The sequence below is a fragment of the Mesorhizobium shonense genome, from assembly GCF_040545255.1.
Classification (GTDB): Bacteria; Pseudomonadota; Alphaproteobacteria; order Rhizobiales; family Rhizobiaceae; genus Mesorhizobium; species Mesorhizobium shonense.
The window spans coordinates 222,641-277,610 of sequence record NZ_JBEPLM010000003.1 but is presented as its reverse complement, the minus strand read 5'-3'; the positions used below and the strand labels follow the sequence as shown (position 1 = coordinate 277,610).

Here is a 54,970-nt window from a genome sequence, read left to right as displayed (position 1 = left end):
TCAGGTCATCGCCCAGATCGGCAACGAGCCGGTCGTGAAGCGCCTATTCGAGACGATTGCGCCGCGTTACGCGCAGCGCAACGGCGGCTATCTGCGCATCATGAAGGCGGGCTTCCGCAAGGGCGACAACGCCGCGATGGCGGTGATCGAATTCGTCGACCGCGACACCTCGGCCAAGGGCGCAGCCGACCGCGCCCGCCTCGAAGCCGAAGGCGGCAGCGAGGAAGCCGCGGCCGCCTGAGGCTTCGGTTTCAACGAAAGACTTCGAGGGGCCTTCGGGCCCCTTTTGCATTTCGAGGCGAAGCCTCGGAGCGAGCGGATTTTCGCACGCGAGCGCATGCTTTTGCGCGACAAGTGCCTGATTTCCGTGCATTAGCCTTTCATTCTGCACAATCGTCGGGACAATGGCGCCTGATCTGGAGGATTCGGAATGCACCTCAAACGGCTGTTTCTCATTGCAGTTTGCGCGCTCGCCGCTTTCGCCGCGGCACCTGGCGTCAGACAGGCATTGGCCGAGGATGCCGCCAAGCCGGCCGATCCCGGTCTCTCCGATGTGCTGACCGATCTTTTGCACGGCGTCGAAGGCGAGAACGCCACCTCGGGCCCTGACAAGCGCGTGCCGTTCGGCCGCGAGGAGGTGCAGCTTTCCTTCGCTCCGCTGGTCAAGCAGACGGCGCCCGCCGTGGTCAATGTCTATGCCTCGCAGACCGCCAAGGTGACCTCGCCCTTCGAAGGCGATCCCTTCTTCGAGGAGTTCTTCGGCCGCGCCAAGCCGCGCGCCCAGTCCTCGCTGGGCTCCGGCGTGCTGGTAGATCCGAGCGGCGTCATCGTCACCAACTATCACGTTATCAAGGACGCCGACGAAGTGAAGGTGGCGACGGCCGACGGGCGCGAATTCACCTCGAAGGTGATGCTCAAGGACGAGACGCTCGATCTCGCCGTGCTCAAGATCGCGGCCGACAAGCCGTTCCCCGTGATCGCCATCGGCGATTCCGACGCGCTCGAGGTCGGCGACCTGGTGCTGGCCATAGGCAATCCGTTCGGCGTCGGCCAGACCACCACCAGCGGTATCGTTTCCGCACTTGCCCGCAGCCATATCGGGGTCTCGGATTCGGGCTACTTCATCCAGACAGATGCCGCCATCAATCCGGGCAATTCCGGCGGCGCGCTGATCAACATGGGCGGCCAGCTGGTCGGGATCAACACGGCGATCTACAGCCGCAGCGGCGGCTCGATCGGCATCGGCTTCGCCATCCCGTCGAACATGGTGCGCGCCTTCGCCGATGCGGCGAAGGCCGGCCTCGACTTCTTCGAGCGGCCCTATATCGGCGCCGAATTTGAAGCCGTGACGCCGCAAATCGCGGAATCGCTGGGCATGGAAAAGCCGACTGGCGCGCTGGTCTCCTCGGTCGATGCAACCGGCCCGGCCGGCAAGGCCGGACTCAAGCCGGGCGACGTCGTGCTGTCGCTCAACAACACCCCGGTCGAAAGCATCGAGGCGCTGGACTACCGCATGGCGACGCTGTCGATCGGCACCAAGGCCACCTTCGCCGTGCTGAGCAAGGGCCAGCAGGCGACGCTGGAGATTGCCTTGGAGCGCGCGCCGGAGGGTGCCAAGGCCGCGGAAGTCACTTTGCACGGTCGCAGCCCGTTCTCGGGTGCCAAGGTGGCGGAACTGTCTCCGCGCCTTGCCCAGCGGCTTGGCCTGCGCACCGATTTGAAGGGCGTCACCGTGGTTGACATCAACCGCGATTCACCGGCCGCCGATTTCGGCTTCCAGCCGGGCGACATCGTGCGGGAGGTGAACGGCACGAGCATCGATACGGCGACAACGCTGGCACAGATCGCCCAGCAGGACACGCGCTGGTGGCGCTTTACCGTCGAGCGCGGCGGGCAGACACTGCGCCAAGTGTTGCGTTATTGAGGCGATCTTCCCATTTAGAGCATGATCCCGAAACGTGGGAACCGATTTTCGGATGAGATCATGCTCCAAAAGGAGCGGGGATCGCGCTCCAACCAGAAGACATGCATGGCCGATCTGTTCAGCTTAGACGAACCGGAGAAGGCGCCGACCGGCCGGCCGCTGGCTGATCGGCTGCGCCCGAAAAACCTTGGCGAGGTTGTCGGCCAGGAGCATCTGACCGGGCCGGACGGCGCGCTGACGCGATTGATCGATTCAGGCTCGCTCGGCTCGATGATCTTCTGGGGGCCGCCCGGCACCGGCAAGACGACAGTGGCGCGGCTGCTTGCCGGCGAGACCAATCTTGCCTTCGAGCAGATCTCGGCGGTGTTTTCCGGCGTTGCCGACCTCAAGAAAGTGTTCGAGGCGGCCAAGCTCAGGCGCTCCAACGGCCGCCAGACGTTGCTTTTCGTCGATGAGATCCATCGCTTCAACCGTGCCCAGCAGGACGGCTTTTTGCCGGTCATGGAAGACGGCACGGTGGTGCTGGTCGGCGCCACCACCGAAAACCCGTCCTTCGAACTGAACGCCGCGCTTCTGTCCCGTGCGCGCGTGCTCGTCTTCCGCTCGTTGGGCGAGGAGAGCATCGCAAAACTCCTGGCGCGCGCGGAAGAAACCGAGGGCAGGGCGCTGCCGCTGGACGACGAGGCGCGCGCCATGCTGATCCGCATGGCCGATGGCGACGGCCGCGCCTCGCTGACGCTGGCCGAGGAAGTCTGGCGCGCCGCCAAGCCCGGCGAGGTGTTTGGGCCGGAGGGTCTGCAGCGCGTCATCCAGCGCCGCGCGCCGATCTACGACAAGGGCCAGGACGGTCATTACAATCTGATCTCGGCGCTGCATAAATCGGTGCGTGGCTCGGACCCCGATGCCGCCCTCTATTACCTTGCCCGCATGTTCGATGCCGGTGAGGATCCGCTCTATCTCGGGCGCCGGCTGGTGCGTATGGCGGTGGAGGACATCGGCCTTGCCGACCCGCAGGCACTGGTCATCGCCAATGCCGCCAAGGACGCCTATGACTATCTGGGCTCGCCCGAGGGCGAGCTCGCCTTTGCCGAGGCCACCGTCTATCTCGCCACCGCGCCGAAATCGAACGCCGTCTACACCGCCTTCAAGGCGGCGACTTTGGCCGCCAAGGAATTCGGCTCGCTGCTGCCGCCGAAACACATCCTCAACGCGCCGACCAAGCTGATGAAGGAAGAGGATTACGGCGCCGGCTACCGCTACGACCACGACGAGCCGGATGCCTTTTCGGGCCAGGACTATTTCCCGGAAAAGATGGGCCGCCACACCTTCTACGATCCGCCGGAGCGCGGATTCGAGCGCGATATCCGAAAACGGCTGGAATATTGGGCAAAGCTGCGTAAAGAGCGGGAGTAACTGCTTGCGCGGCCCGGCGAGCCTGGCGCCCCGCAGCGAAGCTTCGCCATGGGGCATCTCGGCCTCAGTCGCGCTCCACGCCTTGCTCGCCGCGACTCTCGCCCTGATGCCACTGCCCAAATGGCCGAAGCAGCTGGAGGAAGAGCGCGTGTCGGTGGACATCCTGACGCCGCAGCAGTTCGAGGGTTCGACCCGGCCGGCACCGAAACCAGCCACCGCGGAGCTGCAAGCACCAAAACCGCAGCCCGTGCCAAGCCCGGCAAAGCCTCCGGCCCAACCCAGCATGATCCGTGCGACCGAAATGCTGTCGGCCAAGACGATTGCCGATCCGCGCAGCAGGCAGGTCCGGGCCGATCTTGCGACATTCGCCTCCGACGAGCGTATGACCCAGCTTTGCAATATCGAGGCGATGGACCAGATTCACAAATGGAGGGCGGATTTCCAGCCCGATCGCGTGGTGGCCTATGCAACGGCCGAGGAAAAGATCACCGGTACCACGGTCATGGCCGACGGCGCAGCCTTCCGCAGCCGGAGAAACTGGTACGCGCTGAAATTCAACTGCGCGCTGGCGCGGGACGGCGAAAGCGTCATCGGCTTCGAATTCCTCGTCGGCGATCCCGTGCCACGGGAGAAGTGGGACGAGCTTGGCCTGCCGGCTGTGCATTGACCAGAAATGGAGTGATACACTCCAGATATTTGTTAGTTACCCTCGGGCTATCGCGCCAGCATTGTGCAGGGAAACAAAAAATCCTATCAAGGCGCACGGCCGACGGGGGTCGCCGTGATTTGGCTCATGCGAACAGGATCGCGCTCCCGCGCAAAAGACTATGACAAAGCAAACCCGTAAGACCCTTCGTCAGGCTGCAATCGCAGTCCCACTTCTCGCGCTCGGCTTTTACTACATCCCGATCCTGACGACGATCTGGATCGTCTGCGGTCTGATCGACGTGCTGCGCAATGCAAACAAGGACCTGTCGTTATTCCGCGGCTATTTCCTCGGCAACGGCATCTTTACCTGGCTGCTGTCGCCCTTCAACCTGTTGGTTGACTTGCTTTGCTACCGGAACCCGGGCGTATGGAAGCTGGAGCAGTTTCCTGCCGACTATCAGCGTGAGGTCAACGAGGTTCTCGACGTCTTTAAGGCTCGCAAGGACGAGATTATCGCCGATATCGACGCCAATTTCGGCACCGGTCGGCGCGGCATGTACGTCTATCAGTGGTATGGCAAGCACAAGATCGATAACGTCGCGGAATTCAACAAGGACTACAAATACATCAAGACCATCGCGGTCTCGGTCTTCAGGGGCAAGGAATCGACTTCCTGGCATTTCGGGCCGCTGCGGCTCAGCCTGCGCATCCTCTACAACCTGTTGCCGGTGAAGGCCGAGATTTTCGTCGAGTGCAACAACGCCAGGAACTACTGGCACGACAATCCGCTCTACATTTTCGACGACACCCTGCTTCACCGTTCGGTCAACGAGTATGACGGGCGCCGCTACTGCGTGTTCATGGACATCATCCGCCCATCGCCATTCCCCGGCCTCATCGCCGGCCTTCTCGCCGTCGTCTCGGTGAGCGTCGAGCGCATCAATTCCATGTTCTACAAGAACTGGAAGATGATCGGTTCGTCCAAGGCCAAGAAGGCAGCCGCCAACTGATCACCGGCGGAACCCGAAGGTTGGAGCATCACTCGATCTGGCCCGTCTTAAACCAACGTCTTATGGCGGCGGCAGGCCGGGACCGTTAGGACTCCACAGCAATTCTGCGAAAATTCGGAGGGGTTTTCCGTCCGGAATTGCGCAAAATCAAAGACCTGTGCGGCCAGCCCTATTATCGAAAGCTGAACCGCTGGTGTCGGATATGTTCATGCGAGCATGACGACGGAGCGGAAGGAGGTTCCGCTCGCCGGGAGGATTAGGTTGATCGGACGGCAATCAGCCGTGCATGCGGATCTGGTCCAGGCCTCGATCGCGAAAAGCGAGGCGGCTCATTCGGCGCTGGTCGCATCATGGCGGCGCTCCCTGCAATTGCATCACCTTGATCCCGCGGAGCGCAAGGCGCCCAGGCGGTTGACCGAAGGCGAACTGAGAGGGGCCCGGCAGCGCATGGAGCAAATGATCCGCGCCGCCGAAGGGAGCCTCAACCGGCTTTACCTCGCCGTCGGCGGTGTCGGCTGCTGCGTGATGCTGGCCGACCGCGACGGCATTCCCCTCGAGCGCAGGGGCGCCGTTGCCGATGACGAGACCTTCGACGAATGGGGCCTGTGGACCGGCACGGTCTGGAGCGAGGAGAGCGAGGGCACCAACGGGATCGGTACCTGCATTGCCGACCAGCGGGCTCTCACCATTCATCGCGACCAACACTTCTTTTCCCGCAACACGCTGCTCAGTTGCACGACGGCGCCGGTCTATGATCACGAAGGCAATCTGGCGGCGGCACTCGACGTGTCGTCTTGCCGGGCGGATCTGACGGAGGGTTTCGTCCAACTCATCGCTGTCGCCGTGGGCGATGCCGCGCGTCGCATCGAGGCCGAGAATTTCCGCATGGTTTTTTCAGGCGCCCGCATTCTGTTGGCCCCGGCCGCCGAGCGCACCGCCGGCGCGCTCATTGCGGTCGACGCGGACGATCTGGTGATCGGCGCGACGCGCAGCGCGCGCCTGGCGTTCGGCATAACGCGCGAAGTCCTGGCCAAGGGGCTGCTGGCAGCCGATATCCACGGCGACACGCCAGGCGCCAGGGAAGACTTCGACGATGCCGAGCGCGGCGTGCTGCAGCGGGCGTTGGCGCGCGCCGGCGGCAACGTCTCGACGGCGGCGCAAAGCCTCGGCATTTCGCGCGCGACGCTGCATCGCAAGCTCGCCCGCTTCGCCATCCGCCGCCCGCATTGATTTCATGATGTGGCCTGTCGCAGTTCTGCGACACTCGGCGGCCGCGATCGTCTCGCTCCGGGCTGACAAGCCGAAGCTTATCCGCGACCCTTTCTCCTGACGCGCCGCATCTCGCGGCGTGCTTCTTTGGGAGGAAGTTATGAACAAGGTAGAATTTTCGCGCGCAGCCAAGGTTCCTTTCGCCAAGCGTTACGACAACTTCATCGGCGGCAAGTGGACGGCGCCGCACTCTGGCAAATATTTCGAGAATATCTCGCCGGTCACCGGGCGGCCCTTGTGTGAAATCGCCCGCTCGGATGCGACGGACATCGAGGCAGCGCTCGATGCCGCGCACAAGGCCAAGGACGCCTGGGGCAAGACCAGCCCAGCGGAGCGCGCGCTGATCCTCCATCGCATCGCCGATCGCATGGAAGAGAATCTCGATCTGCTGGCGCTCGCCGAGACTTGGGACAACGGCAAGCCGATCCGCGAGACGACCGCGGCCGACCTGCCGCTGGCTGTCGACCATTTCCGCTATTTCGCCGGCGTGCTCCGCGGCCAGGAAGGCTCGATCTCCGAGATCGACCACGACACCGTCGCCTATCATTTCCATGAGCCGCTCGGCGTCGTCGGCCAGATCATTCCATGGAACTTCCCGCTGCTGATGGCCTGCTGGAAGCTGGCGCCCGCTCTGGCCGCCGGCAATTGCGTCGTGCTGAAGCCGGCCGAGCAGACCCCGGCGACGATCATGCTGTGGGCCGACCTCATAGGCGATCTTCTGCCGGAAGGCGTGCTCAACATCGTCAACGGCTTCGGCCTCGAGGCGGGCAAGCCGCTAGCGTCGTCGAACCGTATCGCCAAGATCGCCTTCACCGGCGAGACGACGACCGGCCGTCTGATCTCGCAATATGCCAGCCAGAACCTCATCCCGGTGACGCTCGAGCTCGGTGGCAAGTCGCCCAACATCTTCTTCCAGGACGTGACGGTCGAGGACGACGACTTCTTCGACAAGGCGATCGAGGGCTTCGTCATGTTCGCGCTCAACCAGGGCGAGGTCTGCACGTGCCCCAGCCGCGCGCTGGTGCACGAGAAGATCTATGACAGGTTCATGGAGCGCGCCCTGAAGCGCGTCGAGGCAATCGTTCAGGGCGATCCGCTCGACCCGGCGACCATGATCGGCGCGCAGGCTTCGAGCGAGCAGCTGGAGAAGATCCTCTCCTACTTCGACATCGGCCGCCAGGAAGGGGCCGAAGTGCTGATCGGCGGCGAACAGAACCATCTGCCGGGCGACCTTGCCGGCGGCTACTACGTCAAGCCGACCGTGTTCAAGGGCAACAACAAGATGCGCATCTTCCAGGAAGAGATCTTCGGCCCGGTGGTGTCGGTGACGACCTTCAAGGATGACGACGAGGCGCTGTCGATCGCCAACGACACGCTCTACGGCCTCGGCGCCGGCATCTGGAGCCGCGACGCGAACCGCTGCTACCGCTTCGGCCGCGCCATCCAGGCCGGCCGCGTCTGGACGAACTGCTACCATGCCTATCCGGCGCACGCCGCCTTCGGCGGCTACAAGCAGTCCGGCATCGGCCGCGAGACGCACAAGATGATGCTCGACCATTATCAGCAGACGAAGAACATGCTGGTCAGCTACAGCCCGAAGAAGCTCGGCTTCTTCTGATCCTCCTGGGGCGCGTAGGGGAGGGTACGGCAAGCCGTACCCTCCTGTCATGACAGGAGGATCGCATGGACAAGGACTCGTTGGGCAAAGTGTCGGCCACGCCCGAGGCCGAAGTGTTGCTCGCCGAGATCATCGCCGATCACGGGCCGGTGCTGTTCCACCAGTCCGGCGGTTGCTGCGACGGGTCCTCGCCGATGTGCTACCCGCGCGGCGAGTTCATGATCGGCGACAATGATGTGAGGTTGGGCGAGATCGGCGACACACCGGGTCTATATCAGCGCCTCGCAATTCGAGGCGTGGAAGCACACCGACCTCATCATCGACGTCGTGCCGGGCAGGGGCGGCATGTTCTCGCTCGACAATGGCCGCGAGAAGCGGTTTCTGACGCGCTCGACGGTCTGTGCCGTGTCAGCGCCATCTTCGAAGAATTGACTGGACGGGAGAAACCTACCGATCCGCGACGATTGGGGTAATCGTCGCGCTTTGTTGGGTCTGTGGCTCGCAACCCGCCTGCCTTAAAGCACGTCGCGCTGAGCTATTCAGGCGACGTGCTTTAAGTCTTTGTTTTGAGCATGTCGTTCTCCCAAAACCGCTCCGCACTTTTGGGCGACCTGCTTTAGTGCTATGGCGCCGCTTTCAAACGGAAAAGCGTATCCATGGCAGGTGTTGAACAAATCACGGTGGAAGCCGGCGAGGCGGGCATGCGGCTCGACCGCTGGTTCAAGGTCCACTATCCGGGCCTTGGCTTTGGCCACCTGCAGAAGCTCTTGCGCTCCGGCCAGGTCCGCATCGATGGCGGCCGGGTGAAGGCAGACACGCGGGTCGAGCCCGGCCAGACCGTCCGCATCCCGCCGCTCGACGTCGACAAGAAGGGCGATGCCCCGCTCACCGGCCACTCGATCCGCAACCAGGGCGATGCCGATGTGCTGGCCAAGATGCTGCTGCACGAGGATCCAAAAGTCTTCGTCTTCAACAAGCCGGCCGGCTTGGCCGTGCAGGGCGGCTCCGGCGTCACGCGCAATGTCGACGACATGCTGGAGGCCTGGCGCAACCAGAAAGGCGAGAAGCCGCGCCTCGTCCACCGCCTCGATCGCGACACCTCCGGCGTGCTGGTCGTTGCCCGCACCCGCCTTGCGGCGATGAAGCTGTCGGAAGCGTTCAGGGCCCGCGAGACCAAGAAGACCTATTGGGCCTTGGTCAAGGGCGTGCCGCCGAAGCGCGAGGACAAGATCTCGACCTGGCTGGTCAAGGAGGCGACGCCGGACGGCGACCGCGTCCGCATCGCCAAGCATGGCGAGAAGGGCGCCGACCATGCCGTGTCCTACTACCGCATCGTCGAGCAGGCGGCGCAGTCGCTGTCCTGGCTGGAGATGGAGCCTTATACCGGCCGCACTCATCAGCTTCGCGTCCATGCCGCCCATATCGGCTGCCCGATCATCGGCGACCCCAAATATTTCGAGGCCGATACCAATTGGGAATTTCCGGGCGGTATCCAGAACCGTCTGCATCTTCATGCGCGCCGCATCGTCATCCCCCATCCCGACCAGGGCGTCATCGATGTCACAGCGCCGATGCCGCCGCATATGCGCCAGAGCTGGAACCTGCTCGGCTTCGACGAGCAGAGCGCGGAGGACTTCAATTGAGTGGCGCCACCGATATGCTGGACCGCCGCGATACGGTCGACATGACGGCAGCCGCCATGATGGTCGGGCTGACGCTGTCCTGGGGGCTGAACTATGTCGCCGCCAAGGTCTCCTATGCTGGCTACGACCCGGTGTTCGTGTCGATCGCGCGCTCGATCCTCGGCGGTCTCTGCGTTCTCGGCTGGTGCCGGCTGCGCGGCATCAAGCTGTTCGAAGCGGACGGGACACTGATCGTCGGCGCTGCCGTCGGGGTGCTCTTCGGTGTCGAGTTCCTGTTCCTCTATATCGGGCTGGAGTACACGACCGTTGCCCGCAACACGCTCTTGGTCAACACCATGCCTTTCTGGGTGCTGGTCGGCGGCCACTTCCTGCTCGGCGAGCGCATCAATGCGCGCAAGCTTGGCGGTCTCGTGCTGGCCTTTTGCGGCCTGCTGGCCGTGTTCTCCGACGGCATCGTCGCCGGCAAGGACGCGACGCTGACGGGTGATCTGCTCAGTCTCGTCTCTGGCATCCTCTGGGCGTTGACCAGCATCGTCATCAAGCGGTCGAAGCTGGTCGGGACCAGCGCCGAGAAGCTCTTGCTTTATCAATTGGCGGGCGCCGCCATCGTCGGTGCCCTGGTGATGCCGTTCGCCGGACCGCCGATCCGCGCGTTCGCTGCATTGCCGACACTGGCTTTGATGTTCCAGTCTTTCTATATCGTCGCCTTCACCTATGTGTTGTGGTTCTGGTTGCTGACGCGCTATCCGGCAGCAGGCTTGTCGAGCTTCGCTTTCCTGTCACCGGTGTTCGGCGTTCTGTGTGGCGCGGTGCTGTTGGGCGAGCCGCTGACGATCAGGATTTTCCTGGCGCTGGCGCTGATCGCCGCCGGGCTGATCATCGTCAATCGCCCGGCGCGCAGGCAGCCCACAGTGTAAGGAGTTCGACATGCGCGACATCCTCGAAGACCTCGAAGCGGGAAAACTGCTCTCCGATCCCGATCCGGTGCGCCGCGCCCAGATCCAGATGAAGACGCCGCTGCCGAAGCGTTTCTACAAGGCGGTTTCGGTCGTGCCGGTCGAAGGTGGGTTTGCCGTCCATCTCGACGGCAGGCCGGTCCGCACGCCGGGAAAGGCGCTGCTGGCGCTGCCGACGGAAAGAGCCGCAACGCTGGTGGCGGACGAATTCTCCGCGCAGAGCGAGGTCATCGATCCGGTCACCATGCCGGTCATGCGGCTTGCCAACACCGCCATCGACGGCGTCGCCAGCGACCCGCAAGCGGTGCTGGAGGATGTCCTGCGCTTCGCTTCGTCGGACCTGCTCTGCTACCGCGCCGATGGCCCGCAAGGACTGGTCGATCGGCAAAACAAGCTCTGGGACCCGGTCCTCGATTGGGCGAGGAGCCGCCTTGGCGCGCGCTTCAATCTTGCCGAAGGCGTCATCCATGTCGAGCAGCCGCGCGAGACGATCGCCGTGCTTGGCGCCCATCTTGCCCAGCGCAGCGAGCCGCTGCGTCTGGCGGCGATCCATGTCATGACCTCGCTCACTGGATCGGCGCTGCTGGCTTTAGCCGTCGATTTCGGTGAGATCGACGGCGAGGAAGCATGGGCGGCCGGCCATGTCGACGAGGACTGGCAGATCGAGCATTGGGGCCAGGATGCCGAGGCCGTCGCGCGCCGCTCTGCCCGCAAACGCGACATGGTGGCGGCGGTCGACCTGCTCGAGGCGCTGAAAGCCTAGAAGCAATTCCAGGAAAAGTGTGCAGCGGTTTTCCGTCTGGAATTGCGTAAAGCAAAACCTGGACTGGATCAGCGATCCACCGGAGCTGAGCCACTCCAAGCGCTCTGCTCCGCTTTCGCGCTGCACCTAATACGAAAGTCATAATCCCATCGTCGCGGTGCCTTTCGCCTGCGCTTTCTGCCATTTTTTCCTTCGTTGGTTGCGTTTTTCGAGTCCGCGTTCGCAGGAATTGCGGACGGTGGCGCGCAGCCATCGAGGACAGACGGGATCCACGGGAGGATATATCAATGGTAATGGCTTCGACCGCCGGCAGAACAAGCCGCGGCATGACGCGGGAGGAAAAGAAGGTCATCTTCGCCTCTTCGCTCGGCACCGTTTTCGAATGGTACGATTTCTATCTCTACGGTTCGCTGGCCGCTTTCATCGGCGCGACCTTCTTCAGCCCGACCATCCCCGAGGCGACGCGCAACATCTTCGCGCTGCTGGCCTTTGCCGCCGGCTTCCTCGTCCGCCCGTTCGGCGCGCTGGTGTTTGGCCGCATCGGCGACCTTGTCGGCCGCAAATACACCTTTCTCGTCACCATGACGATCATGGGTCTGTCGACCTTCCTGGTCGGCCTGCTGCCCGGCTACGCGAGCTTGGGCATCGCGGCACCCGTGATCCTGATCGGGCTGCGCATGCTGCAGGGCCTGGCGCTCGGCGGCGAATATGGCGGTGCGGCGACCTATGTCGCCGAGCACGCGCCCGACGATCGCCGCGGCTACTACACGTCCTGGATACAGACCACGGCGACGCTCGGCCTGTTCCTGTCGCTGATCGTCATCCTGCTCGTCCAGAGTTCGCTCAGCAAAGAAACCTACGCCGACTGGGGCTGGCGCATTCCCTTCATCGTCTCTTTCCTGCTGCTTGCCATCTCGATCTGGATCCGGCTGTCGCTCTCGGAGTCGCCGACCTTCCAGCGCATGAAGGACGAGGGCAAGGGCTCCAAGGCGCCGTTGTCCGAGGCTTTCGGGCAGTGGAAGAACGCCAAGATCGCGCTGCTCGCGCTGCTCGGCCTCACCGCCGGCCAGGCCGTCATCTGGTACAATGGCCAATTCTATGCGTTGTTCTTCCTGCAGAATGTGCTGAAGGTCGACGCGTGGTCGGTCAACGTCATGATCGCGATCGCGCTGGCTGTCGGCTCGATCTTCTTTGTCGTGTTCGGTTGGCTGTCCGACAAGATCGGCCGCAAGCCGATCATCATGGCCGGCCTCGCTTTGGGAATCGTCTGCACCTTCCCGCTGTTCAAGGCGCTGACCTGGGCTGCCAACCCGGCCTTGGCCACCGCCCAGCAGAACACGCGTGCGACGGTGACGGCAGCGCCCGGCGACTGCCGGTTCCAGTTCAACCCGGTCGGCACGGCGAAGTTCACGACATCCTGCGATATCGCGACCTCGTTTCTGACCAAGAACTCGGTGCCTTACGACGTCGTATCGACGGCAGCACCTGGCGCCGCAGCCACGGTCAAGATCGGCAACGAGACGGTGCCTTCCTACGACGCCGTCGCCGCAGGGGATCAGGCCAAGGCCAAGGAGGCCGCCTTCCAGAAGGCGGTGAACATGTCGCTGCAGGACGGCGGCTATCCGCTGAAGCGCGGCGCGATCAAGGTGCCGGATCAGAAGCTCGACGCCTTCGTCGCGGCCAATCCGGAGTTGAAGCTCGATGCGGCTGCGATCCGCGGCGGCGAGAAGGCAGCGGTTCCGACCGAGCAGGCGGTCAAGGACAAACTGCTCACCACCGAGGAAGCCGCGGGCGCACCCGAGATCGCCGTCTACAACATCCCCGGCGGCGGTCCCTTCGCCATGGTGGCCGATCCGGCGGCCATTAACTGGCCGGTGACCATCGGCATCCTGTTCATCCTGGTGGTGTTCGTGACCATGGTCTACGGACCGATCGCCGCGATCCTGGTCGAGATGTTCCCGACCCGCATCCGCTACACCGGCATGTCGCTGCCCTACCATATCGGCAATGGCTGGTTCGGCGGCCTGCTGCCGGCGACGGTGTTCGCGCTGAGCGCCTATAAGGGCGACATCTATTACGGTCTCTGGTATCCGGTGCTGATCTCCGCGATGTCGCTGATCATCGGCATGATCTTTGTCAGGGACACGCTCGGCACCGACCTGCACGCCAAGCAATAGGCGATCGATCCTCTGCAAAGGAAAAGCCCGGCGCGAGCTCGCGCCGGGCTTTTTCATGCGAAAAGCGTTGCAGGAGGAAGTCAGCTCTTGCGCTGGTTCTCTTCCTCGATCGCCGCCTCATGGTACCAGCCGTCGAAATCGGCGTGCGTATTGCGCAGCGAGGCAAGCTCTGCCGCGAATTTGGCCTTTGCGCCTAAATTTGAGGCAGTCGCCCGGCCTGCAAGCGGGAACATCAGAATCTTTGCCGACGGACGGGACGTGATGACTTCCATTGGCGGCCTCCCTTCTTTTCCAGGAGCTTGTCGATTCAACTTTCTTCCAAGATAGGTTCTGCGATTCATTTAGGCAATATGCTCACAAAAAGATCAGTATTTGCCCATTATTTATGCATATCTCATGCCTGGACGATTACTGCGCATTGCCGAGGCGGCTCAGCAAATTCAGCGCTTTGCGACGACCATTTTGCCGCACCCGGCGCGGGGAGAGTGGCACACGAATTGCATTTTAACGACCGGCAGGCCGGCCAGCACGGCCATGCATTGATGCCGCCTTGCGGCGTCCAAGCAACGAGAGGCACTGGAATGACCAAATACAAGCTCGAGTATATCTGGCTCGACGGATACGTCCCGACCCCCAGCCTGCGCGGCAAGACCCAGATCAAGGAGTTTGCCGAGTTCCCGACGCTCGAGCAGCTGCCGCTGTGGGGCTTCGACGGCTCCTCGACGAACCAGGCCGAGGGCCACAGCTCCGACTGTGTGCTCAAGCCCGTCGCCGTCTATCCGGATCCGGCCCGCACCAATGGCGTGCTGGTCATGTGCGAAGTCATGATGCCCGATGGGGTGACGCCGCATGTCTCCAACAAGCGCGCCACCATCCTCGATGACGAGGGCGCCTGGTTCGGCTTCGAGCAGGAATATTTCTTCTACAAGGACGGCCGTCCGCTCGGCTTCCCCGAGAGCGGCTATCCGGCACCGCAGGGTCCGTACTACACCGGCGTCGGCTACAAGAATGTCGGCGATGTCGCCCGCCAGATCGTCGAGGAGCATCTCGACCTCTGCCTGGCCGCCGGCATCAACCATGAAGGCATCAACGCCGAGGTGGCCAAGGGCCAGTGGGAATTCCAGATCTTCGGCAAGGGCTCGAAGAAGGCCGCCGACCAGATGTGGATGGCTCGCTACCTGCTGCTGCGCCTGACAGAGAAGTACGGCATCGACATCGAGTTCCACTGCAAGCCGCTCGGCGACACCGACTGGAACGGCTCGGGCATGCATTGCAACTTCTCCACCGCCTACATGCGTGAAGTTGGCGGCAAGGCCTATTTCGAGGCGCTTATGGTGCAGTTCGACAAGAACCTGATGGACCACATCGCCGTCTACGGCCCGGACAACGACAAGCGCCTGACCGGCAAGCACGAGACCGCGCCGTGGAACAAGTTCAGCTACGGCGTCGCCGACCGCGGCGCCTCGATCCGCGTGCCGCACTCCTTCGTCAAGAACGACTACAAGGGCTATCTGGAAGACCGCCGGCCGAACTCGCAGGGCGACCCCTACCAGATCGCCTCGCAGGTCCTGAAGACGATCTCGCAGGTCCCGACCGATGCGAAGGTCTCGGCGGCCGCCTGATCCTTCTTATCGGCGCGGGCTGCAGGCCCGCGGCGTGAGGTGAATGACAAAAAAAGCCCCGGTGGGAAAAACGCCGGGGCTTTTTGCATGGGGATCGGTGAGAGTTCCGCCGCGCGGCCGTCAGTCGGCGGTGACGCTACTAGAGCAATTCCAGGAAAAGTGTGTAACGGTTTTCCGTCTGGAATTGCGTAAAAACAAAAAGAGAAAGCGGTTCGGCGTTTCCGTGAAACGGTGAACCGCTCTACGATCTCGTGCGGCATGCCAGGAGTGCGGTTGCCGCCATGGGGCGGCGGAATAGAGCAAATGAAAGCCCTTGGAAGGTTTCCCTTCCAAGGGCTGAATTTTCTATTCGATCAAAATGTTAGACTGAATAGTACATGTCGTACTCGACCGGGTGCGGGGTCATTTCGAAGCGCATGACCTCGGCCATTTTCAGCTCGATGTAAGAGTCGATCTGGTCGTCGTCGAAGACGCCGCCGGCCTTCAGGAAGCCGCGGTCCTTGTCGAGGCTCTGCAGCGCTTCGCGCAGCGAGCCGCAGACGGTCGGGATCTTCTTCAGCTCCTTCGGCGGCAGGTCGTAGAGATCCTTGTCCATCGGCTGCCCGGGATGGATCTTGTTCTTGATGCCGTCGAGGCCCGCCATCAGCATGGCGGCGAAGCCGAGATAGGGGTTCGCGCCCGGATCGGGGAAGCGGACCTCGACGCGCTTCGACTTCGGCGACGAGCCGAACGGAATGCGGCAGGAGGCCGAGCGGTTGCGCGCCGAATAGGCGAGCAGCACCGGCGCTTCGTAACCCGGCACCAGACGCTTGTAGGAGTTGGTCAGCGGGTTGGTGAAGGCGTTGATCGCCTTGGCGTGCTTGATGATGCCGCCGATATAGAACAGGCAGGTCTCCGACAGGCCGGCATATTCGTTGCCGGCGAAGGTCGGCTTGCCGCCCTTCCAGATCGACTGGTGGACGTGCATGCCCGAGCCGTTGTCGCCGAACACCGGCTTCGGCATGAAGGTGGCCGTCTTGCCATAGGCATTGGCGACCTGGTGCACGACATACTTGTAGATCAGCATCTTGTCGGCGTTTCGCACCAGCGTGTCGAACTTGATGCCGAGCTCGTGCTGGGCGGCGGCGACCTCGTGGTGATGCTTCTCGACGCGCACGCCCATCTCGGCAAGCACGGTCAGCATCTCGGAGCGCATGTCCTGGCAGGAATCGACCGGCGGCACAGGGAAATAGCCGCCCTTGATGCGCGGACGGTGGCCGAGATTGCCCGTCTCGTAGTCGGTGTCGTCGTTGGACGGCAGCTCGGTCGAGTCGAGGCGGAAACCGGTGTTGTAGGGATCGACCTTGTACTTGACGTCGTCGAACACGAAGAACTCGGCTTCCGGGCCGACATAGACGGTGTCGCCGATGCCTTCCGACTTCATGTAGGCCTCGGCCTTCTTGGCGGTGCCGCGCGGGTCGCGGTTATAGGCCTCGCCGGATACCGGATCGAGGATGTCGCACAGGATGACCATGGTCGACTGGGCAAAGAACGGATCCATGTGGACGGTATCCGTGTCTGGCATCAGCACCATGTCGGACTCGTTGATCGCCTTCCAGCCGGCGATCGAGGAGCCGTCGAACATCACGCCGTCGGCGAACATGTCTTCCTCGACTTCGACGACATCCATCGTCACATGCTGCAGCTTGCCCCGCGGATCGGTGAAGCGCAGGTCGACGAACTTCACGTCGTTGTCCTTGATCTGCTTCATGATGTCTTTGGCTGTCGTCATGTCATGTATCCCTGTGTGATGACGTTTTTTGATGATGACGGTTCAGAAAGATGGATGGCGTCAGACGGCGTCCATGCCGGTCTCGCCGGTGCGGATGCGGACGACTTCCTCGATGTTGGAGACGAAGATCTTGCCGTCGCCGATGCGGCCGGTCTGCGCCGCCTTGCGGATGGCTTCGATGGCGCCTTCGACGGCGTCGTCGCCGAGCACCACCTCGATCTTCACCTTGGGCAGGAAGTCGACGACATATTCAGCACCGCGATAGAGTTCGGTGTGGCCTTTCTGCCGGCCAAAGCCTTTGGCCTCGGTAACGGTGATGCCCTGCAGTCCGGCCTCCTGAAGCGCTTCCTTCACTTCGTCCAGCTTGAATGGCTTGATGATCGCTTCGATTTTTTTCATGTAGAAAGTGGCCTCCACTGCCAAAGAGACGGGTTGTGCGCCCCGCTTGCGCCTCCATCAAGCACGAAGCGTGCCAATTCCAGGTTGTTGGAGACGGTATCGGGCGATTCAGATGCCATGCAGCACCCGGATGCAAATTCGCGTCATCGGCTGCATTGGATGCGTCATCGACGCCCAAAGCCTATACATCGCTCCTCCATCCGTCTGCGCAAAATTTGGGCATATAGCGCAATTTGCAGGCAGATTCCCCTCCAGGCGCCGCCGCTTTGGACTGGCATTCGGCCGCTGCTGTTTGCTTCGAACCGCAAATCGGACAATGCTTGATCGGATGGAGATCGGCAATCCCATGCACAATGAACTTCTTTCACCGGCCGAAATGGCCAAGGCTGACCGACTGGCGATCGCGGAAGGTCCGCTCGACGGCTACGGGTTGATGCGCCGAGCCGGCGCGGCGGTCGCGGCCGAGGTCCTGGCACGCTATCCGGCGGCGACACGGGTGCACGTGCTGTGTGGCCCCGGCAACAATGGCGGCGACGGTTATGTCGTGGCGCGGCTGCTCCAAGAGAGCGGCGTCGACGTCGCGATGTGGGTGTCAGGCGAGCCGCGGGCAGGCGGCGACGCCGCGCTTGCCGCGGCCGACTGCCCGCTCGAGCGTCGACCGCTGTCCGCCTTCGCCGCCGAGCCCGGCACGCTCGTGGTCGACGCGCTGTACGGCGCAGGGCTCTCAAAGCCGCTTTCGGGCGACGCCGCCAGGGCGGTGCAGGTCGTGACGAATCTCGGCTTGCCGGTCGTCGCTGTAGACCTGCCTTCCGGCGTTTCCGGCGAAAGCGGCGATATCCTCGGCAGCGCGTTCCGCGCGGCCATGACAGTGACCTTCGCGCGAAAAAAGCCCGGACATCTGCTTTTGCCTGGCCGCGAGCAATGCGGCGAGATCGTGCTTGCCGACATCGGCATCGGTGACGAAGTCATCGCCCGGATCGCGCCGCGAACCTTCGAGAACGGACCGGCACTCTGGCTGGCCACCTTTCCGGTCCCGGCTGTCGATGCGCACAAATACAGGCGGGGCCATGCGAGCGTCTTTTCCGGCGGACCTTCGGCGACAGGTGCCGCGCGCTTGTCGGCGCTTGCAGCCGCAAGAAGCGGGGCAGGGGCGGTTACGGTCCTGTCGCCGGCGAACGCCATGCAGGTGAACGCCGCCCATCTGACCTCGATCATGTTGCGCAAGGCCGATACGGCTGCCGATCTCGGCGCTTTCCTCACCGATCGCCGCCCTTCGTGCTTTGTGCTCGGCCCGGGGTTTGGCGTCGGCGAAAAAGCGCGCGATTTTGCCCTTGCGCTGCTCGGCGCCCGGCAAGCGCGGGACGCCGGCGTTGAAGGGCTGGTGCTCGACGCTGACGGCATCACCTCGTTTCGCGACGAGCCTGAGACATTGTTCCAGGCGGCCCGCGGATCCGGCGCGCCGGCGCTGGTGATGACGCCGCATGAGGGTGAACTCGGCCGGCTGTTCCCTGACATTGCGGACGACAAGGCGCTTTCGAAACTCGCCAAGGCGCGAGCGGCGGCGGCACGGGCCAATGCCACCGTCATCTACAAGGGGGCCGATACGGTGATCGCCGCGCCGGATGGCCGCGCTGCCATCAACAGCAATGGCGCGCCATGGCTCGCCACCGCGGGCTCCGGCGATGTGTTGGCAGGGATCATCGCCGGGCTGCTGGCGCAGGGTATGCCGGCGTTCGAAGCGGCCTGCGCTGCCGTCTGGGTTCATGCCGAAGCCGGCAGCCGGTTCGGACCCGGACTGATCGCTGAAGATTTGCCTTTGGCCATGGTGCCTGTGCTGCGCGAGTTGGTGGAAAGCGGGATGGCCGCCCGATGACGCGGCTGGCGATCCTCGTCGCGGTCGCCGCCATCGCAGTCTTTGGCGTGCCGGCGGCTCATGCCGCCAGTCGTACAGTCACGATCGTGGACGATCCACGCTTGCTCGCCGCGCTCGATGCCAAGGGCTTCGGCTTCGCCGGCATCTTCGGTGCCGGCGGCAAGGACGACCTGAAAACGCTCTACGACGCGGCGCCGGCTTACCACGCCATCATCGACATCGTGGCCGCCGATGTCGCGGCACTCCGCGCGGAAATGAAGGCCGGCGGACGGCCGCTCTATGAAGTTACCGACGGCAATGTCGGCCGCATCATCGACATGCGCTGGCTGAAGACCAACGCCGCGCGCTTCCGGCTGGTCGGCGTCGCCAACCGGCTCGACCGGCGCGACTTCGCGGAACTCGGCAAGGAGCCTGGCTGCGGCGAGGTGCGTTTCGTCTACCGCCTTGCCTATAGTTTCAAGAAGAGCGGCAAGGTTTTGGCCTCGCGGCTGCCGTTCAACTTCAATGCCGTCTACCGCGTCGCTGCGGACGCCGACGGCGGCTGTACCGGTGCTGCCGGACGGTGGACGCCCCAGCTCGACGAGGCGGTCGATGCCGGCTGGCTGACCGGCGGACCGCTGGAAAAACCGAGCCTCTCCTTCAAGCAGCTCGAACTCAACGCCCAGGTGGTGCGCTTTCCTTCCGGCCAGGAGACCGAGTTCGGCGGGCAGGCCGCCTATCTCATGCGGATCTTCATCATCGACGGGGCAGCCGTCAGCGAGAAGCCGCTGGAAAACACGCCCGACACCGCACGCATTGCGGAAGACGCACAGTTGAAAGCAAAACTTGCCGACTATGTCCGCGCCAATGCTGCGGCGGTCGATCTCGGCGTCTACGAAATCCCGGATGAATTCCTGGCGAAGAAAGTCATCTCGTGGTCGACCTTCGGCAGCGCCAGGCAGGCCAACCATCCGTTCACGCCGCTCATCGACCCGGAAGAGTTTGCCGACCTCGACTATTCGAAGTTTTCACTGGCGCGCACGCCGGAAGCCATGGTCGAACGGCTCGACAACGGCGCCTGCCAGGGCTGCCATCAGGCGGGCTCGACCGCCGGTTTCCATTTCATCGGGCTCGACGACGGCACGACCTCGCCGCTCAACCGCATCGAGGTCGGCATCTCGCCGCATCTCCATGCCGAGATCCCGCGCCGTGAGGCCTGGCTGCAGGCAACGGCCGAGGGCAAGGAGCCCAACCGATTTCGCCCGCTGTCCTTCGCGCCGCCGGCGGTCTGGAAAGACACCGGCGAGATAACCTATGCGCCCGCCGAGACGGCGATGCCGTGCCTTGTGGCGGAAGACGCGGCTCGCTTCGGCAGCACCTGGCAATGCGGAAGCGGCACGACTTGCACGCCGATCGCGGCGGCTTCAGGGGTCAGAACGAAACTCGCGCAATGCCTGTTGCCCAAAGACAGCGAGAAGATTTTCTCCGGCCATCCCTGCCTGACCGGCACCATTGCCAGCAACGCCGCGCAGCCCTTCGACGACCGCTACAAGATCACCAGCCAGTTCGCGGCCTTTGCGCCGGCGATTTCGCGCACCGCCTATACCTGCCGCCCACCCAAGATCGGTGTTCCAGGCGGCTTCGCCTATCGCGGCTGCGACGCTAAGGATCTGGCCTTCTCCGCCTTCAAGGCCGGCAGGCCGATGCCAAGCGAAATCTGCGGCCTGGTCGGCGGCAAGAAGTTCGACATCTGCGTGGCGACCAACAATTTCGACCAGTGTCTCGGCGGCGCCGTCAATCGCGGCAACCGCCCGGCCTGCTCGGCCGAGCATTTCTGCCGCGAGGACTATATGTGCCAGTCGCTGCCGTCCGATACGCCGGGCGCGGCCAAGGTCAAGGGCATCGGCTTCTGCTCGCCGACCTACTTTCTGTTCCAGATGCGCATCGACAACCATGCGACGCCTTGGGCGAACACCGCCCGTGCGAGCATGAGCGCGGGGTTCGGAGCAGCGGAAGAAGAGTAGGGGGCGTCATGCGCTTTGGGGGTGGCGTGCCTCTTCAAGAGCGCCGGCCAGGGCCTCGCGTACTCTTTCCTCGCTGACGCCCAACGTGTCCTTGATCCAGCTCGGGGTCGAAATGGGCGGCTCAAGAAGGCGAACATGCTCATTCACCGGCGCGTGGAGGTATGAGAGATTCGAGCCGAAAATGAGCACGCATGGAATATTCAACGCTGCGGCGGCATGCGACATGCCGCCATTGACACCAAGGAACAGCGCTGAGGCGCCCAGTTGATACATCACATCGATCAGCGGCGTGGTGGTGAAATCGACCGCTTGCGGCACTCCGGCGCGAATCCGGTTCGCGGTATTGTGTTCGCGAGGGCCTCCGACGATCCACACGGCCCAGCCTTGGTCGGAATAGTCCTTCGCGATCGAGATGAAGCGCTCCACCGGCCACGATCGGGGGCTTTCCATATCCCCGGTAAAAATCGTCAGGGCCGGCTTGTCGGCTTCGACGCCGGCACGGCTGCGCCAGTCATCCAATTCCGCGGCGGGAATGATCATCTGCGGCGCCGGCCAATCAACGTTGGCCATCGGCTTTGCGCCCAGCGTGACAATGGAGCACACCTCTTCATAGAGGCGTGTCTTGCGCGGGCCGAACGCCCATAAATGCCGCAGCCAGCCGGTCGGCAGGCGGTTGACCAAACCGAACTGCAGCTCCTGCGGGTAGCCGATGCGCTCCGGTATGCCGGCCATGAACGGTATCAGGGCCGCTTTGATCGTGCTCGTCATGAGATAGGCCGAGCCATAGTTCTCTTTGCGGAGTTCGCCAGCGAGATTGCGGCGTTCCGCCAAGCCCAACTCCATAGGCTGCCTCTTGAGCGCCCAGGCTTTGCGGATATGCGGCATGAACCGGGCAAAAGCCACGTTGCCTGGCGCTGTCACAACGTCAATCGGGCGGTCGGGAAACCGCTCCGCCAGGATGCGGATGGCCGAATGACAGCGGACGAAATCGCCGACCGCCGGAAATCCGACCAGGAGAATTGGATCCAACAGATATACCTTTCAATTCTTTCGCGCCGGGGCGCGCCTCCGCCATCCGGCCGATTGACTTCGCTCGTTTCGGCTGCCTATTGCCGCTACTCTGTCCGGTGAGGTCCATATTCCCCGCCGCTAATGTTTGACAAGGCTCACCGGAAAAGGACAATTTGCATGGTCCGCCCCATACTCGTCGAGATCGCCCCCGGCGAATTGCTGGACAAGATATCGATCCTCGAGATCAAGGCGGCAAGCATTGCCGACGCGTCCAAGCGCGCCAACGTCCTGCACGAACTGGAGCAATTGTCGCGTGTCCGCGGTGAGCACATCTCGGAATCGGAGGCGTTGGCGGGTCTTTACGCAGACCTGAAGGCCGTCAATCAGGCGCTTTGGGTTATCGAGGACGATATCCGCGTGGAGGAACTCAACAAGCGTTTCGGCGATCGTTTCGTTGCACTCGCCCGCAGCGTCTATCGGACGAACGATCGTCGCGCCGCGCTAAAGCGGGAGATAAACCTGCTGCTGAACTCCACGATCGTCGAGGAAAAATCCTACGAAAACTACGACTAGGCAAGCCGCCTCACAAAACGGACGACGCGAGAGAAAAATGCTGGTGGCGAGCGGGTTTGGAAGCTGTCACGGAAGCGCTTCGCCATCGAGGATGCGGGTGTAGAGCTCGAGATAGGCTTTCGCGGCCTTCTGAATTGGGAATCTGTCGGCGGCCGATTCGCGGCATTTCCCCGCACACAGGTCCGCGATCTCGGCAAGACCGCAGGCGAACTCCTCGTCGCTCTCGAAGAACCGACCGGTGTCCGCGTCCACTGTCTCCGGCAATGCGCCGCGCGGCGTGGTCAGAACGGGCGTGCCGCACAGCATGGCCTCGACCGGCGCATTGCCGAAGGGCTCTTCCCAGGCGATCGGATTGAGGAAGGCCTTCGATGCGCCGAGAAGGCGCAGCTTGTCCTCGCCGTCAACGACGCCGTTGAAACGATAGCGGCGAGGAAGACTTTTGAAAAAGACGCCCTCGCGGCGGGTTTGGCTTCGGCCCAGCAGCTTCCACCGCGAGCCGCCGGCGATATCGAGGGGGAAGTCGAATTTCCTGGCAAGGTCGACTGCCCGGGCCAGGCCCTTTCCGGCACGTGCGATGGCCGCCATGAAGAGGAGATGGTCGTTCCTCGATTTGGCGGGCCGATAGTCGTCAACCGGAAATCCGTTGTAGACGAAGGTCTTGCGGCCGTGCAGCTGGGCGTGCCGGGCGCTGATGAAGCTCCAATTCGGTTGCGGCCGCGGATAGTCCGGCAAATGGCCGCGCTCGGTGTTGAGGGTCGGGAAGGGAACTTCGACCTTCCACGCGTGAAGGTGAACAATCTGGGTGTGCGGTGGGATCGCCGCGCGGCATTCGGCGTCGCTCACCGCATGCCTAACTTCGCACAGTGGATGCGAAGATCCCGGTCCGGCGACGAGAACGACTTGGTGCCCCTGCCTGGCCAGTTCAGTGGCCAACCAGTCAACCTGACGTTCTATCCCGCCATAGCCTTCGCACGGAATAACGCCCTTCGTTGCAAGGGTTATTAGCATTCCCGCATCAATGGCGTCAGGAGATGCTAATTGTCAACCTTCCAAAGCGGCGATGATTTGGAAAGCACAGATCTCTGATGGAAGTGCTGGCCGACTTGATGCGAGACTTGGACGGAACGCCTCACAGCGGAATGTTGTCGTGCTTCTTCCAGGGGTTCTGCATGTCCTTGTTGCGCAGCATGCGCAGCCCCCGCGCGATACGGCGGCGCGTCGAGTGCGGCATGATCACCTCGTCGACATAGCCGCGCTCGGCAGCGACGAAGGGCGACAGGAAGCGATCCTCGTAAGCCTTTGTGTGGGCTGCGATCTTCTCCGCGTTGCCGATGTCCTTGCGGTAGATGATCTCGACCGCGCCCCTTGCGCCCATCACCGCGATCTGCGCCGTCGGCCAGGCATAGTTCATGTCGCCGCGCAGGTGCTTTGACGCCATCACGTCGTAGGCGCCGCCATAGGCCTTGCGGGTGATCACGGTGATCTTCGGCACGGTTGCCTCGGCATAAGCGAAGAGCAGCTTGGCGCCATGCTTGATCAGCCCGCCATATTCCTGCGCGGTGCCGGGCAGGAAGCCCGGAACGTCGACGAAGGTGACGATCGGGATCGAGAAACAGTCGCAGAAACGCACGAAGCGCGCCGCCTTGCGGCTGGCGTCGGAATCGAGCACGCCCGCCAGCACCATCGGCTGGTTGGCAACGAAGCCGACGGTCCGACCATCGACGCGGCCGAAGCCGGTGACGATGTTCTTGGCAAAACTCGCCTGGATCTCGAAGAAGTCGCCTTCGTCGGCGACTTTCAGGATCAGTTCCTTGATATCATACGGCTTGTTGGCGTTGTCGGGGATCAGCCGGTCGAGCGACATGTCGTGATCCGTCACCGACTGGTAGCATTCGACCTCGGGTATCTCGGCGGTGTTGGAGGCGGGCAGAAGATCGATCAGCCGGCGCATCTGCAGAAGCGCTTCGACGTCGTTGTCATAAGCGCCGTCGGCGATGGAGGATCTGTTCGTGTGCACCGTGGCGCCGCCCAGGCTCTCGGCGGTCACCGTCTCGTTGGTCACCGTCTTCACCACATCCGGCCCGGTGACGAACATGTAGGAGGTGTCGCGCACCATGAAGATGAAGTCGGTCATGGCGGGCGAATAGACGTCGCCGCCGGCGCAGGGACCCATGATCAGCGAAATCTGCGGGATGACGCCGGAGGCGAGCACATTGCGCTGGAAAATCTCGGCATAGCCGCCGAGCGCGGCCACCCCCTCCTGGATGCGGGCGCCGCCGGCATCGTAGAGGCCGATGATCGGCGCGCGGTTGCGCAGCGCCATCTCCTGGACCTTGACCACTTTCTCCGCATGCGCCTCCGACAGCGAGCCGCCGAAGACGGTGAAATCCTTGGCGAACAGATAGATGGGGCGCCCATTGACCGTGCCCCAACCGGTGACGACGCCGTCGCCCGCGATCTTGGTCTTCTCCATGCCGAAGTCGGTGGAGCGGTGCTCGACATACATGTCGAACTCCTCGAACGAACCCTCGTCGAGGAACACCTCGATGCGCTCACGAGCGGTGAGCTTGCCTTTCTTGTGCTGGGCCTCGATCCGTTCCTTGCCACCACCCATACGGGCGATCTCGCGGCGGCGCTCGAGTTCCTTCAGCACGTCCTTCATCCCTGGCTCCAAAAAGGAAAGGTGATTTGTGGTAATGGCGAGGGCAGCCAAGCGCAAGCGGCGCGTTTCGACCGCGGATTTGCTGCGCTGCAACATCACCTCTTGCATTTTAGGCCGGACTCGGCCATATGCGGCGGCATAGGCGCTTGGGCCGGTTCTGTCCGGCTTTCTCCACGAATGAGACTGGTTGCGTCTGTTTTCCCTCTTTCCGGTTGATCGGCAAGGTGGCGAAAGAGCCCCGGAGCATGAAGCTCGCGGGCACGACAGCGCAGCCGCGCGGACGCTTCCGTCCGCCGCCTCGTCGTTTCCTGACAATTTTCGACGGCAGGTTGCGCCCTGCCGCCATTGCTGTTTGCGGCCCGGAGCCGCGTGAAAGAAGACTATTTTGACCAACGAAAACACGGCGGAACAGAACGGTTTCGCTACCCTTGGAATCGCCGGCGCGCTGCTCAAGGCCGCCAATGCCGCCGGCTTCACCGATCCGAAGCCGATCCAGGTGCAGGCGATCCCGCCGCAGCTCGAGGGCCGCGACATATTCGGCATCGCCCAGACCGGTTCGGGCAAGACGGCTGCCTTTGCGCTGCCGATCCTGTCGAAGATCATCGGCCTCGGCACCAAGCGCCGCCCGAAGACGGCGCGCGCGCTGATCCTGGCGCCGACGCGCGAGCTCGCCGTGCAGATCGAGGACACCATCAAGCTGCTCGCCAAGGGCGCGCACATCTCGACCGCGCTCGTGCTTGGCGGCGTCTCGCGCTTCAGCCAGGTGAAGAAGATCGCGCCCGGCGTCGATGTGCTGATCGCCACGCCCGGCCGGCTGACCGACCTCGTGCGCGAGGGCGACCTCATTCTTGCCGACACCAAATGGCTGGTGCTGGACGAGGGCGACCGCATGCTCGACATGGGCTTCATCAACGACGTCAAGCGCATCGCCAAGGCGACCGCGCCCGACCGCCAGACGGCGCTGTTCTCTGCGACGCTGCCCAACGAGATCGCCGACCTCGCCAAGGGCCTGCTGAAGGACCCGGTTCGTATCGAAGTCGCGCCGCAGAGCACGACCGCGGCCGAGATCGTGCAGAGCGTGGTGCTGGCCCGCACCAAGCAGAAGCGCCAGGTGCTGTCGAAGATGCTTTCCGACGACGCGATGCGCTCGGTGATCGTGTTCTCGCGCACCAAGCACGGCGCCGACCGCGTCACCAAGGATCTTGCCCGCGACGGTTTCAACGCCGCCGTCATCCATGGCAACAAGTCGCAGAACGCGCGCCAGAAAGCGCTCAACGATTTCCGCGACGGCTCGGTGCGCATCCTGGTCGCGACCGACATCGCCGCGCGCGGCATCGACGTGCCCGGCATCAGCCATGTCGTGAACTTCGACCTGCCGGACGAGGCGGAGAGCTATGTCCACCGCATCGGCCGCACCGGCCGCAACGGTAGGGACGGCATAGCGATCACGCTTTGCGATCCATCGGAGAACGGCAAGCTGCGGCAGGTGGAGCGCATCATCCGCATGAAGCTTCCGGTCATCGCCGATCATCTCGGCAGCCCCGATCCGCAGCGCGATCCGAAGGAAAAAACCGAGCGTCATTTCGAGCCGGCCAACGACCGCGAGCATCATGGCGGCCGTCGTGACGGGCGTCGTCCCGGCAATGGCAACAACGGCAAGAAACGCTTCGGCGGCAACCCCAATGGCGAGCGCCAATTCGCGCCGCAAGGCGAGCGTCCGGCCGGCGCGAAGCCGAATGGCGCGCGTAAGCCTGACGGCTTCAAGCGCTTCAAGGGCAACAACAAGCGCCGCTTCGGCGGCAAGCGGCCGGCGAACCGGGCGGCTTGAATTCATCGCCAAGGCCTTGTCGAAAATAGAGACCGGCCGGAGTGACGCTCCGGCCGCTTTTCATTTCACTGGCTTGATTGCTGCTGCATCAGCGCCTTCACCCACACCACGATACGCTCAGTGAGAAAACCCGTGGTCTGCGGCGACAGCACATCGCCGGCGATGACGTGGTTGTCCGGGTCGCCGGTGTCGTCGACAGGAACCAGCTCGTGCGGGCCGCCCCAGCGGCCGGCGATCTCGCGCGTGCGGTCCGGTCGCACCACCTTGTCGGCATCCGAGAAGATGAACAGGGCAGGGATGGTCGCCTTCTCGACCCGCGCGCCATAGGCGAGCTCAGTGAGCGCCGCCATCGGCAGCGTTGCCGACATCGGATATCTGGTGGTCCAGAATTTTTCGTGCAGCGCGTTGCGCGGCGGAAAGCTGCGTTCCCTGCCGCCGACGAGCTCGGCGATCTCTCTGCCCCAGGGCATGGTCAGGATCTCGGCGCCGGACGCCTTGACGCCGAAATTCGGCGAGATGAACGCGATCGCCGCGACGCCGTCGGAGGCGCCCGGCTGTGTTGCGGCCCAAGTTGCCAGCGAGGCGCCGGTCGAGGTGGCAATCACAATCACCTTATCGCCGATCGCGCGGCCGATGGCGAGCGCCTCCTCATAATCGTTGATCCAGGCATTGACGCTGCCTTCGGCCATGGCGGCGCCATCCTGCCCGTGGCCGGTCAGGCGCGTGTAGAAGAGGTTGGCGCCGAGTTCATCCGCGACATCGTCGGGCAGCGGACGAACCTCGCCCTTCGAGGCTGAGAAGCCATGGATATAGACGATCGAAAACTTCGTCTTGTCGTGAATCATCGGGTTCGCCCAGATGATTTCCTTATCCAGCCCGTCGCGGATATTGGGCACGGCGGCTTCTTCGCGCGCCAGATAGGCCTGCGGATCGTCGCCGATCACCGAAGGATCGAAGCGGATCGTCGTGTCGACGGCAACGCGTGGCCCGAGAACGAAACCGGCGACCAGAAGGAGGGCGAGACCCAGTACCGCAAGCACGATCCGTCGCCCCATCGCCGACTCCAAGCAACAATCCTCAACCTATGGCCGCATCCGCCGGCAGGCAATCGCGGTTTCGCCAGCTTATTTCGCCTTGTCCGATGATCGGCCCGTCTCGCCCGGTATCTTGCGATCGAAAAACAGCGGCCGTGCCTTCCAGCTGGTCGTCAGGCTGATGACCAGGCGGCCGATCGGGCGCGGCAACAGACCAAGCAGCTTCAAGGGCCAGCTTATGTGGTAGGGGAAGGTGACTTCGAAGCCGCCTTTTCTGATGCCGCGCACCATGCGGCGCGACGCGCGTTGCACAGGCATCAGGCTTGGCATCGGCAGCGTGTTCTTTTCCGTCAGCGGCGTGTCGACGAAGCCCGGATTGATCACCTGAATGCGGATGTTCATCTTGTCGAAGTCGTATTTCAACGACTCCGCCAGGATGTTGATCGCCGCCTTGGTGCCGCCATAGGCCGCCGTGGTCGGCCAGCCGGAATAGGCGGTGACCGATCCGACAAGGACGACATGCCCGCGCCCCCGCGCGCGCATGTAGTCGACCACGGGCACCAGGCCGTTGACGATGCCGAAATAATTGACGGCGAAGGAGCGATGGAAATCGCGCACCACGAGGTGCTCGCCGGGGGTGGCGATGTAGTTGCCGGCGTTGAAGACGGCAAGCACGATCGGCCCCATCTCGTTCTCGATCGCGGCGGCCGTCCGTGCCATCCCTTCTTCGTCGGTCACATCGCAGGGAAAGGATTTCACATGGCCGCTCATCTGCGCCGTCTCGACCAGCAGCGTGTCGACCGGATCGCTCGGTAGCGCCGTCACCGCGATGGCATAGCCCTGCCTTGCGAGATCTTTGGCCAGCGCACGACCGAGACCGCTGCTGCCGCCTGTGATCCAGGCGACACCGTCTTTCGGGTTTGCCCGGTAGAGTGTCATTGAAAGTCCTGCGAATTGTCTGGCCCCGAAAACCGGTACCGGTTTTCGGAAAGGAATCATGCGCCAGATTAAAATCCTACAGCTTTGCGCGTCCGGTCGGACGCGCAAAGCTGTAGTGCTCTAGCGGCGAAGAAATAGGATGAAAAGAGCGCTTTTGAGCGCATCGCTGAAATGATCGCGAGGATTGCAGCGTCCGGAATGCGACTGGACCAGGCAAAATCTTGCCTTGAAACCGAGGCTTCCGGTTTCTAGGGTCTCGCCGCACGCATAAAGGAATCCTCATGCCTCGTAATGTGATCGAAGCGATCGGCAACACACCCTTGATCCGGCTCAACAAGGCTTCGGACGCGACCGGCTGCGAGATCCTGGGCAAGGCCGAATTCATGAATCCGGGACAATCGGTCAAGGACCGTGCGGGCCTCTTCATCATTAGGGACGCCGAGCAGCGCGGATTGCTGCGGCCGGGTGGCGTCATCGTCGAAGGGACCGCCGGCAACACCGGCATCGGCCTGACGCTGGTCGCCAAGGCGCTTGGCTACCGGACCGTCATCGTCATCCCCGACACGCAGAGCCAGGAGAAGAAGGACACGATCAAGATCCTGGGCGCCGAGCTGATCGAAGTGCCGGCCGTGCCCTACAAGAACCCCGACAACTATGTGAAGCTGTCGGGGCGGCTCGCCGAGCAACTGGCGCGTTCGGAACCGAACGGCGCGATCTGGGCAAACCAATTCGACAATGTCGCCAATCGCGACGGCCATATCCGCACGACGGCGGAAGAAATCTGGGCCCAAACCGGCGGCAAGGTCGACGGCTTCGTGTCGGCCGTCGGCACCGGCGGTACGCTCGCCGGCGTTGCGATCGGGCTGAAAGGCAAGAGCAACAACGTCAAAATAGCGCTCGCCGATCCGCTGGGCGCCGCGCTTTTCAGCTTCTACACCAGCGGCGAGCTGAAGGCGGATGGCAGTTCGATCACCGAAGGCATCGGCCAGGGCCGCATCACTGCCAATCTCGACGGATTCACACCGGACTTCTCCTACCAGATCCCGGACGAGGAAGCGTTGCCGATCATCTTCGACCTGATCCAGGAAGAGGGGCTCTGCGTCGGCGGCTCGACCGGCATCAACATCGCCGGCGCCATCAGGCTGGCGCGCGAGCTTGGTCCCGGCCATACCATCGTGACGATCCTCGCCGACTACGGCACGCGCTACCAGTCGAAGCTCTTCAATCCGGAGTTTCTGCGCGGCAAGAACCTGCCGGTGCCCGGCTGGATGGAAGAGAAAGCCGATATCTCGGTGCCGTTCGAAAAGGTGGCGTGATGGCGCAGAGGACCGAAGCGCTGTTTCGCGACGACGCTTATCTGAGGACCGCGGATGCGCAAGTCGTTGCCATCAACGACCGCGGCGGCATTCTTCTTGACCGGACGATCTTCTACGCCACCTCCGGCGGGCAGCCCGGCGACACCGGCCTGTTCGAACGCGCCGACGGCAACCGCATCGCGATCGCCGCCGCCATCACCGGCGAGACCAAGGACGAGATCATCCATGTGCCGGCGCCTGAGCAGGCTTTGCCAACGGTCGGCGAAAAGCTGAGGCTCGCCATCGATTGGGAGCGGCGGCATCTTCTGATGCGCATGCACTCCGCTTGCCACCTGCTCACTGTTGTCTGCCCGTTTCCAATCACCGGGGCGGCAGTTGCCGAGGACGACAGCCGCGTCGACTTCGACATTCCCGATGCCGGCTTCACCAAGGACGACGTGACGGCGAGGCTGATGGAGCTGGTGCGGGCCGATCATCCGATTTTCACCCGGCCGATCACCGACGAGGAACTTGCGGCCAATCCAGGGCTTGTAAAATCGAAGAACGTGCGGCCGCCGGTCGGTACCGGCAGGATCCGTCTGGTCTGCATCGGCGACAACGCATCGATCGACAGCCAGCCTTGCGGCGGCACCCATGTGAAGTCGACCGGTGAGGTCGGCGAGATACACATCGGCAAGATCGAGAAGAAGGGCCGCGAAAACCGACGCTTCCGCATCCGCTTCGGGCCGATGCCGGCGAACTGACGGGCCAAGACGGATAAAGTCGCGAGAGGCGGGGCAGGAGCAGGAAAATGGACGAAGACAGCCCTTTTATCGTCGACGCGGACTGGCTCGAGAAGCGGCTCGGCACACCCGGGCTCACCATCATGGACGCCTCCTGGTACCTGCCGGCGCAGAAGCGTAATGCCCACGCCGAATACGCCGCATCGCATATTCCGGGAGCGCTCTTCCTCGACCAGGATGAGGTTTCCGATCCGGATTCCAAGCTGCCGCATACATTGGCGTCGCCCCAATACTTCGCGCAATATGTCGGCTCCATGGGCGTTTCTGCCGACGACACCATTGTCGTCTATGATGGTCCGGGGCTGTTTTCTGCGCCGCGCGCGTGGTGGATGTTCCGCGTCATGGGCGTCTTCCAAGTCTACATCTTGAACGGCGGCCTCGATCGCTGGAAGACGGAAGGGCGGCCGGTGACGGCCGAGCAGACCAAGATTGCGCCTTGCGTCTTTTACGCCGATTTCGATGCAGGCCGGGTCGTCAGCCTCGACGAGATGCGCCGGATCGTTGGAAGCGGAGAAAGCCAGATCGCCGATGCGCGCTCTCCGGGGCGCTTCGCAGGAACCGATCCGGAACCGCGTCCTGGTGTCCGCTCCGGCCATATGCCCGGCGCGCATAACGTTCCGGTTGGCGCTCTTGGCGAAAATGGCGAATTGCTGCCTAAAGACCGCTTGCGCAAGGTCATCGAGGATGCCGGCATCGATCTTTCGAAGCCAGTCGTCACCTCGTGCGGATCGGGCATCACGGCGGCGGCGATCACGCTGGCGCTGGAGACGCTTGGCCATACCGACAACAGGCTGTACGACGGCTCATGGACCGAATGGGGCGGGCTGAGCGATACGCCCGTCGTGACGGGCAAGGAATGACGGCGATGGAAAACGGTGTGCCGAAGGATATCGAGGTCACGGTCACGTTCCTCGAAATGCATGCGCCGCCGGCCTCGTCGCCGCCGCTGCCTTACAACCGGCAGATCGCGCTGCTGAAGACCAAGGACATCCCGCTGCATTTTTACCGCTACCTGATCGACCGGGTTGGGCGCAAATGGCACTGGGTCAATGTGCTGAGACTGAGCGACGAGGAACTGGCCGCCGGCCTGCACCGCGAGGACCGCGACATCAGGGTGCTTTACCTCGACGGCTCCCCTGCCGGCTTTTTCGATCTCAAGCCGCATCTGCCGGACGAAGTGGAACTCGCCTATTTCGGCATGATGCAACACGCGCACGGCCAGGGCATCGGGCGCTGGTTCCTCGGCGCTGCGATTTCGGCTGCCTGGGCGCACGGGCCGAAGCGCGTCACGGTCCAGACCTGCACGCTCGACCATCCGGCAGCACTGCCGCTTTACCAGAAGCTCGGCTTTACGCCGGTGGCGCAGAAGAAGGAAGTCGTGCATCCGCTGACTTTCGCCGAGCGCTCGGCAAGCGTCATGCGGCCATAGTCAAGGGGAAGCGGCACAGTCGTCTGCCTCGATGCCGCTTACGCCACCGGCGGCTGGCCCTCGAAGGTCGGCAGCGAGGTGTCGATGCAAGCCCAGGGAGGCGCCTTGATCGTCCAGATCGTCGCTGCGGGCCGTATCATGCTTGGATCGTCGAGCGTGCCCGCGCGCACGAAGATCAGATGCGGGCGCGACTCGGCCTCGCTGAAGAGATGCACGCCGCAGGCTGGACAGAAGCGTCGGTGCATCCTGTTGCCGCTGTCGGCCACGCTTTCGTAATCGCGCGTGTCGCCGGCGATCTTCATGTGCGCTGTTGGGAAGCAGACGCTCACCGCCGCATTGCCGGCCGCGATGTACTGGCAGAAACGGCACCAGCACAAACGCGCGGTGATCGGCTCCGCGCGGCTTTCGTAGCGGACCGCGCCGCACAGGCATCCCCCGGTGATCATGCTCGGATCATCGCCAAACTCCAGCCGCCTGCGCGTCACAGCCTTCTTCTGCCATCATCATGGCGCGGAGCGCCCGGGGTGGCGAGTCCGATAACTCCAGTGTCGTGATTTCGGGTTCGTAATATTTTGATATTGCGCTCTGAGCGACACGCGCGGTCGCTTGGCAGGAATCGGGTGGGAGACGCCGTCGCCCAGGCATAATTTCCGGCCGACGACACCGGAGATTTCGCCATGACCATCCAGTTCAAAGCCTTGCCGAGCGAAGCCGTGCGCGCCTTGCAGCGCGGAGGGCCCGACGCCTACGGCCACACGCCCGAACGAAGGATTTCCGACGGCGACGGCGTGCCGTGCCGGCATTGCATGAAGAACGTTGCCGCCGGTGATGGCTATCTCATCCTCGCGTTCCGGCCGTTCCCGGAGCTTCAGCCTTACGCCGAAACCGGGCCGATCTTCCTGCATGTGGACGAATGCGAGCGTGCTGCGGAGGCGGACGCGCTGCCCGAGATCCTCGAAAGCAGCGACTACATCGTTCGTGGCTACGGCAAGGACGATCGCATCGTCTACGGCAGCGGCGCCGTCACCCCGACCGGCGATATCGCGGCCCGCGCAGAGACTTTGTTCGAGCGCGACGACATCGCCTACATCCACGTCCGCTCGGCGCGCAACAATTGCTACCAGTGCCGCATCGAGCGGGCGTGAGAGGAGCAAAAAAATGCCCGCCGATGGTCTGGCGGGCCGTTGGAAGTCTGTGACAGAAGCCTTCGGCGAAGCCGCCAGCGGGGCCGGTTTGCACCGAAACCGAGAGCGGCCGAAGCCATCAGGTAACGAAATCTGTCTAGGCAGGTTTCTTGGGCGCCGAATGTGAAGCATTTCACACAAGGAGCACCAATGGAGGGCACCGATTGGCTTGCATGGCTGAGCCGACCGCATGCTTTCGCAAACTGTCGTACTCCCGTCGTATAAACGCGCTAAAAGCTAATCGTTGATCGATTGCCGACCGCGGATGGACCGGCGGCACGTCGCAACATCGAGGAAGCGGGGCTCTGGCTCCGCTTTTTTGTTGCCCGGATTTTCCAAACAAGAAAATGCCCGCCGGAAGGACCGGCGGGCGCGACAGGAGGAAGCTCTTGTCTGGAGCGGATCATCGTTTCACAGAAACGCAGATACGCTCTATCTCTTTGTTTTTGCGCAATTCCGGACGGGAAACCGCAACACACTTTTCCCTGGGATTGCTCCGGTGTCAGGCGGCGAGCACCGCCTTCGGCTCGACCATTTCGTAGCCGAGCGCTTCGGCGACGGCGCGGTTGGTGATCTTGCCCTTGTGCACATTGAGGCCGTTGCGCAGGTGGTGGTCGTCGACCAGCGCCTTCAGGCCCTTGTCGGCGAGTTGCAGGCCATGATGCAAGGTCGCGTTGTTGAGCGCATGCGCCGAGGTGACCGGCACGGCGCCCGGCATGTTGGCGACGCAGTAGTGGATCACGCCATCGACCTCATAGGTCGGATCGGCATGGGTCGTGGCATGCGAGGTCTCGAAGCAGCCGCCCTGGTCGATGGCGACGTCGACGAGCACCGAGCCCTTCTTCATGCCCGACAGCATCTCGCGGGTGACGAGCTTGGGCGCGGCGGCGCCTGGGATCAGCACGGCGCCGACGACGATGTCGGCGGAGAAGCACTCTTCCTCCAGCGCCTCGACGGTCGAATAACGGGTATGGACGCGGCCGCCAAAAATGTCGTCGAGCTGGCGCAGGCGCGGGATCGAACGGTCGATGATGGTGACGTCGGCGCCGAGGCCGGCAGCCATCTTCGCGGCGTGCAGGCCGACGACGCCGCCGCCGAGCACGGTGACCTTGCCGGGCAGCACGCCGGGGACGCCGCCGAGCAGCACGCCGCGGCCGCCATTGGCCTTCTGCAGCGCGGTCGCGCCAGCCTGGATCGACAGGCGGCCGGCGACTTCCGACATCGGAGCCAGCAGCGGCAGCCCGCCGCGCTCGTCGGTCACCGTCTCATAGGCGACAGCGGTGACGCCAGAAGCCAGCAGGCCCTTGGTCTGTTCCGGATCCGGAGCGAGGTGGAGATAGGTGTAGAGGATCTGGCCGTCGCGCAACTGGACCCATTCGTTGGGCTGCGGCTCCTTGACCTTGACGATCATGTCCGACTTGGCGAACACGTCGGCGGCCGTCTTGGCGATGGTGGCGCCGGCGGCGCGATAGGCGTTGTCATCCGCGCCGATGCCGGCGCCGGCGCCAGTCTCGACCAACACTTCGTGGCCGTGAGCGACATATTCGCGGACCGAGCCGGGCGTGAGGCCGACGCGGTATTCATGGTTCTTGATTTCCTTGGGGCAGCCGACGCGCATTTTCTTCTCCTGTCCGGCCCTTGAAAGGGCGCTCTCCCTGACATTTCGTGCATGCAGCAAGCACCAAAACGCAGCGCGATTTCGGGCGACATGCAGTAGACGCAGTCAATCACGAATCGTTCCGTATGTGTTTGCGAATGCACTTGCGGCGAAGGACCATCTTCGATAATCGTTGCGCGAAATGCTCGTATCTTCGCAGGATTCACGAAAAATGCCGCTCGACAGGATTGATATCGCCATTCTGGAGACTTTGCAGAAGGATGGCCGGATACCCAACGCGGCACTTGCCGAGAAGGTAGGGTTGTCGCAATCGGCCTGCTCCAGGCGCCTCGATAATCTGGAGAAATCCGGAACCATCCGCGGCTATCACGCCAGGCTCTCCAACGCCGCGCTCGGCCATCAGATGACGGCGATCGTGCATATATCGCTGTCGGGGCAGTTCGAGAAGACGCTGTCGGATTTCGAGGCGGCGATCAAGCGCTGCCCGAACGTGCTCTCCTGCCACCTGATGTCGGGCGAATACGATTACATCCTGCGTATCGCGGCCAAGGACCTCGCCGACTACGAGCGCATCCACAAGGAATGGCTGTCGGCCATGCCGCATGTGACGAAGATCAACTCGTCCTTCGCCTTGCGCGAAATCGTCGACAGGACGGCGGTCGGCTTGAGGCCGGAGATGGCCTAGCGGTCACTTACCCCAGAGGCTTCGGTCACCACAGTTGTCATCGGGATATCATGCTGCTGCGGATAGATGGTGGCGATGCGCTGCAATTCGTAGCCGACACCGATGACCAGCGGCCTGAACGGCATGGCGGCCAGCGTACGGTCGTAGAAGCCGCCGCCATAGCCCAGCCGGAAGTTGCCGGGATCGATGCCGACGACAGGCGAGATCACGACGTCCGGCAGCACTGGATCGCCCTCGGCCGGGATCGGGATGTTCCAGACACCTTTCTCCAGCCGGTCGCCCGGTTTGTAGGCGCGGAATACAAGCGGCCGCGCCTTCTCGACGACGACGGGCAGCGCCGTGCGGCCGCCGCGCGCGTTGACCGAAGCCATCCAGCCGCGCAGGTCCGGCTCGCCGCGGAACGGCCAATAGAGGCTGACCATGCGCCCGGCAACGTCGCCGACCAGCGCGTCGAGGCCCACCGCAATGCGCGTCGACATCGCCGCTCGTGCGTCTGCCGAGACGGCAAGTCGGCCGCCGATCAGCCTTTCGCGCTCCGCCTTGCGCCAGCGCCTGACGTCTGTCCAGTCGGTGAGCGGCATCTGATAGGCCGGATCGAGCTCATGCATGAAACAAGGCGGCGAGGCGTATTGGGCCGGACCTTCGTCATCACGATTGTCAGTCATGCGTCACTCCTATCCCTCTGCTCCACGCTATACCTGGCGCTCCGGGAGCGACATGCGCGTTCACGACACCGGGCGACGACTCCGGGGCATGGATGTGGCCGCAGCAGTGTTGTTGCAGTGCACAAAAATGCTTACATCTAGTCAGGTTGGTTTGGCGAGGTGACTGAAATGGACGAAGCCAAGCATCATGTCGTGGTCGTCGGCGCAGGGTTCGGCGGCCTCGAGCTCACCCGCGCGCTGGCCGGCGCGCCAGTGCGCATCACCATGATCGACAAGCGTAATCACCACCTTTTCCAGCCGCTGCTTTACCAGGTGGCGACCACCTCGCTGGCGACATCGGAGATTGCCTGGCCGATCCGCCATCTCTTACGCAAGCGCCAGGATGTGACGACGCTTCTGGGTAATGTCACTGGCGTCGACCCCGCCGGCAAGCGTGTTCTGCTGGAGGACGGCAGCTCGGTCGCCTACGACACGCTGGTGCTCGCCACCGGCGCACGCCACGCCTATTTCGGCCACGACGAATGGGAGCCTTTCGCGCCCGGGCTTAAGACGCTCGAGGATGCCACCACGATCCGGCGCCGCATCTTGCTTGCGTTCGAAGAGGCCGAGCGCGAGACCGACCCCGCCAAGCGCCAGGCGCTGCTGACGCTGGTCATCGTTGGCGGCGGGCCAACCGGCGTGGAGCTTGCCGGCACCATTGTCGAGCTCGCGCATGACACGCTGCGCGGCGAATTCCGCAACATCGACACGCGCCAGGCGCGCGTCGTGCTGATCGAAGCCGGCGACCGGATCCTTGCCAATTTTGCGCCGGAACTCTCGGCCTATGCGCAGAAAGCGCTGGAGCGGCTTGGCGTGACAGTCGAACTCGGCCGCCCCGTCACGCATCTGGACGCCGAAGGCGTCGTCTTTGGCGATACCCATCTGCCCGCAAGGACCATCCTGTGGGCAGCGGGCGTCGCCGCTTCGCCGGCGGCGGAATGGCTGGGAGCGACAGCCGACCGTGCGGGCAGGGTGCTGGTCGAGCCGGATCTCACCGTGCCGGGCAGCCCCGAGATATTCGTCATTGGCGACACGGCGCATCTGTTGCGGCCGGATGGAAAGCCGGTGCCGGGCGTTGCACCCGCAGCCAAGCAGCAGGGCAAGCATGTTGCCGCGACCATCAAGGCGCGGCTCGCCGGCGACAAGGCGCCGCGTCCGTTCCGATATCGGCATGACGGCGACCTGGCAACGATCGGCAAGCGCGCCGCGGCAATCGATTTCGGCTGGATCAAGCTCACCGGCTGGCTCGCCTGGTGGCTTTGGGGGATTGCGCACATCTATTTTCTGATCGATTTCCGCAACCGGCTCGCGGTTACGCTTAGCTGGCTATGGATTTATTTCACCGGGCAGCGCAGCGCCCGGCTGATCACCCAGGGCGACGGCGACAAGGGCTGATTGCCCGCCGCGCCTGTTTCATCGACGCGTCACCTTGTCGTGATCAACAGGCTTCCAACAGACGTGGACTCGCAGCGCCTTGGACGCCATGCTCGGCGCTCGGGGCAGGGGTTGTCGCGTTGTCGAGGAGGAGGAAGCAATGTCACAACCGTTCGTTACTCGCCGTGAGTTCCTGGCCGGAGCCGTCGCCGGCGGAGCGCTGATCATGCTGCATCCGTTCTCCGCCCGTGCGCAGGCCAATCAGGCGCATCTCAGGATCATGGAGACCACCGACATCCATGTGAACCTGCTGCCCTATGACTATTACGCCGACAAAGCGAACGACACGATGGGCCTGTCGCGCACGGCCTCGCTGATCGACGCGGTGCGCAAGGAAGCCACCAACGCGATGCTGATCGACAATGGCGATCTGCTGCAGGGAAATCCGATGGGCGACTACATCGCCTATGAGAAGGGCATGAAGGATGGCGATTTGCATCCGATCATGAAGGGCATGAACCTGCTCGGCTACGAATGCTCGACACTCGGCAACCACGAGTTCAATTACGGCCTCTCCTTCATGGACAAGGTGCTGGCCGGCGCCAATTTCCCGTTCGTATGTGCGAACCTGATCCGCGGCACCACGCTTGCCACAAATCCGCGCGACGACAAGCTCTACCTCAAGCCCTATGTCATCCTCGACAAGAAGATCAAGGACGGGGCAGGCGCCGAGCAGCCGATCCGGATCGGCGTCATCGGCTTCGTGCCGCCGCAGATCATGGTCTGGGACCTGAAGAACCTCGAAGGCAATGTGCAGACGCGCGACATCGTCGAGGCGGCCAAGGCCTGGGTGCCGCAGATCAAGGACGAGGGCGCCGACATCGTGATCGCACTCTCGCATTCCGGTATCGACATAAAGCAAGGTGAGAAGATGGAGAACGCCTCGTTTTTCGTCGCCGGCGTTGACGGCATCGATGCGGTCTTCACCGGCCACCAGCACCTTGTCTTCCCCGGCAAGAAGGATTTCCAGGCGCTTGAAGGTGTCGACACCGGGAAGGGCACTCTGCAAGGCAAGCCCGCGGTAATGGGCGGCTTCTGGGGCTCGCATATGGGCCTGATCGACCTGTTGCTGGAGCGCGACGGCTCGAAATGGCGAGTCGTTTCCGCGACCTCCGAGGCGCGGCCGATCTACGAACGCGTCGACAACAAGAACAAGGCGAAAGTCGGCGACGACAAGCGCATCATCGCGGCGCTCGCGCAGGACCATGAAGCGACGCTCGCCTATGTCCGACGTCCGGTCGGCAAGACCTCGGCGCCGCTCTATTCCTATTTCGCTCTCGTTGCCGACGATCCATCCGTGCAGATCGTCAATCAGGCGCAGAGCTGGTATCTCAAGGACATATTGAAGAGCACCCAGTGGAAGGACGTGCCCCTCTTGTCGGCGGCAGCGCCCTTCAAGGCCGGCGGCCGCAATGGCGCCGACTACTATACCGACGTTCCGGCGGGCGACGTCGCCATCAAGAACGTCGCCGACCTCTATCTTTATCCGAACACCGTGCGGGCCGTCGAAATCACCGGCGCGCAGGTGAAGGAATGGCTGGAGATGTCGGCCGGCATCTTCAACAGGATCGAGCCCGGCAAGGCGGACCAGCCGCTGATCAACACCGATTTTCCGTCCTATAATTTCGACGTCATCGACGGCGTCAGTTACAGAATCGACTTGTCGCAGCCGCCGAAATACGATTCTAAGGGCGGCTTAGTGAACGCCGGTTCCAACCGTATTGTCGACCTTCAATTCGACGGCAAACCGATTGATCCTGCAGCGAAATTCGTTGTCGCCACCAACAATTACCGCGCCGGCGGCGGCGGCAATTTCCCCGACATCAACGCCTCGAAGATCATCTACGAGGCGCCGGATACCAACCGCGACGTGATCGTGCGCTACGTCATCAGCGAGGGCACGATCAATCCGTCGGCTGACGGCAACTGGTCGTTCGCGCCGTTGCCTGGAACCAGCGTCGTCTTCGAGACTGGACCCAGGGCGAAGGACTTCATCGATCAGGTGAAATCGCTGAAAATCGAGGCTGCGGGTGAGGGTGAGGCGGGATTCGCCAAATACCGCATCACGCTTTGAGGCTACGGCGGACAGTTCGGCCGGCGCTCCGTATCGCATCGCTGAAAGGTGCTGGTAGAAAATGGTGAGTTGGAGCAATTGCCGTCAAGGCACTCTGGTTCCGACCAACCACATGGGTTAGCTTTAGCGATGCGTTATGTGATCGTCATCGTCGCCATCACCTTCTTCCTGATCTGGGACGGCCTTTACAACCAGGGCCACTACCTCGATGCGACCGTCAGGGAGATATCGCGCATCGTGCGCTACGTCACCGGCGCGGCCTGACTGTCAGAGCCTCGACGGCAGGGCGCGACATCGTTGCCGGTTGACGCGACGACCCTGCTCCCACAAAAAACGCGCTTATCCGTCGATCAAGGAGGCTGGATTGATCCGGCACATCGTTTTCTTCAGCGTGCGGCGCAAGGAGGATGTGGAGGCCGTGCGGTCGGGCCTGCAGGCACTGGGCAAGATCCCGCATTCGAAACATTTCGAGGTGACGCTCAACACCAAGGTCGATCTGTTCTCCAACGCGATCGACGTGGTCGTCTACGCCGAGTTCGAGGACGAGGCATCGCTTGCCGCTTATAAAGCACATCCTGTCTATGCGGAGACGACCAGCAAGGTGAAGCCGTTGCGCGAGCTGCGCTATTCGGCGGACGTCGTGGCCGCAGCCTGAGCCAGAGGCAATCCAGCTCGCTTCGCCAACGCCGGGCTTGAACCGGTTTCCGGAATGAGGCACATCGCGCCTGCATGATCAAAACTTCGCCCCACCCGCTCGATCATCTCGTCCTGCCCACGCAGAGCCTGGAGATCGCGAGGCAGCGCCTTTCGTCTCTCGGCTTTGTCGTCGCGCCGATCGGCGTCCACCCTTTCGGAACCGAGAACGCTTGCGTCTTTTTCGCTGACGGCACCTATCTGGAGCCGCTGGCCGTCGGCGATGAACAAACGGTGGGGCAGGCGATAGGCGAGGGCAACGTCTTCGTCGCGCACGACCGCCTCTACCGCAACAAGCTTGGCGACGAGGGTTTTTCCGCCGTTGTTTTCGGAACCGCCGATGCCGACGCCGACCATGCGCGCTATGTCGAGGCTGGATTGTCGGCGGGAGATATGCTGAGCTTTTCGCGCGCCTTCACCGACGCTGCGGGCAAAAGCGACACGGCATCGTTCAAACTGGCGTTCGTGGCCGGTAGAAAAGCAACGGACGCTCTTCTCTTTGCCTGCCAGCGCATCAACGCGCCGAACATCGACCGCACGGCCCTGCAGGCGCATGCCAATGGGGCGACCGGCATCGTCGAGATTGTCGCGGTGAGCGACAGGCCGTCGAGCCAGTCCGGCCTGCTGTCGACCGCCGCCGGGCAGGATGCGAACGACGGTGAGAAGATTCGATTGCCCAACGCGACCCTGACCGTTTTGTCGCCCGAAGCTTTCGCCTCGCGCTTCGGCGTTTCGGCGGGGGCCCCTTCGGACCTGCGATTTACGGCCATCATCTTTGCGGTTCGCAGCATTGCCGCCGCCACGCATCTACTTGCGGCCAACGCTGTCGAACACAACATGAGCGACGGCGACGAGATCGTCGTGCCGCCGGCGCCCGGTCAGGGCGCGGCCTTCATCTTTCGGGAGATCCCATGAGCGAGCCCCTGGCGCCCAATGCATCGGTAACTGTCGGCAAGGTCGTCTTCGCGAACAATGCGCCCTTGTCGCTCATCGCCGGCCCTTGCCAGCTCGAATCGCGCCAGCACGCTTTCGACATGGCCGGCGCATTGAAGGAGTTGACCGCCAAGCTTGGCATCGGCCTCGTCTATAAAACCAGCTACGACAAGGCCAACCGCACCTCGCTGTCGGCGACGCGCGGCGCCGGGCTGGACGCGGCGATGCCGATCTTCGACGATCTGCGCAAGACGTTTTCGCTGCCGGTGCTGACCGACGTCCACACCGAGGAGCAATGCGCGATCGTGGCGCCGCATGTCGACGTCCTGCAGATCCCGGCTTTCCTTTCGCGCCAGACCGACATGCTTGTCGCAGCGGCGCGGACGGGCAAGGTCGTCAATGTGAAGAAGGGTCAGTTCCTGGCACCGTGGGACATGAAGAATGTCGTCGCCAAGATCACCGGCTCCGGCAACCCGAATGTATTGACCACCGAACGTGGCGCCTCATTCGGTTACAACACGCTGGTGTCGGACATGCGCGCGCTGCCGATCATGGCCGAGATCGGTGCTCCAGTGATTTTCGACGCCACCCATTCCGTGCAGCAACCGGGCGGGCAGGGTGGGTCCTCCGGCGGCGAACGCCGCTTCGTCGCAACACTGGCTTGCGCGGCCGTCGCCGTCGGCGTTGCCGGCGTCTTCATCGAGACCCACCATGATCCGGACAACTCGACGTCTTCCGACGGGCCCAACATGGTGCCTCTCAAGGACATGCCGGCTTTGCTGGAAAAGCTGATGGCGTTCGACCGCGTCGCCAAGGGGCGCTAAAGTCTCGTCCCTCGTTATTCGCTACGGCCGGCGCCACGCATGTCGATTGCGAAGACGGCGTAATAGTCCAGCCCCCGCATGGGAGCGCTGACGGTCAGGATCCATCGCACATTGTCATGCACCCGCTCATATACGGGCGGCCCTTTGGACGGCAGCGCGTCGGGCGGGATCTGGAAGGCGAAGGAAATGCCTGCGCTCGACCGGACCGACGCGCGTGGCACGACCACCGTTTCCTGCCACCCCAGCTCATCCTTGTAGGTCGATTTTTGCGTCCCGCTGGTTCTCGCAATCGGTCCGCCGACCCGGTAGGTACGGATGCACCGCAGTTGCACCCTGTAATCGCCGTCCGGAGCCAGATCGCGGCTTGATCGCAGCGAACCTTCGAAGCGCTTGCCAGGCGTCGCCGCTCCGGCGACCAGTGTCGTCGCGCCGAACTTGCGAACCCGCAACGTGTCGCGGATCGCCTTCAGCAGTGCGTAAAGCGCGATGAGGACGAACAGGACCGGGCTGAAGATCAGCGGGTTGAATTCACGATCGGTGACGTCGAAGTTGAGCGGAAGCTCGAAGTACCAGACGATCAAGATGCCGATCAGGCCCATGGTGCCGGCAAAGAAATATCCGCTGGACGCATTGGCGGCGTTGGCGTCGATCGTTGGCGCCGGCGCTTGCGCCGCAGCCTGCCGCCGATTGCGCTTTTGGCTCATCCCAAGCTCCCTGACGCAACAATGCCATGCAGTGCGACTGCGTGACAATGGCGATGAGCCTCAACTTCTCATGGCTTGTCGCTGGCAACCGCCGGCTGTAGGCTCGCCTGCGCAACTGAGCGCCTTGGCAGGAGGAAGCCAATGTCTGTCGCCCGCGTCACCGAAATCACGTCGTCGTCCTCGAAGAGCTTTCAGGATGCAATCGAGGAGGGCATTGCGCGCGCCGCAAAGACCCTGAAGAACGTCGAGGGCGCCTGGATCAAGGACCAGAAGATCGTCGTCCAGGGCGGCAAGATTGCCGCCTATCGCGTCAACATGAAGGTCACCTTCATCCTCACCGATTAAAACATGTCTCCCGAAAGTGGGAACCGGTTTCGGGACAAAGACATGCGTAAAATCAGAAGCTAAGCGCATGGAGCGAATCTGAAAGATCGCGACGCGCTTTAGGATCAGGCCGCCAGCGGAAAGTCTGGAACCTTCGTTCGCTCCTCTCATTGTCCAGACAGGCAAGCAATTGAGAGGAGCACCCCTATGACTACCCCGTCTGGTCACACCGAAGCCATTGCCGCCACGCGCGTCATCGGCACCTCGGTCTACAACACCGAAGGCGACAGTATCGGCAGCGTCGAGGATGTCATGCTCGACAAGATGTCGAACGGCATCATGTTCGCAGTCATCGGCTTTGGCGGCTTCCTCGGCATGGGAGAGAAATACCATGCCATCCCATGGGCGAGCCTCGACTACGACCCGGAGAAGGGCGGTTACGTCGTGCCTTTCACCAAGGACCAGCTCAAGGCGGCACCCGCGTACTCGATCAAGGAGCTGACCGGCGCCGACGGCGAAGCGGCGCGCGATGCGTCCTTCGAATATTACCACATAAAGCCCTACTGGCATTGACCGCTTAAGCGGCGGATCGGAATCGAAAGGCCCCCGGAATCAGGGGGCCTTCGTGCATCTGGTCCTCTACTCCGCCGCGCGGAGGGTAGAAAGCTCCATCGAGCTTTGCTGGGGCTTCTGGCTGTCGCAGGACGTCAGAAACGCCGCCGCGATCAGAAACAAACTCACGATACCGCTCAACTGGGACATGGCGAAACTCCTCCTGCTTCGCCCCGCGCAGACTCGAACATAAATCAGAACCCCGCCTGGCGGGCATGACTTATGATGACAGAAATTTGCGCTTCGTGAATCCAGCCGCCGGCAATATTTGCGGACGGCCCGATTGCCTTTTGCGGTGCTTTGGCTAAGAGGGGCGCGACGCTTCAATCGATCAATCGGGGACATCGCAATGACCGCCATCGTCGACATAGTCGGGCGTGAAATCCTGGACAGCCGTGGAAATCCGACCGTCGAGGTCGACGTGGTGCTGGAAGACGGCTCGATGGGCCGCGCCGCGGTGCCGTCGGGCGCCTCGACCGGCGCGCATGAGGCGGTCGAGCTGCGCGACGGCGGGCCACGCTATCTCGGCAAAGGCGTCGAGCGCGCGGTCGAGGCCGTGAACGGCGAGCTGTTCGAGGCGATCGGCGGCATGGAGGCCGAGAACCAAATCCACATCGACCAGACGATGATCGAACTCGACGGCACGCCGAACAAGAGCCGCCTCGGCGCCAACGCCATCCTCGGCGTGTCGCTGGCCGTCGCCAAGGCCGCGGCGGAGGCCGCCGGCCTGCCGCTCTACCGCTATGTCGGCGGCACCAAGGCGCACGTCCTGCCGGTGCCGATGATGAACATCATCAACGGCGGCGCCCATGCCGACAACCCGATCGACTTCCAGGAATTCATGATCCTGCCGGTCGGCGCGCCGACGCTGCGCGACGGCGTGCGCTGGGGCTCGGAGATCTTCCACACACTGCGCAAGAAGCTGAAGGACGCCGGCCACAACACCAATGTCGGCGATGAGGGCGGCTTCGCCCCCAACCTGAAGAGTGCGCCGTCGGCGCTCGATTTCATCATGGAATCGATCGAGAAGGCCGGCTTCAAGCCTGGCGAGGACGTGGCGCTTGGCCTCGACTGCGCCGCGACCGAGTTCTTCAAGGACGGCAATTACGTCTATGAGGGCGAGAAGAAGACGCGTGATCCGAAGGCGCAGGCCAAATACCTTGCCAAGCTCGCTTTCGACTATCCGATCATCACCATCGAGGACGGCCTTGCCGAGGACGACTGGGAGGGCTGGAAGATCCTGACCGACCTCATCGGCACGAAGACCCAGCTCGTCGGCGACGACCTGTTCGTCACCAACACGGCGCGGCTGCGCGACGGCATCCGCATGGGCGTCGCCAACTCGATCCTGGTCAAGGTCAACCAGATCGGCTCGCTGACCGAAACGCTCGACGCGGTCGAGACCGCGCACAAGGCCGGCTACACCGCCGTCATGTCGCACCGTTCGGGAGAGACCGAGGATTCGACCATCGCCGACCTTGCGGTGGCGACCAATTGCGGACAGATCAAGACCGGCTCGCTGTCGCGCTCGGACCGCATGGCCAAGTACAACCAGCTCATCCGCATCGAGGAAGAACTCGGCAAGCAGGCACGCTACGCTGGCAAATCGGTGATCAAAGGCTGATTCTGAGCAATTTCCAGGGAACGTAACGGCAGGTCATTCGTCCAGCCCACCAGGGAGCGCCGCATGACCTCAGGCGGCGCACCTTGAGGTTAGATGCATGTCGCCGCCAGGCTGCGGCGCGTTTTGGCGACATGCACCGATCCTGTGGAAGGCTGCCGCCGCTCACACGCTTTCCGTGCGATGCACGTCCAGCGCCGCCGAGAGGCTTCCCGTTATTTTCTGCATCACATCGGGAAGGCTTCGGTCGACGCCGTAGACGAAGCCTGGGAAATCGAGCGGTTTCTGCCGGGACCAGCTTGCCTCGTGCTGGTCCGGGGGCAGGATTTGGGTTGGATCGCCAACCGCGATCCAGCCGATCGGCACGACCGTGCCAGGCTCGAGGTGGGTGCGCAGGTGAACGGTGCCATTGATGCGAACCTCCGAGCCACGCTCGATATGCGCACCATGGAAAACCGCCGCGCCCGTAGCGATGAAGACCTCGTCTGCGACTTCTGCGCCAACCACGTGGCTATTGGGGCCGACGATGCAATGGTTCCCGATCGTGCAAGGGTGGCGTGCCGTGGCGCGGATCACGGCGTTCTCCAGCACGATGCAGTTGCGGCCGATGCGGATCGAGCCGCCCGCCTCCGCCACAAGGCGGGCGCCATGCATTATCCGGCTGCCAGCGCCAATGGCGACATCGCCACAGACGGTGGCGTCCGGAGCGACCCACGCATCGGTATCGATCACTGGTGAATGCCCCGCGTAAGAAATGATCATCGCTCGCTCTCCTGTTTCTCGATCTCAGCCGCGCGACAGCCGATCGGGCAAACCTCAGCTCCGCAGAGGTCATGTTCGCAGAGGCGGCACGTTGTCCGCGCGAAGGCGCGGGAGGTTGTTGCGCCGGCAAGAATCTTATCCAGCATCGAAACAAAGCGCCGCCGCTCATCCGGTCGCAGTGCCGACAGCAATCCGTCGAGCACGGCAAGTCGGAGAGCCTGCATCTCCTTGACCTGGCCGTGGCCGCTCTCCGTCAGCGCCAGCGGCGTGACACGACCCTCCGGTTTGCCGCGCTCAATCAGCGCCTGCCGCTCCAGCCCGTCGATCAAACGCACGGCAGTCGGTTGGCTGACACCGACGACCTCGGCGAGTTCCGTCGTCGTCAGCCCCGGCTTGAAGTGCAGCATCGACAGCACCGCCGCCGCGCTCGGCGAAAGCTCTCTCAACGACGCTTCCGTCCGGTCGCGAATCATGGCGCCGAGCGCGCCGAGTTTATTGGCGTCCAACAATTGCATAGCGTATGCATATATAACTTCATGGCAACGTCAACTGTTTTGTGCGACCAAGCTGCGCGACCGCAACGCATCGAGGCAACATCCCTGCCGGGCCGCTCCAGTTTCATGCTTCGTAACCGTCCATTAAGCACAATTGGGCGAAAAGAGACTCGATGGTCGCTTGCGTTCGCGGCCGCGAGGGTTCGGGTCATGTGGACACGTCAGCATAAGCAGAGAAACACCGGCAGGCTGATCATTCCGTCGCTCTGCGCGCTGTTCCTCACTTATTTCGGCTTCCATGCCTATCATGGCGAGTTCGGCATCTACTCCAAGTATCGGCTGCAGGCCCTGGCGGCCGAACTGCAGGCCCGGCTCGATGCCGTCAAGGCGCGCCGGGTCGACTTCGAGCGCCGCGTCCAGCTCTTGCATGAAGGCACGCTGGAGAAGGACATGCTTGACGAGCAGGCCCGAAAGGCGCTCAATCTGTCTCAGCCCGACGAAATCACCATCATGCTGCCCGCCCCGGCGAAATAACCGAATTTCGGTTAATCGCGCTTATTCGCAATGATTCTAATCGCTTAGATGCATGCCAGCCATGCATTTTTCAGCATGGCGCAATGCATCCTCGCATGTTAGCCTCGCTCAAATCGGTGGGGAGACGGTCGCTCTCCCTGAATGTCCGCGAAGAGACGCCAACAGGGAGTGATGCATGGCCACCGCCGCCAGAAAAGCGCCTGCCAAGTCCAAATCCAGATCCGACGGCAAATCGTCGACCCTTTCCACCCCCAAGCCAGCCGAATTCACCAAGGAAGAAGAGCTTTCCGCCTACCGGCACATGCTGCTCATCCGCCGCTTCGAGGAGAAGGCGGGCCAGCTCTACGGCATGGGCTTCATCGGCGGCTTCTGCCACCTCTATATCGGCCAGGAGGCCGTCGTCACCGGCATGAAGATGGCGCTCATCGAGGGCGACCAGATGATCACCGCCTATCGCGACCACGGCCATATGCTGGCGATGGAGCTTTCGCCGCGTGGCGTCATGGCCGAACTCACAGGCCGCCGCGGCGGCCTGTCGAAGGGCAAAGGCGGCTCCATGCATATGTTCTCCAAGGAGAAGCATTTCTATGGCGGTCACGGCATCGTCGGCGCGCAGGTGTCGCTCGGCACCGGTCTCGCCTTCGCCAACCGCTATCGCGACAACAAGAACGTCTCGCTGACCTATTTCGGCGACGGCGCCGCCAACCAGGGCCAGGTCTACGAAAGCTTCAACATGGCTTCGCTGTGGAAGCTGCCGGTCATCTACATCATCGAGAACAACCGCTACGCCATGGGCACGTCCGTGTCGCGCTCGTCCGCCGAGACCGACTTCTCCAATCGCGGCGCCTCCTTCAAGATTCCCGGCATGCAGGTCGACGGCATGGATGTCCGCGCGGTCAAGGCCGCCGGCGATGTCGCCGCCGAATGGTGCCGCGCCGGCAACGGCCCGCTCATCCTCGAAATGCAGACCTATCGCTATCGCGGACACTCGATGTCCGATCCGGCGAAATACCGCTCCAAGGAGGAAGTGCAGAAAATGCGCTCCGAGCATGACCCGATCGAGCAGGTCAAGGCGCGGCTGATGGACAAGAAGTGGGCGAGCGAGGACGAGCTCAAGGCCATCGACAAGGAGGTTCGCGACGTTGTCGCCGATGCCGCCGAATTCGCCCAGAACGACGCCGAGCCGGATCCGTCCGAGCTCTGGACCGACATCGTACTCTAAGGAGAGGGCTAGGACATGCCGATCGAAATTCTCATGCCCGCGCTCTCGCCGACGATGGAAGAGGGCAATCTTTCCAAATGGCTGAAGAACGAAGGCGACAAGGTCGTCGCCGGTGACGTGATCGCCGAGATCGAGACCGACAAGGCAACGATGGAAGTCGAAGCCGTCGACGAAGGCACGCTTGCCAAGATCGTGGTTCCCGCCGGCACCGAAGGCGTCAAGGTCAACGCGGTGATAGCCGTGCTTGCGGTCGACGGTGAGGACGTCGACAAGGCCGGCGAAGGCATTGGCGAAGAGGCTGCTAAGACTGAACCAGCCGCGCCGGCGCCGGCCGCGGCCAAGAGCGAGGCTGCGGCGCCTGTCGCGGCCGCGCCGAAGACGGAAGTTGCCGCCGATCCGGATATCCCCGCCGGCACCGAGATGGTCTCGACCACAGTGCGCGAAGCGCTGCGCGACGCCATGGCCGAAGAGATGCGCCGCGACGGCGATGTCTTCGTCATGGGTGAGGAGGTCGCCGAATACCAGGGCGCCTATAAGATCACGCAAGGCCTGCTGCAGGAGTTCGGCCCCCGTCGCGTCGTCGACACGCCGATCACCGAGCACGGCTTTGCCGGCGTCGGCGTCGGCGCGGCGATGGCGGGCCTGAAGCCGATCGTCGAGTTCATGACCTTCAACTTCGCCATGCAGGCGATCGACCAGATCATCAATTCCGCCGCCAAGACGCTCTATATGTCCGGCGGCCAGATGGGAGCGCCGATCGTCTTCCGCGGGCCGAACGGCGCGGCGGCACGCGTCGCCGCGCAGCACTCGCAGTGCTACGCCGCCTGGTACAGCCATATCCCGGGTCTGAAGGTGGTGATGCCGTATACGGCCGCCGATGCCAAGGGCCTGCTCAAGGCGGCGATCCGCGATCCCAACCCGGTCATCTTCCTCGAGAACGAAATCCTCTACGGCCACTCCTTCGACGTGCCGAAGCTCGACGATTTCGTGCTGCCGATCGGCAAGGCCCGCATCCACAAGCAGGGCAAGGACGTCACCATCGTCTCCTTCGGCATTGGCATGACCTATGCCGTCAAGGCGGAAGCCGAGCTGCGCGGCATGGGTATCGACGCCGAGATCATCGATCTCAGGACCATCCGGCCGCTCGATTTCGATACCGTCATCGCCTCGGTGAAGAAAACCAACCGACTGGTTGTGGTGGAGGAAGGCTTCCCGCAGAGCTCGGTCGGCGACCATATCGCCAGCCAGGTGTCGCAGCGCGCCTTCGACTTCCTCGACGCGCCGGTCATCACCATCGCCGGCAAGGACGTACCGATGCCGTATGCGGCGAACCTTGAGAAGCTCGCCCTGCCCAATGTCGGCGAGGTCGTCGAGGCGGTCAAAGCCGTCACCTATCGCTGAGCCGGTCGGGAGGACAACATGCCAATCAACATCACCATGCCGGCGCTCTCTCCGACAATGGAAGAGGGCAATCTCGCCAAGTGGCTGGTCAAGGAAGGCGACAAGGTTTCGCCCGGCGACGTGATCGCCGAGATCGAGACCGACAAGGCGACGATGGAAGTCGAGGCGGTCGATGAAGGCACCGTCGCCAAGCTCGTCGTTCCGGCCGGCACCGAAGGCGTCAAGGTCAACGCGGTGATCGCCATCCTGGCCGGTGAGGGCGAGGATGCCAGTGCCGCTGCGAAAGCCGACGGCGGCGCGGCGCCCAAGGCAGAAGCGCCGAAAGCGGACGCTCCGAAGGCCGAAGCGCCCAAGGAAGCGCCGAAGCCGGCCGCCGCAGCCCCAGCGCCGGCGAAGGCCGAGCCCGCTCCTGTCGCCAACGGCCATGCCGGCGGTGAACGCGTGTTCGCGTCGCCGCTTGCGCGCCGCATCGCCAAGGACGCCGGGGTCGACGTCGGGGCGCTGTCCGGTTCCGGTCCGCATGGCCGCGTGGTGAAGATTGACGTCGAGGCGGCGATTGCCTCTGGCGGTGCCAAGGCTGCGCCTGCCGCCAAGGCGCCCGCGGGTGCGCCGGCAGCAACCCCTTCGGCCAAGCCGATGTCGGACGACCAGGTGCTGAAGCTGTTCGCCGAGGGCTCCTACGAGCTCGTCCCGCACGACAATATGCGCAAGACCATCGCGCGCCGCCTGGTCGAGGCCAAGAGCACCATCCCGCATTTCTATCTGACGCTCGACTGCGAGCTGGACGCGCTCTTGGCGCTGCGCACGCAACTCAATGCGGCAGCGCCGATGAAGAAGACCGAGAAGGGCGAGGTTCCAGCCTACAAGCTCTCGGTCAACGACATGGTGATCAAGGCGATGGCCATGGCGCTGATGGCGGTGCCGGACGCCAACGCCTCCTGGACCGACAGCGCCATGGTCAAGCACAAGCATGCCGATGTCGGGGTCGCGGTGTCGATCCCTGGTGGCCTGATCACGCCGATCATCCGCCACGCCGACGAAAAGACGCTGTCCGTCATCTCCAACGAGATGAAGGACCTGGCGAGCCGCGCCCGCAGCCGCAAGCTGAAGCCCGAAGAGTATCAGGGCGGCACCACGGCCGTCTCCAATCTCGGCATGTTCGGCGTCAAGGACTTCGCCGCCGTCATCAATCCGCCGCATGCGACGATCCTGGCGGTCGGCGCCGGCGAGCAGCGGGCAGTGGTGAAGAATGGCGAGATCAAAATCGCCACCGTCATGTCGGTGACGCTGTCCACCGATCACCGTGCGGTCGACGGCGCGCTCGGCGCCGAGCTGCTCGGCGCCTTCAAGCGCATGATCGAAAACCCGATGGGCATGCTGGTCTAGAAAGGAAGAGAGGCGGTGCGGAAGTTCTTCACCAGCCTTTTCGCCTTCCTCCTTTCCGGTCTGGCCGGCGGGCTGGTCGTTCAAGAACTGGCCGTGCTTACCGGTGCGACCGAGGAATACATTCTGGTCTTCGCTGCGACGGTGATGATCATCATCGTCGTGACGATCGCCTTCTTCCTGGTCCAGTTCCGGGCCGAGCCGGTCCGGGCCGTCGACCGGATGCTGTGGTGGCTGCTCGCGATCTTCGCGATCATTCTGGTTGCGCTCGCCGGCTGGACGTTTTCGGCGCCGGCCGAGAAACGGGCGGTCGCAAGTAACCTGTCGATCGTTGCCGGGCTGATCATGCCCAGCGTCGTGGCGATCATCGTGCAATGGCTTTTCGTGCGCTGGCGGCTCAGGCGCCCGGCGGCAGGGTTCGGCAGAGGTGGGACAAGCGCATGAAGACAATTCTCTGCTATGGCGACTCGCTGACCTGGGGCTACGACGCCGCCAGCCTTGGCCGCCATGCGCTCGAGGACCGCTGGCCGAGTGTGCTGAAAGCGGCGCTGGGCGACGGCATCGAGGTCATCGCCGAAGGGTTGAACGGCCGCACCACCGCTTTTGACGATCACCTCGCCGGTGCTGATCGGAATGGGGCGAGGACGCTGCCGACGGTCCTGACCAGCCACGCCCCGCTCGACCTGATCATCTTCATGCTCGGTGCCAACGACATGAAGCCGTGGATCCACGGCAATCCGGTCGCCGCCAAGCAAGGCATGCAGCGCCTGATCGATATCGTGCGCGGCCACGACTATCCGTTCGACTGGCCGGCGCCGCAGATTCTCGTCGTCGCGCCGCCCGCGGTGACGCGCACTGACAATGCCGAGTTCAAGGAAATGTTCGCCGGCGGCGACGACGCCTCGAAGCGGCTGGCGCCGCAATATTCCGCGCTTGCCGACGAGGCCGGCTGCGGCTTCTTCGACGCCGGCACCGTGGCGACGACCACGCCGCTCGACGGCGTCCATCTCGATGCGGAAAACACGCGCCGGATCGGCCAGGCGCTCGCCCCGCTCGTGCGCGTGATGCTCTCACTCTAACCCCCAGAAAGATCAGGGAGAAAAACCCGTGGCTGAGAACTACGACGTCATCATCATCGGCTCTGGCCCTGGCGGCTATGTCACGGCGGTGCGTTCCGCCCAGCTCGGCTTCAAGACGGCGATCGTCGAGCGCGAGCATCTCGGCGGCATCTGCTTGAACTGGGGCTGCATCCCGACCAAGGCGCTGCTGCGCTCGGCCGAGATCATGCACTATTCCGATCACCTTAAGGATTATGGGCTGAAGCTCGACGGCAAGGTCAGCCCCGATACGGCCGCCGTCGTCGACCGCTCGCGCAAGGTGTCGCTGCGGCTGAACGGCGGCGTCGGCTTCCTGATGAAGAAGAACAAGGTCGACGTCATCTGGGGTGAAGCGAAGCTTTCCAAACCCGGCGAGATCGTCGTTTCCAAGACCGCCAAGAAGCCGATGGAACCGCAGCCGCCTGTGCCGAAAGGCGTAAAGGGCGAGGGCACCTACACCGCCAAGCACATCATCCTGGCGACCGGCGCCAGGCCGCGGGCTTTGCCCGGCATCGAGCCGGACGGCAAGCTGATCTGGACCTATTTCGAGGCGATGGTGCCGAAGGAGATGCCGAAGTCGCTGCTGGTGATGGGCTCGGGCGCCATCGGCATCGAGTTCGCCTCCTTCTACCGCACCATGGGCGCCGACGTGACGGTGGTCGAGCTTCTGCCTGCGGTGATTCCGGTCGAGGATGCCGAGGTCTCGAAATTCGCGCAAAAGCAGTTCGAGAAGCAGGGAATGAAGATCCTGCTCGAGGCCAAGGTGACCAAGGTCGAGAAATCAGCCAACTCGGTCACCGCGCATGTCGAGATGAAGGACGGCAAGGTCGAAAAAATCACCGCCGACCGCATGATCTCGGCCGTCGGCGTGCAGGGCAATATCGAGGGCCTCGGCCTCGAAGCGCTCGGCGTGAAGACCGAGCGCGGCTGCGTCGTCGTCGACGGCTACGGCAAGACCAACGTGCCGGGCATCTACGCCATCGGCGACGTGGCGGGGCCGCCGATGCTTGCCCACAAGGCCGAGCACGAGGGTGTGGTCTGCATCGAAAAGATCGCCAATTTCCCCGGCGTGCATGCCATCGACAAGCTGAAGATCCCGGGCTGCACCTATTGCAGCCCGCAGGTCGCCTCGGTCGGGCTGACGGAAGCGAAGGCCAAGGCCGAAGGCAAGGACATCCGCGTCGGCCGCTTCCAGTTCGGCGCCAACGGCAAGGCCATCGCGCTCGGCGAGGATCAGGGTTTCATCAAGACCATCTTCGATAAGAAGACCGGGCAGCTTCTCGGCGCGCATATGGTGGGCGCCGAGGTGACCGAGCTCATCCAGGGCTTCGTCGTGGCGATGAACCTGGAGACAACCGAGGAAGAGCTGATGCACACGATCTTCCCGCATCCGACGCTGTCGGAGATGATGAAGGAAAGCGTGCTTGACGCCTATGGCCGCGCTTTGAACGCATGATAAATCGCCAATCGGTGATAGATTGGCTGCGCGAGACTCATATTCGGCAGCCGGAGAATCCTGACGGCAGGGCCGCCCATATCCGGATGCATGTTCACCTGGCACAGGAGGAGTTGGCATATGCACTTGAATGGCGTCGGCTGGATCGCAGCCATCATCATCGGAGGCCTGGCGGGCTGGCTCGCCGAGATGGTCATGAAGAGCAACACCGGCATCTTCATGAACATTATCATGGGCATCGTCGGCGCGGTCGTGCTGAATGCGATCCTGCAGGCTCTCAACATCCAGTCTTTTGGCGTCGGCTGGGTGGCCTACCTGATCACCGGCTTCATCGGCGCCTGCCTGCTGATCTTCGTTGGGAGGCTCGTGCGCCGCTGAGCCGCGTGAACAAACCGCTATGCGAAAATGGCCGTGGCGGCATGCGCCGGCGCGGCCTTTTTCTTTGCTCCGAAAAGTCCTAGATGACGAAAGACAGGCGGCCGCGACACCGGCGGCCGCGAAGGGTTTGAGATGGTCACTGTTCTCGACACGATCGCCAATGCGCCGCG

The 54,970-nt window shown here is 63.2% G+C and carries 56 protein-coding genes and 1 pseudogene (2 of these 57 cut by a window edge); 42 read left to right on the top strand and 15 right to left on the bottom strand.

Going from position 1 to position 54,970, the window contains the following annotated elements:
* From rplQ to ABID26_RS10680, 12 genes and pseudogenes are all read left to right on the top strand, one after another.
* Positions 1-241, top strand: partial view of a 50S ribosomal protein L17 gene (gene rplQ, locus ABID26_RS10735; RefSeq protein ID WP_126100245.1) — the 3' portion only. It extends 191 nt beyond the left edge of the window; 241 of the gene's 432 nt are visible here — the last part of the coding sequence; its start codon lies beyond the left edge, outside the window; its stop codon occupies positions 239-241.
* A gap of 189 nt (positions 242-430) precedes the next feature.
* Positions 431-1,924 (top strand): DegQ family serine endoprotease, encoded by a 1,494-nt coding sequence (locus tag ABID26_RS10730; protein WP_126100246.1) that lies wholly within the window; start codon positions 431-433, stop codon positions 1,922-1,924.
* A 105-nt stretch (positions 1,925-2,029) separates the two neighbouring features.
* On the top strand, positions 2,030-3,337 hold the full coding sequence (locus tag ABID26_RS10725) for a replication-associated recombination protein A (protein ID WP_292301394.1): 1,308 nt from the start codon (positions 2,030-2,032) through the stop codon (positions 3,335-3,337).
* A gap of 4 nt (positions 3,338-3,341) precedes the next feature.
* Entirely contained in the window at positions 3,342-4,004 is a 663-nt protein-coding gene (locus ABID26_RS10720) for a DUF930 domain-containing protein (protein ID WP_245459966.1), read from the top strand.
* A gap of 160 nt (positions 4,005-4,164) precedes the next feature.
* Positions 4,165-4,995, top strand: a complete 831-nt coding sequence (locus ABID26_RS10715) for an aspartyl/asparaginyl beta-hydroxylase domain-containing protein (protein WP_126100248.1) — start codon at positions 4,165-4,167, stop codon at positions 4,993-4,995.
* Positions 4,996-5,256: 261 nt separating this feature from the next.
* The gene (locus ABID26_RS10710) at positions 5,257-6,225 is read left to right on the top strand and encodes a helix-turn-helix domain-containing protein (RefSeq protein WP_354415281.1); all 969 of its coding nucleotides are present in this window, start codon (positions 5,257-5,259) and stop codon (positions 6,223-6,225) included.
* Positions 6,226-6,364: 139 nt separating this feature from the next.
* Positions 6,365-7,882 (top strand): aldehyde dehydrogenase, encoded by a 1,518-nt coding sequence (adh, locus tag ABID26_RS10705; protein ID WP_126100250.1) that lies wholly within the window; start codon positions 6,365-6,367, stop codon positions 7,880-7,882.
* Between the two features lie 65 nt (positions 7,883-7,947).
* Positions 7,948-8,314 (top strand): annotated as a pseudogene (locus ABID26_RS10700) (DUF779 domain-containing protein).
* A gap of 224 nt (positions 8,315-8,538) precedes the next feature.
* Complete coding sequence (locus ABID26_RS10695) at positions 8,539-9,525, top strand: RluA family pseudouridine synthase (protein ID WP_126100252.1); 987 nt, start codon at positions 8,539-8,541, stop codon at positions 9,523-9,525.
* Between the two features lie 41 nt (positions 9,526-9,566).
* Complete coding sequence (locus tag ABID26_RS10690; RefSeq protein ID WP_189521567.1) at positions 9,567-10,442, top strand: DMT family transporter; 876 nt, start codon at positions 9,567-9,569, stop codon at positions 10,440-10,442.
* Between the two features lie 10 nt (positions 10,443-10,452).
* The gene (locus tag ABID26_RS10685) at positions 10,453-11,244 is read left to right on the top strand and encodes an ATP12 family chaperone protein (RefSeq protein WP_292301397.1); all 792 of its coding nucleotides are present in this window, start codon (positions 10,453-10,455) and stop codon (positions 11,242-11,244) included.
* Between the two features lie 287 nt (positions 11,245-11,531).
* Entirely contained in the window at positions 11,532-13,421 is a 1,890-nt protein-coding gene (locus ABID26_RS10680; protein ID WP_126100255.1) for an MFS transporter, read from the top strand.
* Positions 13,422-13,501: 80 nt separating this feature from the next.
* Here the strand turns inward: ABID26_RS10680 and ABID26_RS10675 are convergent, their stop codons facing one another.
* Positions 13,502-13,693, bottom strand: a complete 192-nt coding sequence (locus ABID26_RS10675) for a DUF2735 domain-containing protein (protein ID WP_292301399.1) — start codon at positions 13,691-13,693, stop codon at positions 13,502-13,504.
* 309 nt (positions 13,694-14,002) lie between these two features.
* Here ABID26_RS10675 and ABID26_RS10670 point away from each other — a divergent pair, with 309 nt between their 5' ends.
* Positions 14,003-15,043, top strand: coding sequence for a glutamine synthetase beta-grasp domain-containing protein (locus tag ABID26_RS10670; RefSeq protein ID WP_292301401.1), 1,041 nt, complete (start codon positions 14,003-14,005; stop codon positions 15,041-15,043).
* Between the two features lie 43 nt (positions 15,044-15,086).
* Positions 15,087-15,278 (top strand): hypothetical protein, encoded by a 192-nt coding sequence (locus tag ABID26_RS10665; RefSeq protein ID WP_292301402.1) that lies wholly within the window; start codon positions 15,087-15,089, stop codon positions 15,276-15,278.
* Positions 15,279-15,404: 126 nt separating this feature from the next.
* On the opposite strand, the gene glnA is transcribed toward ABID26_RS10665, so the two are convergent.
* Together glnA and ABID26_RS10655 are read right to left on the bottom strand one after the other, a co-directional pair.
* On the bottom strand, positions 15,405-16,814 hold the full coding sequence (glnA, locus tag ABID26_RS10660) for a type I glutamate--ammonia ligase (RefSeq protein ID WP_126100258.1): 1,410 nt from the start codon (positions 16,812-16,814) through the stop codon (positions 15,405-15,407).
* A 60-nt stretch (positions 16,815-16,874) separates the two neighbouring features.
* Positions 16,875-17,213, bottom strand: coding sequence for a P-II family nitrogen regulator (locus ABID26_RS10655; RefSeq protein WP_006205430.1), 339 nt, complete (start codon positions 17,211-17,213; stop codon positions 16,875-16,877).
* 346 nt (positions 17,214-17,559) lie between these two features.
* Here ABID26_RS10655 and ABID26_RS10650 point away from each other — a divergent pair, with 346 nt between their 5' ends.
* Positions 17,560-19,086 carry an NAD(P)H-hydrate dehydratase gene (locus ABID26_RS10650; RefSeq protein ID WP_292301405.1) on the top strand — a complete coding sequence of 509 codons (1,527 nt, stop codon included), beginning with the start codon at positions 17,560-17,562 and terminating at the stop codon, positions 19,084-19,086.
* Positions 19,083-21,089: a hypothetical protein gene (locus ABID26_RS10645; protein ID WP_292345187.1), complete on the top strand. Its 2,007-nt coding sequence runs from the start codon at positions 19,083-19,085 to the stop codon at positions 21,087-21,089. Before ABID26_RS10650 ends, ABID26_RS10645 begins: the two co-directional genes overlap by 4 nt.
* 6 nt (positions 21,090-21,095) lie before the next feature.
* Here ABID26_RS10645 and waaF read toward each other — a convergent pair whose 3' ends face one another.
* Positions 21,096-22,118, bottom strand: coding sequence for a lipopolysaccharide heptosyltransferase II (gene waaF, locus ABID26_RS10640; RefSeq protein WP_292301409.1), 1,023 nt, complete (start codon positions 22,116-22,118; stop codon positions 21,096-21,098).
* A gap of 159 nt (positions 22,119-22,277) precedes the next feature.
* Here waaF and ABID26_RS10635 point away from each other — a divergent pair, with 159 nt between their 5' ends.
* The gene (locus ABID26_RS10635) at positions 22,278-22,673 is read left to right on the top strand and encodes a DUF6165 family protein (RefSeq protein ID WP_292301411.1); all 396 of its coding nucleotides are present in this window, start codon (positions 22,278-22,280) and stop codon (positions 22,671-22,673) included.
* 66 nt (positions 22,674-22,739) lie between these two features.
* Here ABID26_RS10635 and ABID26_RS10630 read toward each other — a convergent pair whose 3' ends face one another.
* A complete protein-coding gene (locus ABID26_RS10630) occupies positions 22,740-23,516 on the bottom strand; it encodes a glycosyltransferase (RefSeq protein WP_292301413.1) in 777 nt (258 codons plus the stop codon).
* A 286-nt stretch (positions 23,517-23,802) separates the two neighbouring features.
* Positions 23,803-25,335 carry an acyl-CoA carboxylase subunit beta gene (locus tag ABID26_RS10625; protein ID WP_292301415.1) on the bottom strand — a complete coding sequence of 511 codons (1,533 nt, stop codon included), beginning with the start codon at positions 25,333-25,335 and terminating at the stop codon, positions 23,803-23,805.
* A gap of 385 nt (positions 25,336-25,720) precedes the next feature.
* Between ABID26_RS10625 and ABID26_RS10620 the strand changes: the two genes are divergently transcribed.
* Positions 25,721-27,163, top strand: coding sequence for a DEAD/DEAH box helicase (locus tag ABID26_RS10620; protein ID WP_292301417.1), 1,443 nt, complete (start codon positions 25,721-25,723; stop codon positions 27,161-27,163).
* Positions 27,164-27,228: 65 nt separating this feature from the next.
* Here the strand turns inward: ABID26_RS10620 and ABID26_RS10615 are convergent, their stop codons facing one another.
* Complete coding sequence (locus tag ABID26_RS10615; protein ID WP_292301419.1) at positions 27,229-28,218, bottom strand: alpha/beta hydrolase; 990 nt, start codon at positions 28,216-28,218, stop codon at positions 27,229-27,231.
* A gap of 69 nt (positions 28,219-28,287) precedes the next feature.
* Positions 28,288-29,136: an SDR family oxidoreductase gene (locus ABID26_RS10610; protein ID WP_292301420.1), complete on the bottom strand. Its 849-nt coding sequence runs from the start codon at positions 29,134-29,136 to the stop codon at positions 28,288-28,290.
* Between the two features lie 281 nt (positions 29,137-29,417).
* On the opposite strand from ABID26_RS10610, the gene ABID26_RS10605 reads away from it, so the two are divergent.
* The 4 genes from ABID26_RS10605 to ABID26_RS10590 are packed head-to-tail and all read left to right on the top strand — an operon-like array spanning position 29,418 to position 32,663.
* The gene (locus tag ABID26_RS10605) at positions 29,418-30,452 is read left to right on the top strand and encodes a cysteine synthase A (protein ID WP_126100267.1); all 1,035 of its coding nucleotides are present in this window, start codon (positions 29,418-29,420) and stop codon (positions 30,450-30,452) included.
* A complete protein-coding gene (locus ABID26_RS10600; protein WP_292301422.1) occupies positions 30,452-31,195 on the top strand; it encodes an alanyl-tRNA editing protein in 744 nt (247 codons plus the stop codon). Before ABID26_RS10605 ends, ABID26_RS10600 begins: the two co-directional genes overlap by 1 nt.
* 47 nt (positions 31,196-31,242) lie before the next feature.
* Entirely contained in the window at positions 31,243-32,094 is an 852-nt protein-coding gene (sseA, locus tag ABID26_RS10595) for a 3-mercaptopyruvate sulfurtransferase (protein ID WP_292301425.1), read from the top strand.
* A gap of 5 nt (positions 32,095-32,099) precedes the next feature.
* A complete protein-coding gene (locus tag ABID26_RS10590) occupies positions 32,100-32,663 on the top strand; it encodes a GNAT family N-acetyltransferase (RefSeq protein WP_126100270.1) in 564 nt (187 codons plus the stop codon).
* A gap of 38 nt (positions 32,664-32,701) precedes the next feature.
* Here ABID26_RS10590 and ABID26_RS10585 read toward each other — a convergent pair whose 3' ends face one another.
* Positions 32,702-33,148, bottom strand: a complete 447-nt coding sequence (locus tag ABID26_RS10585) for a GFA family protein (RefSeq protein ID WP_292301427.1) — start codon at positions 33,146-33,148, stop codon at positions 32,702-32,704.
* A 192-nt stretch (positions 33,149-33,340) separates the two neighbouring features.
* On the opposite strand from ABID26_RS10585, the gene ABID26_RS10580 reads away from it, so the two are divergent.
* Entirely contained in the window at positions 33,341-33,808 is a 468-nt protein-coding gene (locus ABID26_RS10580; RefSeq protein ID WP_292301429.1) for a DUF1203 domain-containing protein, read from the top strand.
* A gap of 541 nt (positions 33,809-34,349) precedes the next feature.
* Here ABID26_RS10580 and ald read toward each other — a convergent pair.
* Positions 34,350-35,465, bottom strand: coding sequence for an alanine dehydrogenase (gene ald, locus ABID26_RS10575; protein ID WP_292301431.1), 1,116 nt, complete (start codon positions 35,463-35,465; stop codon positions 34,350-34,352).
* Positions 35,466-35,676: 211 nt separating this feature from the next.
* On the opposite strand from ald, the gene ABID26_RS10570 reads away from it, so the two are divergent.
* On the top strand, positions 35,677-36,150 hold the full coding sequence (locus tag ABID26_RS10570; RefSeq protein ID WP_059188527.1) for an Lrp/AsnC family transcriptional regulator: 474 nt from the start codon (positions 35,677-35,679) through the stop codon (positions 36,148-36,150).
* Here ABID26_RS10570 and ABID26_RS10565 read toward each other — a convergent pair.
* Positions 36,147-36,815 (bottom strand): 5-formyltetrahydrofolate cyclo-ligase, encoded by a 669-nt coding sequence (locus tag ABID26_RS10565; protein ID WP_126100273.1) that lies wholly within the window; start codon positions 36,813-36,815, stop codon positions 36,147-36,149. The two genes, ABID26_RS10570 and ABID26_RS10565, sit on opposite strands and share 4 nt — an antisense overlap.
* A 168-nt stretch (positions 36,816-36,983) precedes the next feature.
* Between ABID26_RS10565 and ABID26_RS10560 the strand changes: the two genes are divergently transcribed.
* From ABID26_RS10560 to kdsA, 6 genes are all read left to right on the top strand, one after another.
* Positions 36,984-38,249, top strand: coding sequence for an NAD(P)/FAD-dependent oxidoreductase (locus tag ABID26_RS10560; RefSeq protein ID WP_292301434.1), 1,266 nt, complete (start codon positions 36,984-36,986; stop codon positions 38,247-38,249).
* 139 nt (positions 38,250-38,388) lie between these two features.
* The gene (locus ABID26_RS10555) at positions 38,389-40,362 is read left to right on the top strand and encodes a bifunctional 2',3'-cyclic-nucleotide 2'-phosphodiesterase/3'-nucleotidase (protein ID WP_292301435.1); all 1,974 of its coding nucleotides are present in this window, start codon (positions 38,389-38,391) and stop codon (positions 40,360-40,362) included.
* Between the two features lie 129 nt (positions 40,363-40,491).
* On the top strand, positions 40,492-40,626 hold the full coding sequence (locus ABID26_RS10550) for a hypothetical protein (RefSeq protein ID WP_292301437.1): 135 nt from the start codon (positions 40,492-40,494) through the stop codon (positions 40,624-40,626).
* Between the two features lie 100 nt (positions 40,627-40,726).
* A complete protein-coding gene (locus ABID26_RS10545; protein WP_126100276.1) occupies positions 40,727-41,017 on the top strand; it encodes a Dabb family protein in 291 nt (96 codons plus the stop codon).
* Between the two features lie 74 nt (positions 41,018-41,091).
* Complete coding sequence (locus ABID26_RS10540; protein WP_292301440.1) at positions 41,092-41,970, top strand: VOC family protein; 879 nt, start codon at positions 41,092-41,094, stop codon at positions 41,968-41,970.
* Positions 41,967-42,812: a 3-deoxy-8-phosphooctulonate synthase gene (kdsA, locus tag ABID26_RS10535; protein ID WP_354415251.1), complete on the top strand. Its 846-nt coding sequence runs from the start codon at positions 41,967-41,969 to the stop codon at positions 42,810-42,812. Before ABID26_RS10540 ends, kdsA begins: the two co-directional genes overlap by 4 nt.
* A gap of 14 nt (positions 42,813-42,826) precedes the next feature.
* Here the strand turns inward: kdsA and ABID26_RS10530 are convergent, their stop codons facing one another.
* A complete protein-coding gene (locus ABID26_RS10530) occupies positions 42,827-43,516 on the bottom strand; it encodes a hypothetical protein (protein WP_292302767.1) in 690 nt (229 codons plus the stop codon).
* A gap of 141 nt (positions 43,517-43,657) precedes the next feature.
* On the opposite strand from ABID26_RS10530, the gene ABID26_RS10525 reads away from it, so the two are divergent.
* Together ABID26_RS10525 and ABID26_RS10520 are read left to right on the top strand one after the other, a co-directional pair.
* On the top strand, positions 43,658-43,861 hold the full coding sequence (locus ABID26_RS10525) for a dodecin family protein (protein ID WP_126100280.1): 204 nt from the start codon (positions 43,658-43,660) through the stop codon (positions 43,859-43,861).
* A gap of 186 nt (positions 43,862-44,047) precedes the next feature.
* A complete protein-coding gene (locus ABID26_RS10520; RefSeq protein WP_126100281.1) occupies positions 44,048-44,413 on the top strand; it encodes a PRC-barrel domain-containing protein in 366 nt (121 codons plus the stop codon).
* A gap of 66 nt (positions 44,414-44,479) precedes the next feature.
* Here ABID26_RS10520 and ABID26_RS10515 read toward each other — a convergent pair whose 3' ends face one another.
* Positions 44,480-44,602: a hypothetical protein gene (locus ABID26_RS10515; protein WP_278077365.1), complete on the bottom strand. Its 123-nt coding sequence runs from the start codon at positions 44,600-44,602 to the stop codon at positions 44,480-44,482.
* Between the two features lie 199 nt (positions 44,603-44,801).
* On the opposite strand from ABID26_RS10515, the gene eno reads away from it, so the two are divergent.
* On the top strand, positions 44,802-46,076 hold the full coding sequence (eno, locus tag ABID26_RS10510; protein WP_292302768.1) for a phosphopyruvate hydratase: 1,275 nt from the start codon (positions 44,802-44,804) through the stop codon (positions 46,074-46,076).
* Between the two features lie 162 nt (positions 46,077-46,238).
* Here the strand turns inward: eno and ABID26_RS10505 are convergent, their stop codons facing one another.
* Both ABID26_RS10505 and ABID26_RS10500 read right to left on the bottom strand, forming a co-directional pair.
* Positions 46,239-46,835 carry a gamma carbonic anhydrase family protein gene (locus ABID26_RS10505; protein ID WP_354415246.1) on the bottom strand — a complete coding sequence of 199 codons (597 nt, stop codon included), beginning with the start codon at positions 46,833-46,835 and terminating at the stop codon, positions 46,239-46,241.
* Positions 46,832-47,350: a MarR family winged helix-turn-helix transcriptional regulator gene (locus tag ABID26_RS10500; protein ID WP_126100284.1), complete on the bottom strand. Its 519-nt coding sequence runs from the start codon at positions 47,348-47,350 to the stop codon at positions 46,832-46,834. The genes ABID26_RS10505 and ABID26_RS10500 overlap by 4 nt, the downstream gene beginning before the upstream one ends.
* Positions 47,351-47,539: 189 nt before the next feature.
* Here ABID26_RS10500 and ABID26_RS10495 point away from each other — a divergent pair, with 189 nt between their 5' ends.
* The 9 genes from ABID26_RS10495 to lipA form a co-directional block, all read left to right on the top strand.
* A complete protein-coding gene (locus ABID26_RS10495; RefSeq protein ID WP_126100285.1) occupies positions 47,540-47,863 on the top strand; it encodes an FtsB family cell division protein in 324 nt (107 codons plus the stop codon).
* A gap of 175 nt (positions 47,864-48,038) precedes the next feature.
* The gene (gene pdhA / locus ABID26_RS10490; protein WP_126100286.1) at positions 48,039-49,085 is read left to right on the top strand and encodes a pyruvate dehydrogenase (acetyl-transferring) E1 component subunit alpha; all 1,047 of its coding nucleotides are present in this window, start codon (positions 48,039-48,041) and stop codon (positions 49,083-49,085) included.
* A gap of 15 nt (positions 49,086-49,100) precedes the next feature.
* Entirely contained in the window at positions 49,101-50,486 is a 1,386-nt protein-coding gene (locus ABID26_RS10485; protein WP_126100287.1) for a pyruvate dehydrogenase complex E1 component subunit beta, read from the top strand.
* Positions 50,487-50,504: 18 nt separating this feature from the next.
* Positions 50,505-51,872, top strand: a complete 1,368-nt coding sequence (locus tag ABID26_RS10480; RefSeq protein ID WP_126100288.1) for a pyruvate dehydrogenase complex dihydrolipoamide acetyltransferase — start codon at positions 50,505-50,507, stop codon at positions 51,870-51,872.
* A 15-nt stretch (positions 51,873-51,887) separates the two neighbouring features.
* A complete protein-coding gene (locus ABID26_RS10475; RefSeq protein ID WP_126100289.1) occupies positions 51,888-52,313 on the top strand; it encodes a cytochrome c oxidase subunit II in 426 nt (141 codons plus the stop codon).
* Positions 52,310-52,948 carry an SGNH/GDSL hydrolase family protein gene (locus ABID26_RS10470; RefSeq protein WP_292302769.1) on the top strand — a complete coding sequence of 213 codons (639 nt, stop codon included), beginning with the start codon at positions 52,310-52,312 and terminating at the stop codon, positions 52,946-52,948. Before ABID26_RS10475 ends, ABID26_RS10470 begins: the two co-directional genes overlap by 4 nt.
* 28 nt (positions 52,949-52,976) lie before the next feature.
* On the top strand, positions 52,977-54,422 hold the full coding sequence (gene lpdA / locus ABID26_RS10465) for a dihydrolipoyl dehydrogenase (RefSeq protein ID WP_292302770.1): 1,446 nt from the start codon (positions 52,977-52,979) through the stop codon (positions 54,420-54,422).
* Between the two features lie 120 nt (positions 54,423-54,542).
* The gene (locus tag ABID26_RS10460) at positions 54,543-54,800 is read left to right on the top strand and encodes a GlsB/YeaQ/YmgE family stress response membrane protein (protein ID WP_059188542.1); all 258 of its coding nucleotides are present in this window, start codon (positions 54,543-54,545) and stop codon (positions 54,798-54,800) included.
* A gap of 132 nt (positions 54,801-54,932) precedes the next feature.
* Positions 54,933-54,970, top strand: the start of a protein-coding gene (gene lipA / locus ABID26_RS10455) for a lipoyl synthase (RefSeq protein WP_292302771.1). It continues 928 nt past the right edge of the window; 38 of the gene's 966 nt are visible here — the first part of the coding sequence; it begins with the start codon at positions 54,933-54,935; the stop codon falls past the right edge of the window.

What these genes read in the sequence shown, in the direction of transcription:
- ABID26_RS10730 (WP_126100246.1), top strand. Translation starts at nt 431, where the DNA reads ATGCACCTCAAACGGCTGTTTCTCATTGCAGTTTGCGCGCTCGCCGCT.
- ABID26_RS10725 (WP_292301394.1), top strand. Translation starts at nt 2,030, where the DNA reads ATGGCCGATCTGTTCAGCTTAGACGAACCGGAGAAGGCGCCGACCGGC.
- ABID26_RS10715 (WP_126100248.1), top strand. Translation starts at nt 4,165, where the DNA reads ATGACAAAGCAAACCCGTAAGACCCTTCGTCAGGCTGCAATCGCAGTC.
- adh (WP_126100250.1), top strand. Translation starts at nt 6,365, where the DNA reads ATGAACAAGGTAGAATTTTCGCGCGCAGCCAAGGTTCCTTTCGCCAAG.
- ABID26_RS10695 (WP_126100252.1), top strand. Translation starts at nt 8,539, where the DNA reads ATGGCAGGTGTTGAACAAATCACGGTGGAAGCCGGCGAGGCGGGCATG.
- ABID26_RS10690 (WP_189521567.1), top strand. Translation starts at nt 9,567, where the DNA reads ATGACGGCAGCCGCCATGATGGTCGGGCTGACGCTGTCCTGGGGGCTG.
- ABID26_RS10685 (WP_292301397.1), top strand. Translation starts at nt 10,453, where the DNA reads ATGCGCGACATCCTCGAAGACCTCGAAGCGGGAAAACTGCTCTCCGAT.
- ABID26_RS10680 (WP_126100255.1), top strand. Translation starts at nt 11,532, where the DNA reads ATGGTAATGGCTTCGACCGCCGGCAGAACAAGCCGCGGCATGACGCGG.
- ABID26_RS10675 (WP_292301399.1), bottom strand. Translation starts at nt 13,693, where the DNA reads ATGGAAGTCATCACGTCCCGTCCGTCGGCAAAGATTCTGATGTTCCCG.
- ABID26_RS10670 (WP_292301401.1), top strand. Translation starts at nt 14,003, where the DNA reads ATGACCAAATACAAGCTCGAGTATATCTGGCTCGACGGATACGTCCCG.
- ABID26_RS10665 (WP_292301402.1), top strand. Translation starts at nt 15,087, where the DNA reads ATGACAAAAAAAGCCCCGGTGGGAAAAACGCCGGGGCTTTTTGCATGG.
- glnA (WP_126100258.1), bottom strand. Translation starts at nt 16,814, where the DNA reads ATGACGACAGCCAAAGACATCATGAAGCAGATCAAGGACAACGACGTG.
- ABID26_RS10655 (WP_006205430.1), bottom strand. Translation starts at nt 17,213, where the DNA reads ATGAAAAAAATCGAAGCGATCATCAAGCCATTCAAGCTGGACGAAGTG.
- ABID26_RS10650 (WP_292301405.1), top strand. Translation starts at nt 17,560, where the DNA reads ATGCACAATGAACTTCTTTCACCGGCCGAAATGGCCAAGGCTGACCGA.
- ABID26_RS10645 (WP_292345187.1), top strand. Translation starts at nt 19,083, where the DNA reads ATGACGCGGCTGGCGATCCTCGTCGCGGTCGCCGCCATCGCAGTCTTT.
- ABID26_RS10635 (WP_292301411.1), top strand. Translation starts at nt 22,278, where the DNA reads ATGGTCCGCCCCATACTCGTCGAGATCGCCCCCGGCGAATTGCTGGAC.
- ABID26_RS10625 (WP_292301415.1), bottom strand. Translation starts at nt 25,335, where the DNA reads ATGAAGGACGTGCTGAAGGAACTCGAGCGCCGCCGCGAGATCGCCCGT.
- ABID26_RS10615 (WP_292301419.1), bottom strand. Translation starts at nt 28,218, where the DNA reads ATGGGGCGACGGATCGTGCTTGCGGTACTGGGTCTCGCCCTCCTTCTG.
- ABID26_RS10610 (WP_292301420.1), bottom strand. Translation starts at nt 29,136, where the DNA reads ATGACACTCTACCGGGCAAACCCGAAAGACGGTGTCGCCTGGATCACA.
- ABID26_RS10605 (WP_126100267.1), top strand. Translation starts at nt 29,418, where the DNA reads ATGCCTCGTAATGTGATCGAAGCGATCGGCAACACACCCTTGATCCGG.
- ABID26_RS10600 (WP_292301422.1), top strand. Translation starts at nt 30,452, where the DNA reads ATGGCGCAGAGGACCGAAGCGCTGTTTCGCGACGACGCTTATCTGAGG.
- sseA (WP_292301425.1), top strand. Translation starts at nt 31,243, where the DNA reads ATGGACGAAGACAGCCCTTTTATCGTCGACGCGGACTGGCTCGAGAAG.
- ABID26_RS10590 (WP_126100270.1), top strand. Translation starts at nt 32,100, where the DNA reads ATGGAAAACGGTGTGCCGAAGGATATCGAGGTCACGGTCACGTTCCTC.
- ABID26_RS10580 (WP_292301429.1), top strand. Translation starts at nt 33,341, where the DNA reads ATGACCATCCAGTTCAAAGCCTTGCCGAGCGAAGCCGTGCGCGCCTTG.
- ald (WP_292301431.1), bottom strand. Translation starts at nt 35,465, where the DNA reads ATGCGCGTCGGCTGCCCCAAGGAAATCAAGAACCATGAATACCGCGTC.
- ABID26_RS10570 (WP_059188527.1), top strand. Translation starts at nt 35,677, where the DNA reads ATGCCGCTCGACAGGATTGATATCGCCATTCTGGAGACTTTGCAGAAG.
- ABID26_RS10565 (WP_126100273.1), bottom strand. Translation starts at nt 36,815, where the DNA reads ATGACTGACAATCGTGATGACGAAGGTCCGGCCCAATACGCCTCGCCG.
- ABID26_RS10560 (WP_292301434.1), top strand. Translation starts at nt 36,984, where the DNA reads ATGGACGAAGCCAAGCATCATGTCGTGGTCGTCGGCGCAGGGTTCGGC.
- ABID26_RS10555 (WP_292301435.1), top strand. Translation starts at nt 38,389, where the DNA reads ATGTCACAACCGTTCGTTACTCGCCGTGAGTTCCTGGCCGGAGCCGTC.
- ABID26_RS10550 (WP_292301437.1), top strand. Translation starts at nt 40,492, where the DNA reads ATGCGTTATGTGATCGTCATCGTCGCCATCACCTTCTTCCTGATCTGG.
- ABID26_RS10540 (WP_292301440.1), top strand. Translation starts at nt 41,092, where the DNA reads ATGATCAAAACTTCGCCCCACCCGCTCGATCATCTCGTCCTGCCCACG.
- kdsA (WP_354415251.1), top strand. Translation starts at nt 41,967, where the DNA reads ATGAGCGAGCCCCTGGCGCCCAATGCATCGGTAACTGTCGGCAAGGTC.
- ABID26_RS10530 (WP_292302767.1), bottom strand. Translation starts at nt 43,516, where the DNA reads ATGAGCCAAAAGCGCAATCGGCGGCAGGCTGCGGCGCAAGCGCCGGCG.
- ABID26_RS10525 (WP_126100280.1), top strand. Translation starts at nt 43,658, where the DNA reads ATGTCTGTCGCCCGCGTCACCGAAATCACGTCGTCGTCCTCGAAGAGC.
- ABID26_RS10520 (WP_126100281.1), top strand. Translation starts at nt 44,048, where the DNA reads ATGACTACCCCGTCTGGTCACACCGAAGCCATTGCCGCCACGCGCGTC.
- ABID26_RS10515 (WP_278077365.1), bottom strand. Translation starts at nt 44,602, where the DNA reads ATGTCCCAGTTGAGCGGTATCGTGAGTTTGTTTCTGATCGCGGCGGCG.
- eno (WP_292302768.1), top strand. Translation starts at nt 44,802, where the DNA reads ATGACCGCCATCGTCGACATAGTCGGGCGTGAAATCCTGGACAGCCGT.
- ABID26_RS10505 (WP_354415246.1), bottom strand. Translation starts at nt 46,835, where the DNA reads ATGATCATTTCTTACGCGGGGCATTCACCAGTGATCGATACCGATGCG.
- ABID26_RS10500 (WP_126100284.1), bottom strand. Translation starts at nt 47,350, where the DNA reads ATGCAATTGTTGGACGCCAATAAACTCGGCGCGCTCGGCGCCATGATT.
- ABID26_RS10495 (WP_126100285.1), top strand. Translation starts at nt 47,540, where the DNA reads ATGTGGACACGTCAGCATAAGCAGAGAAACACCGGCAGGCTGATCATT.
- pdhA (WP_126100286.1), top strand. Translation starts at nt 48,039, where the DNA reads ATGGCCACCGCCGCCAGAAAAGCGCCTGCCAAGTCCAAATCCAGATCC.
- ABID26_RS10485 (WP_126100287.1), top strand. Translation starts at nt 49,101, where the DNA reads ATGCCGATCGAAATTCTCATGCCCGCGCTCTCGCCGACGATGGAAGAG.
- ABID26_RS10480 (WP_126100288.1), top strand. Translation starts at nt 50,505, where the DNA reads ATGCCAATCAACATCACCATGCCGGCGCTCTCTCCGACAATGGAAGAG.
- ABID26_RS10470 (WP_292302769.1), top strand. Translation starts at nt 52,310, where the DNA reads ATGAAGACAATTCTCTGCTATGGCGACTCGCTGACCTGGGGCTACGAC.
- ABID26_RS10460 (WP_059188542.1), top strand. Translation starts at nt 54,543, where the DNA reads ATGCACTTGAATGGCGTCGGCTGGATCGCAGCCATCATCATCGGAGGC.